General features: G+C 67.1%; 56 protein-coding genes (1 of these 56 only partly in view). 38 read left to right on the forward strand and 18 right to left on the reverse strand.

What is annotated here, in order from left to right:
* Window positions 1–255 precede the first annotated feature (255 nt).
* From ACFOPO_RS15850 to fusA, 5 genes are all read right to left on the reverse strand, one after another.
* Window positions 256–687, reverse strand: coding sequence for a putative toxin-antitoxin system toxin component, PIN family (locus ACFOPO_RS15850; RefSeq protein WP_386704446.1), 432 nt, complete (start codon window positions 685–687; stop codon window positions 256–258).
* A 20-nt stretch (window positions 688–707) separates the two neighbouring features.
* On the reverse strand, window positions 708–1400 hold the full coding sequence (locus ACFOPO_RS15855; protein ID WP_386704448.1) for a hypothetical protein: 693 nt from the start codon (window positions 1398–1400) through the stop codon (window positions 708–710).
* Window position 1401: 1 nt separating this feature from the next.
* Entirely contained in the window at window positions 1402–1995 is a 594-nt protein-coding gene (locus ACFOPO_RS15860; RefSeq protein WP_386704450.1) for a hypothetical protein, read from the reverse strand.
* Between the two features lie 74 nt (window positions 1996–2069).
* On the reverse strand, window positions 2070–3362 hold the full coding sequence (locus tag ACFOPO_RS15865; protein ID WP_386704452.1) for a DUF2272 domain-containing protein: 1293 nt from the start codon (window positions 3360–3362) through the stop codon (window positions 2070–2072).
* Between the two features lie 78 nt (window positions 3363–3440).
* On the reverse strand, window positions 3441–5498 hold the full coding sequence (fusA, locus tag ACFOPO_RS15870) for an elongation factor G (protein WP_386704453.1): 2058 nt from the start codon (window positions 5496–5498) through the stop codon (window positions 3441–3443).
* Window positions 5499–5883: 385 nt separating this feature from the next.
* On the opposite strand from fusA, the gene ACFOPO_RS15875 reads away from it, so the two are divergent.
* The 3 genes from ACFOPO_RS15875 (at window position 5884) to ACFOPO_RS15885 (ending at window position 7271) form a co-directional block, all read left to right on the forward strand.
* Window positions 5884–6057: a hypothetical protein gene (locus ACFOPO_RS15875; RefSeq protein WP_386704454.1), complete on the forward strand. Its 174-nt coding sequence runs from the start codon at window positions 5884–5886 to the stop codon at window positions 6055–6057.
* 81 nt (window positions 6058–6138) lie between these two features.
* Window positions 6139–6576, forward strand: a complete 438-nt coding sequence (locus ACFOPO_RS15880; RefSeq protein ID WP_386704455.1) for an OsmC family protein — start codon at window positions 6139–6141, stop codon at window positions 6574–6576.
* 8 nt (window positions 6577–6584) lie between these two features.
* Complete coding sequence (locus tag ACFOPO_RS15885; RefSeq protein ID WP_386704457.1) at window positions 6585–7271, forward strand: alpha/beta fold hydrolase; 687 nt, start codon at window positions 6585–6587, stop codon at window positions 7269–7271.
* Window positions 7272–7311: 40 nt separating this feature from the next.
* Here ACFOPO_RS15885 and ACFOPO_RS15890 read toward each other — a convergent pair whose 3' ends face one another.
* Window positions 7312–8208: a PhzF family phenazine biosynthesis protein gene (locus ACFOPO_RS15890; protein WP_386704458.1), complete on the reverse strand. Its 897-nt coding sequence runs from the start codon at window positions 8206–8208 to the stop codon at window positions 7312–7314.
* A gap of 186 nt (window positions 8209–8394) precedes the next feature.
* On the opposite strand from ACFOPO_RS15890, the gene ACFOPO_RS15895 reads away from it, so the two are divergent.
* The 4 genes from ACFOPO_RS15895 to ACFOPO_RS15910 all read left to right on the forward strand — a co-directional run bounded on the left by ACFOPO_RS15895 (window position 8395) and on the right by ACFOPO_RS15910 (window position 14653).
* Complete coding sequence (locus ACFOPO_RS15895) at window positions 8395–10992, forward strand: bifunctional aspartate kinase/diaminopimelate decarboxylase (protein WP_386704459.1); 2598 nt, start codon at window positions 8395–8397, stop codon at window positions 10990–10992.
* On the forward strand, window positions 10989–12377 hold the full coding sequence (gene murL, locus ACFOPO_RS15900) for a UDP-N-acetyl-alpha-D-muramoyl-L-alanyl-L-glutamate epimerase (RefSeq protein ID WP_386704460.1): 1389 nt from the start codon (window positions 10989–10991) through the stop codon (window positions 12375–12377). The genes ACFOPO_RS15895 and murL overlap by 4 nt, the downstream gene beginning before the upstream one ends.
* Entirely contained in the window at window positions 12358–13776 is a 1419-nt protein-coding gene (murD, locus tag ACFOPO_RS15905) for a UDP-N-acetylmuramoyl-L-alanine--D-glutamate ligase (RefSeq protein ID WP_386704461.1), read from the forward strand. Before murL ends, murD begins: the two co-directional genes overlap by 20 nt.
* Before the next feature lie 88 nt (window positions 13777–13864).
* Window positions 13865–14653 (forward strand): dienelactone hydrolase family protein, encoded by a 789-nt coding sequence (locus tag ACFOPO_RS15910; protein WP_386704463.1) that lies wholly within the window; start codon window positions 13865–13867, stop codon window positions 14651–14653.
* A gap of 13 nt (window positions 14654–14666) precedes the next feature.
* Here the strand turns inward: ACFOPO_RS15910 and ACFOPO_RS15915 are convergent, their stop codons facing one another.
* A complete protein-coding gene (locus ACFOPO_RS15915; RefSeq protein WP_386704465.1) occupies window positions 14667–15680 on the reverse strand; it encodes a polyprenyl synthetase family protein in 1014 nt (337 codons plus the stop codon).
* Window positions 15681–15903: 223 nt separating this feature from the next.
* Here ACFOPO_RS15915 and ACFOPO_RS15920 point away from each other — a divergent pair, with 223 nt between their 5' ends.
* The 8 genes from ACFOPO_RS15920 (at window position 15904) to ACFOPO_RS15955 (ending at window position 22863) form a co-directional block, all read left to right on the forward strand.
* Entirely contained in the window at window positions 15904–16269 is a 366-nt protein-coding gene (locus tag ACFOPO_RS15920; RefSeq protein WP_386704466.1) for a hypothetical protein, read from the forward strand.
* A gap of 38 nt (window positions 16270–16307) precedes the next feature.
* Window positions 16308–16637: a DUF5076 domain-containing protein gene (locus ACFOPO_RS15925; RefSeq protein ID WP_386704467.1), complete on the forward strand. Its 330-nt coding sequence runs from the start codon at window positions 16308–16310 to the stop codon at window positions 16635–16637.
* A gap of 171 nt (window positions 16638–16808) precedes the next feature.
* Window positions 16809–17318 (forward strand): single-stranded DNA-binding protein, encoded by a 510-nt coding sequence (gene ssb, locus ACFOPO_RS15930; protein ID WP_386704468.1) that lies wholly within the window; start codon window positions 16809–16811, stop codon window positions 17316–17318.
* 53 nt (window positions 17319–17371) lie between these two features.
* Window positions 17372–18424, forward strand: coding sequence for a dTDP-glucose 4,6-dehydratase (gene rfbB / locus ACFOPO_RS15935; protein WP_386704470.1), 1053 nt, complete (start codon window positions 17372–17374; stop codon window positions 18422–18424).
* 10 nt (window positions 18425–18434) lie between these two features.
* Window positions 18435–19319: a glucose-1-phosphate thymidylyltransferase RfbA gene (gene rfbA, locus ACFOPO_RS15940; protein WP_386704471.1), complete on the forward strand. Its 885-nt coding sequence runs from the start codon at window positions 18435–18437 to the stop codon at window positions 19317–19319.
* The gene (gene rfbC / locus ACFOPO_RS15945; protein ID WP_386704472.1) at window positions 19316–19873 is read left to right on the forward strand and encodes a dTDP-4-dehydrorhamnose 3,5-epimerase; all 558 of its coding nucleotides are present in this window, start codon (window positions 19316–19318) and stop codon (window positions 19871–19873) included. The genes rfbA and rfbC overlap by 4 nt, the downstream gene beginning before the upstream one ends.
* Window positions 19870–20766 (forward strand): dTDP-4-dehydrorhamnose reductase, encoded by an 897-nt coding sequence (gene rfbD / locus ACFOPO_RS15950; RefSeq protein WP_386704473.1) that lies wholly within the window; start codon window positions 19870–19872, stop codon window positions 20764–20766. Before rfbC ends, rfbD begins: the two co-directional genes overlap by 4 nt.
* A gap of 102 nt (window positions 20767–20868) precedes the next feature.
* A complete protein-coding gene (locus tag ACFOPO_RS15955; RefSeq protein ID WP_386704475.1) occupies window positions 20869–22863 on the forward strand; it encodes an alpha/beta hydrolase family protein in 1995 nt (664 codons plus the stop codon).
* Between the two features lie 65 nt (window positions 22864–22928).
* Here ACFOPO_RS15955 and ACFOPO_RS15960 read toward each other — a convergent pair whose 3' ends face one another.
* Complete coding sequence (locus ACFOPO_RS15960) at window positions 22929–24716, reverse strand: peptide MFS transporter (protein ID WP_386704477.1); 1788 nt, start codon at window positions 24714–24716, stop codon at window positions 22929–22931.
* Between the two features lie 139 nt (window positions 24717–24855).
* Here ACFOPO_RS15960 and ACFOPO_RS15965 point away from each other — a divergent pair, with 139 nt between their 5' ends.
* Both ACFOPO_RS15965 and ACFOPO_RS15970 read left to right on the forward strand, forming a co-directional pair.
* Complete coding sequence (locus tag ACFOPO_RS15965; protein ID WP_386704479.1) at window positions 24856–26862, forward strand: OPT family oligopeptide transporter; 2007 nt, start codon at window positions 24856–24858, stop codon at window positions 26860–26862.
* A 128-nt stretch (window positions 26863–26990) separates the two neighbouring features.
* A complete protein-coding gene (locus tag ACFOPO_RS15970) occupies window positions 26991–29060 on the forward strand; it encodes a prolyl oligopeptidase family serine peptidase (RefSeq protein WP_386704480.1) in 2070 nt (689 codons plus the stop codon).
* A gap of 57 nt (window positions 29061–29117) precedes the next feature.
* On the opposite strand, the gene ACFOPO_RS15975 is transcribed toward ACFOPO_RS15970, so the two are convergent.
* Window positions 29118–30185, reverse strand: coding sequence for an NAD(P)H-dependent flavin oxidoreductase (locus tag ACFOPO_RS15975; RefSeq protein WP_386704481.1), 1068 nt, complete (start codon window positions 30183–30185; stop codon window positions 29118–29120).
* 307 nt (window positions 30186–30492) lie between these two features.
* On the opposite strand from ACFOPO_RS15975, the gene ACFOPO_RS15980 reads away from it, so the two are divergent.
* The 11 genes from ACFOPO_RS15980 to ACFOPO_RS16030 all read left to right on the forward strand — a co-directional run bounded on the left by ACFOPO_RS15980 (window position 30493) and on the right by ACFOPO_RS16030 (window position 36511).
* Complete coding sequence (locus tag ACFOPO_RS15980; RefSeq protein WP_386704482.1) at window positions 30493–31017, forward strand: demethoxyubiquinone hydroxylase family protein; 525 nt, start codon at window positions 30493–30495, stop codon at window positions 31015–31017.
* 55 nt (window positions 31018–31072) lie between these two features.
* The gene (locus ACFOPO_RS15985) at window positions 31073–31381 is read left to right on the forward strand and encodes a hypothetical protein (RefSeq protein ID WP_386704483.1); all 309 of its coding nucleotides are present in this window, start codon (window positions 31073–31075) and stop codon (window positions 31379–31381) included.
* Between the two features lie 203 nt (window positions 31382–31584).
* On the forward strand, window positions 31585–31926 hold the full coding sequence (locus ACFOPO_RS15990; RefSeq protein ID WP_386704484.1) for a hypothetical protein: 342 nt from the start codon (window positions 31585–31587) through the stop codon (window positions 31924–31926).
* A gap of 36 nt (window positions 31927–31962) precedes the next feature.
* Window positions 31963–32493 (forward strand): hypothetical protein, encoded by a 531-nt coding sequence (locus ACFOPO_RS15995; RefSeq protein ID WP_386704486.1) that lies wholly within the window; start codon window positions 31963–31965, stop codon window positions 32491–32493.
* 82 nt (window positions 32494–32575) lie between these two features.
* Window positions 32576–33004: a hypothetical protein gene (locus tag ACFOPO_RS16000; protein ID WP_386704487.1), complete on the forward strand. Its 429-nt coding sequence runs from the start codon at window positions 32576–32578 to the stop codon at window positions 33002–33004.
* The gene (locus ACFOPO_RS16005) at window positions 33001–33924 is read left to right on the forward strand and encodes a hypothetical protein (RefSeq protein ID WP_386704489.1); all 924 of its coding nucleotides are present in this window, start codon (window positions 33001–33003) and stop codon (window positions 33922–33924) included. Before ACFOPO_RS16000 ends, ACFOPO_RS16005 begins: the two co-directional genes overlap by 4 nt.
* 20 nt (window positions 33925–33944) lie before the next feature.
* Window positions 33945–34457, forward strand: coding sequence for a hypothetical protein (locus tag ACFOPO_RS16010; RefSeq protein ID WP_386704490.1), 513 nt, complete (start codon window positions 33945–33947; stop codon window positions 34455–34457).
* A gap of 4 nt (window positions 34458–34461) precedes the next feature.
* A complete protein-coding gene (locus ACFOPO_RS16015; protein ID WP_386704492.1) occupies window positions 34462–34863 on the forward strand; it encodes an MAPEG family protein in 402 nt (133 codons plus the stop codon).
* 178 nt (window positions 34864–35041) lie between these two features.
* Entirely contained in the window at window positions 35042–35503 is a 462-nt protein-coding gene (locus ACFOPO_RS16020) for a hypothetical protein (RefSeq protein ID WP_386704494.1), read from the forward strand.
* A gap of 8 nt (window positions 35504–35511) precedes the next feature.
* Window positions 35512–36048, forward strand: a complete 537-nt coding sequence (locus tag ACFOPO_RS16025) for a cold shock domain-containing protein (protein WP_386704495.1) — start codon at window positions 35512–35514, stop codon at window positions 36046–36048.
* A 43-nt stretch (window positions 36049–36091) separates the two neighbouring features.
* A complete protein-coding gene (locus tag ACFOPO_RS16030) occupies window positions 36092–36511 on the forward strand; it encodes a hypothetical protein (protein WP_386704497.1) in 420 nt (139 codons plus the stop codon).
* Between the two features lie 58 nt (window positions 36512–36569).
* On the opposite strand, the gene ACFOPO_RS16035 is transcribed toward ACFOPO_RS16030, so the two are convergent.
* The 8 genes from ACFOPO_RS16035 to ACFOPO_RS16070 all read right to left on the reverse strand — a co-directional run bounded on the left by ACFOPO_RS16035 (window position 36570) and on the right by ACFOPO_RS16070 (window position 44020).
* Complete coding sequence (locus tag ACFOPO_RS16035) at window positions 36570–36767, reverse strand: YbdD/YjiX family protein (protein ID WP_386704745.1); 198 nt, start codon at window positions 36765–36767, stop codon at window positions 36570–36572.
* A gap of 10 nt (window positions 36768–36777) precedes the next feature.
* Window positions 36778–38838 carry a carbon starvation CstA family protein gene (locus tag ACFOPO_RS16040; RefSeq protein WP_386704498.1) on the reverse strand — a complete coding sequence of 687 codons (2061 nt, stop codon included), beginning with the start codon at window positions 38836–38838 and terminating at the stop codon, window positions 36778–36780.
* Between the two features lie 113 nt (window positions 38839–38951).
* The gene (gene corA / locus ACFOPO_RS16045; RefSeq protein WP_386704499.1) at window positions 38952–39944 is read right to left on the reverse strand and encodes a magnesium/cobalt transporter CorA; all 993 of its coding nucleotides are present in this window, start codon (window positions 39942–39944) and stop codon (window positions 38952–38954) included.
* A gap of 50 nt (window positions 39945–39994) precedes the next feature.
* Entirely contained in the window at window positions 39995–41218 is a 1224-nt protein-coding gene (locus ACFOPO_RS16050; protein ID WP_386704500.1) for a DUF4105 domain-containing protein, read from the reverse strand.
* Window positions 41211–42095 (reverse strand): HlyC/CorC family transporter, encoded by an 885-nt coding sequence (locus ACFOPO_RS16055; RefSeq protein WP_386704501.1) that lies wholly within the window; start codon window positions 42093–42095, stop codon window positions 41211–41213. The genes ACFOPO_RS16050 and ACFOPO_RS16055 overlap by 8 nt, the downstream gene beginning before the upstream one ends.
* A gap of 88 nt (window positions 42096–42183) precedes the next feature.
* Entirely contained in the window at window positions 42184–42669 is a 486-nt protein-coding gene (gene ybeY, locus ACFOPO_RS16060; protein WP_386704503.1) for an rRNA maturation RNase YbeY, read from the reverse strand.
* Window positions 42670–42680: 11 nt separating this feature from the next.
* A complete protein-coding gene (locus ACFOPO_RS16065; RefSeq protein WP_386704505.1) occupies window positions 42681–43697 on the reverse strand; it encodes a PhoH family protein in 1017 nt (338 codons plus the stop codon).
* A 104-nt stretch (window positions 43698–43801) separates the two neighbouring features.
* Complete coding sequence (locus tag ACFOPO_RS16070; RefSeq protein ID WP_386704507.1) at window positions 43802–44020, reverse strand: hypothetical protein; 219 nt, start codon at window positions 44018–44020, stop codon at window positions 43802–43804.
* 149 nt (window positions 44021–44169) lie between these two features.
* Between ACFOPO_RS16070 and ACFOPO_RS16075 the strand changes: the two genes are divergently transcribed.
* From ACFOPO_RS16075 to ACFOPO_RS16095, 5 genes are all read left to right on the forward strand, one after another.
* Entirely contained in the window at window positions 44170–44880 is a 711-nt protein-coding gene (locus ACFOPO_RS16075) for a TetR/AcrR family transcriptional regulator (RefSeq protein ID WP_386704509.1), read from the forward strand.
* Window positions 44881–44891: 11 nt separating this feature from the next.
* Window positions 44892–45878 carry an HlyD family secretion protein gene (locus tag ACFOPO_RS16080; protein ID WP_386704511.1) on the forward strand — a complete coding sequence of 329 codons (987 nt, stop codon included), beginning with the start codon at window positions 44892–44894 and terminating at the stop codon, window positions 45876–45878.
* Window positions 45875–46834, forward strand: a complete 960-nt coding sequence (locus ACFOPO_RS16085) for an ABC transporter ATP-binding protein (RefSeq protein ID WP_386704513.1) — start codon at window positions 45875–45877, stop codon at window positions 46832–46834. The genes ACFOPO_RS16080 and ACFOPO_RS16085 overlap by 4 nt, the downstream gene beginning before the upstream one ends.
* Window positions 46831–47949, forward strand: a complete 1119-nt coding sequence (locus ACFOPO_RS16090; protein ID WP_386704515.1) for an ABC transporter permease — start codon at window positions 46831–46833, stop codon at window positions 47947–47949. Before ACFOPO_RS16085 ends, ACFOPO_RS16090 begins: the two co-directional genes overlap by 4 nt.
* Window positions 47950–48013: 64 nt before the next feature.
* A complete protein-coding gene (locus ACFOPO_RS16095) occupies window positions 48014–49690 on the forward strand; it encodes an amidohydrolase (protein ID WP_386704517.1) in 1677 nt (558 codons plus the stop codon).
* 65 nt (window positions 49691–49755) lie between these two features.
* On the opposite strand, the gene miaB is transcribed toward ACFOPO_RS16095, so the two are convergent.
* Window positions 49756–51171, reverse strand: coding sequence for a tRNA (N6-isopentenyl adenosine(37)-C2)-methylthiotransferase MiaB (gene miaB, locus ACFOPO_RS16100; protein ID WP_386704519.1), 1416 nt, complete (start codon window positions 51169–51171; stop codon window positions 49756–49758).
* 150 nt (window positions 51172–51321) lie between these two features.
* On the opposite strand from miaB, the gene ACFOPO_RS16105 reads away from it, so the two are divergent.
* From ACFOPO_RS16105 to ACFOPO_RS16125, 5 genes are all read left to right on the forward strand, one after another.
* A complete protein-coding gene (locus ACFOPO_RS16105) occupies window positions 51322–52218 on the forward strand; it encodes a lytic transglycosylase domain-containing protein (protein WP_386704521.1) in 897 nt (298 codons plus the stop codon).
* A 178-nt stretch (window positions 52219–52396) separates the two neighbouring features.
* The gene (locus tag ACFOPO_RS16110; RefSeq protein WP_386704523.1) at window positions 52397–53344 is read left to right on the forward strand and encodes a lytic transglycosylase domain-containing protein; all 948 of its coding nucleotides are present in this window, start codon (window positions 52397–52399) and stop codon (window positions 53342–53344) included.
* A gap of 177 nt (window positions 53345–53521) precedes the next feature.
* The gene (petA, locus tag ACFOPO_RS16115; RefSeq protein WP_386704525.1) at window positions 53522–54145 is read left to right on the forward strand and encodes a ubiquinol-cytochrome c reductase iron-sulfur subunit; all 624 of its coding nucleotides are present in this window, start codon (window positions 53522–53524) and stop codon (window positions 54143–54145) included.
* Window positions 54146–54148: 3 nt separating this feature from the next.
* Window positions 54149–55408 carry a cytochrome bc complex cytochrome b subunit gene (locus ACFOPO_RS16120; protein WP_386704526.1) on the forward strand — a complete coding sequence of 420 codons (1260 nt, stop codon included), beginning with the start codon at window positions 54149–54151 and terminating at the stop codon, window positions 55406–55408.
* Window positions 55401–55773 carry the start of a cytochrome c1 gene (locus ACFOPO_RS16125; protein WP_386704528.1) on the forward strand. It continues 410 nt past the right edge of the window, so the window shows 373 of its 783 coding nt (coding positions 1–373); it begins with the start codon at window positions 55401–55403; its stop codon lies beyond the right edge, outside the window. Before ACFOPO_RS16120 ends, ACFOPO_RS16125 begins: the two co-directional genes overlap by 8 nt.

The raw sequence follows: 55773 nt of genomic DNA on the forward strand, positions 1-55773 counted from the left end.
GAGTGCGGAGCAGCGGGACATGGATGTCCCGCGTCCCGCGTAAAGACAGGATGTCGTCCGCGGGACGGAGCACTCCCCGCCCCTGCGGACGACGCCGCATCGAAGGCAGAAGCCTGCGGCCAACAGCAACGTCAAGATGGATCCCGGCGTTCGCCGGGATGACGGTGACAGGCGTTCGCCGGGATGACGTTGGCAGGCGTTCGTCGGATGACGGTGACAGGCGTTCGCGGGGATGACGGTGGCAGGGCAGCCGGGTTACGGCCGCCACGAATCCGGCGACAGGATCTCGAACAGCCCATCACGCCGCGTGCGACGTGCCAGCACCAGCAGCGCATCGTCCCGACTGAGCAGCCAGCGCGCACCGCTGGCATGCGCCAGCAGCAGGAACTTCTGGTCATCGGGGTCGGCACAGCGCGGCAGCAGGCCCTCGGCCACGGGCACCGTGGGTAGCAACCGGACCTGCGTATCGAATGCGGCAATCGCAGACGCGCGTGCCGCCTCGTCCAGCCGCAGCTGCGGATACTCCAGCACGCGCAACCATTCCTCGCGGCATTCCGCGTTGCTCACCGCGACCACATCGCCCGAGTGCAGCGCCGCTCGCAGCATCGCCACGCGCGGGTCGCCGAACACGAACAGGTCCAGGCAGACGTTCGTGTCGAGGACGATTCGCGGCGGGACGTTATCCAACGAAGCCGAGGCTCAATGAATCAGGGCGTGACTTCGCGCAGGTCGGCGGATCCTATCCGCCACGCGCGCTGTTCCGCCGTGGCCCCGTCCACGACCGCGCGCCGCAGCGTGTAGGCACCGACGAACTTGCGCTGGCTGCCATCGGCGGCGGTGGCGGTCAGGGCCACGGGCACCTCGATGAAGCGCGAACCGGCGGCGGCGTCGACCGCGCCCGGCGCGAGGATCTCGACCGAAACGCCCGAGGTATCGCGGAAGCCGTCGGCGAACTGCTGCGACGACTGGCCGCTGGCGCGGCCGCCGTCCGACCACAGCGCATAGGCGCGGTCGTAGGCGTGGCTGTTGATGGCGGCGTAGTAGTCGCGGACGACGGCCATGGCGTCCTGCGCGGTGGGCTCGCTCACAGCCACGCCATCGGCAGGCTGTGCCCCCGTGTCGGTACCCGGCAACGGCTGGCCGGCGCTGTCGACCGGCACGATCGGATTGCCGTTCTCGTCGAGCACGACCTCCTCGACGGCTTGCGGCGGCGGCCCGATCTGACCCGGTCCGGGTTTGTCGGGCATGCCGGTCACGCTGCCATCGGCCTTGCCCGAGGGCGTCGGCAGCGCCTGCGTGTCGTCGCTGCCACGCTGGCCTTGCGGCTTGTCGCCGTCGCTGCATGCGGCGATCGTCGCGGCAAGGGCGACAGCGGTGATCAGGGATCGGAACGCCACCATGTCACTGGTCCAGGTGCACGACTACGGTGCCGCTCTCGATCGCGGTGGTGCCGATCCGGCGCGAGCCCAGCTTGTCCAGCAGGCTGTTGTCGAAGCGGTAGATCGGCTCCTCGCGCGAGTACTCGCCCATCCACGAGTTGAGTAGCGCGCGCGAGCTGCCGTTCATCGCGCCGCCCAGGGACGGCACGTCGACCTGTTCGATGCGCGGATCCTGCAGGTGCAGGCCGCGCGTGCCGGGGTCGTAGCGCAGGGCGCTGGTCAGGGCGAAGTGGCCCGCGGGCTTGCTGCTGTCGCTGCCGAGCGCGCCCAGGCCGAGGTCGAAGTCGACGCGAAGTCGGCTCGAGCCTTGCGGAATGGTCAGCCGCGGGTTCATCAGCGTGAGCGACACCAGCCCGCCGAGCTTGTCGTAGTGCTTCGGAAAGTTACGGTCGAGCGAACCCTGCAACTGCATCGGCGTGAACCGGACTTCGTTGCCCAGCAGCGCGCCCAGGCCGTTGAGGGTCGAACACGCGGCAAGCACGATGGCAAGGGCGGCCACGGCAAGGCCGCGCCAGGCATTGCGGGAAACAAGCAGGAACGAGCGGCGCGATGACATCCGGGACTCCACGAGTGATGCCGCGACGATACGCGTGCCGCATGGATCAGAAAAGTCTCAGGCCGGCGTTCCGTTCATGGCGTCTTGGCGGGTTCCCTGGCGGGCGGCTTGACGGACGGCGCCTTGGGGGAAGGACTCGTGGCCGGGGTGGTCGTCGGACTCGCCGGCTTGCCACGCGCCACCAGCGGCAACGGCGGCGGCGCCCGCGTGGTGGCTGCGTAGCGGGCGTAGTCGCGGTACATCTGCTGCACCGTCGGCGTGCCGTCGAGGTCGTGCTTCGGCGCCGAGCCCTGGCGCGGCTTGAGCACGGCGAACCAGCGATGCGCACCGATGATGTCGCGGTCGGTGAGGGGCTGGCCCTTGCCATCGATGGCGATGACCGACAGTGTCACGGCGTGGTTGACGTTGCCGCCGATGGCGAACAACCGACGGTGCTCGAGGTCGGTCTTGACCACCAGGTCGCAGTGCAGCGACAGCGAATCGCTGATGCCGCCGCGGACGTCGGCGATCGAGGCGAAAGTGGCGTTGCCGCGCGACGTGCACAACAGGTCGCCTGCCGCGGGTGTGGCTTCGGTGAGGTCGTAAGCAACATAGAGGTGCGAGGGGTCTTGGCCGTCGCGCGCCCGCACGGCAGCGCGCACGTAATCGAAATGGGCGCCGCTGCGGCGGAACTGGTCGGTCGACAAGCCCGACTCGCATGCCAGCCAGGAAATGAACGCCGCCGACCACGGCATGGCCCAGCCGGCTTCATGCCAGCCGTAGTTGACGATGCTCTGCACGCGCAGGGCTTCCTCGCTGCCGGTGGCGGCCCAGTAACCGGCGATGGTGCCGCTCACCTGCGAGTCGTCTTCCATCAGGCCCAGGCGCGGTGCCTGGCGCAGCACGCGATTGCCGACCGAGGCATTCCGGCCCGGCGCGATGATGTCGACCACGCCGGCCGCCTGCGGCATGCGCGGCACGATCGCCTGCGGTTCAACCGCCATGTCCAGCACCGGCAGGCCGAAGTACGCCCATTCGGCCGCGGCCAGGTCGATCATGCGGGTGGTCGCGCTGCCGCCACGGTCAGGTATCGACGGGCACGAGGAATAGGCGATGTGGTAGCCGGCCGCGCGTGCCGGCGAGCCGTCGCGCTTGTACAGCGGCTCGAATGTATTGGGCCCGGTGCGCACCATCATCGGCGGTGCATCGCTGCCGCGCGCGTACTCCACGCGCAGCGCCGGGTCCGGGAATCCGCCCGGGCGCGCGAAGTTGGGGATGGAGCGACTGTTGCCCGCCTGCGCCCACGCGGGGGAGGCGGGGGCGAGCATCAGGATCACGAATACAGCGACCAGCACAGCGTGCAGCACAACTCCGGTCCCGTGGCGCATGTGTGCTTCCTGTGCAGGGGAAGCCACAGCTTGGGTCAGGGCGTGTGAAGCCTGTATCTGTGCTTGGGCCGTGGCGCGTCAGTCCTCTTCCTGCCTGGGCTTGTAGGCCTCCACCAGCTTCTGCTGCACGTTGGCCGGCACCGGCTCGTAGTGGCTGAAGTCGAGCGAGTAGCGCCCGCGCCCGGCGGTCACCGACTTGAGCTCGGCGGCATAGCCCTCCAGCTCCGACAGCGGCACCTGCGCCTTCACCACGATCTCGTTGCCGCGGACGCTGTCGGTGCCGCTGATGCGCGCGCGCTTGCTGGCCAGGCCGCCGCTGACGTCGCCCATGTGCTGCTCGGGCGCGTTGACCTCCAGCTCGACGATGGGCTCCAGCACCTGCGGCCGCGCCTTGCCGATCGCATCGAGGAACGCCTTCTTGCCGGCGGCGACGAAAGCGACCTCCTTGCTGTCGACCGGATGGTGCTTGCCGTCGTAGACGATCACGCGCACGTCCTGGATCGGATAGCCGGCGACAGCGCCGCTGCCCAGCACCTGGCGCACGCCTTTCTCCACCGCCGGCATGAACTGGCCCGGGATGGTGCCGCCCTTGACCTCGTCGACGAACTCGAAGCCACCGCCGCGCGGCAACGGTTCGATGCGCAGGAACACCTCGCCGAACTGGCCGGCGCCGCCGGTCTGCTTCTTGTGGCGGTGATGGCCCTCGGCCTTGCCGCTGACCGTTTCGCGGTAGGCGATGCGCGGCGGACGCGATTTCACTTCGACGCCATAGCGATCCTTCAGGCGCTCGAGGTTGATGCGCAGGTGCAGGTCGGACAGGCCGCGGATCACCGTCTCGTTGGTCTCGGCCTCATGCTCGACGACGAAGCAGGGATCTTCTTCGGCCAGCTTGTGCAGGGCGGTGGCGAGCTTCTGCTCCTGGCCCTTGCTGGCCGCATCCACCGCCAGGCCGAACATCGGCTTGGGGAAATCCAGTGGCGACAGGCGGATCTGGTCCTCGTCGTGGCTGTCGTGCAGCACGGCATCGAAGTGCAGTTCGTCGACCTTGGCCACCGCCGCGATGTCGCCCGGAAGCGCCTGGTCGATCTCGACGTGGTCCTTGCCCTTGAGCTTGAACAGGTGGCCGACCTTGAACGGTTTCTTGCCGTCGTCGATGAACAGTTGCGTGTCCTTCTTCACCAGACCCTGGTAGACGCGGAAGATGCCGAGCTTGCCGACGAAGGGGTCGTTGATGATCTTGAACACGTCGGCCACGACGTGCGCTTTCTGGTCCGGTACCGCCTGGAAGCGCTGGCGATCGGTGCCGCGCTCGAAGGGCGGCGGATTGGCTTCGGCCGGATTGGGGAACCACTGTTCGGCCACGTCGAGCAGCTTCTTCACGCCGACGTTGTTGCGCGCCGAGCAGAACAGCACCGGCACCAGGTGGCCTTCGCGCATGCATTGCTCGAACGCTTCGTGCAGCTCCTCGCCCGACAGACCGCCTTCGCCCAGGTCGAGGTAGTGCTCCATCACCGATTCGTTGATCTCGACGATCTGGTCGATGATCTTCTGGTGCCAGTCGGCCACCGGGCCCAGGTCGCTGTCGCCGCTGGTGTTGCCGAGGCAGTCGATCACTTTCTTGCCGCCGTCGGCGGGCAGGTTGAGCGGCAGGCATTCCGGGCCGAAGGTGTCGCGCAGCTCCGCCAGCACGCGCTCCGCCGATGCGCCTTCGTGGTCGATCTTGTTGATCACCAGCGCGCGGCACAGGTTCCGCCCCTTGGCGTATTCCATCATCCGGCGCGTGCCGTATTCGACGCCGCTGTCGGCGTCAACGACTATCACCACCGTTTCCACCGCGCCGAACGCCGACAGCGCCGGCCCGCGGAAATCCGGATAGCCGGGGGTGTCGATCAGGTTGAGGTGGATGGTCTGGCCGTTGGCCGCGGCGTGGTCGATGCTGGCGATGGCCGAGTCGATCGAGTGGCCGCGCTGCTTCTCGATGGCATCGAAATCGGACACGGTGCTGCCGCGCTCGATGCTGCCTGCCGTCTGGATTGCGCCGCCGGCCTGCAGCAGGGCTTCGAACAATGTGGTTTTGCCGGCGCCGGGGTGGCCTGCCAGGGCCACGTTGCGGATGGTTTGTGTGCTGTAGGACATGAGCGGACTTCTCCCGATGCTGAGGAGGGAAGGCCGTCATGGCTGTCCGCGCTTCGCGCCGAAGCGTTGGGCGCTCGGCGGGCGGTCATGGCGGGTGCCGGCGGGGAGCCGGGAGGGCAAGCCTCGCGCAAGGGGCAGGGTGGGTCAAGCCTGCCGAGGCCCCACTTTCGGAATCCTCCTATTCGAACCGCCGCGGCGGTCATGCAAGCTGGCGCCACCATCCGGGCGAACGCGGTCGCAGCGCCGGAAGGCGGTGTCGATCCTGCGTGAAGTCGGCTTTGACGCGCCTGATCGGTGCCAGGTTCGGAGCCGGATTCGGAGCCGTGGTCGGAGCCGGAACCGGCCGCGTGCCGGGCGACCATCGTCTGTCGAGATTCCTATGAACATGTCCACCAAGCTGGCTGTTGTTGGCGCCTACGTCCTGATCGTGTCGCTGATCGTCTTCAAGAAAGGGTTCGAGAGCGGGGATTACCTGCTGGTGACCGTGGGGCTGATGTCGCTGGCGGTGCAGGTGATCATTTTCCGGGTCCGGCGCCAGATCCGGCGGGTGCGGCGTTGATCGGCGCCGGTCGTTCCGCGATGCCCCGGTAACACTTCTGGCGCTAGGCTGTGCGCTCGTTCACGCAGCGGGAGCACAAACATGGCCTTCAAGCGTTACGCCGAAGCGGTCTGGCAGGGCGACCTGCAGTCCGGCAAGGGTGCGATGAGCACGCCGCAGAGCGGCCTGTTCGCCGACCAGAACTACTCCTTCAAGACGCGCTTCGGCGACGAGAAGGGCACCAATCCCGAGGAACTCCTCGCTGCGGCGCATGCCGGCTGCTTCTCGATGGCGCTTTCGGCGGTGCTCGGCAAGTCCGGGTTCACCCCGGAACGGATCGAGACGCGCGCCGAAGCAACGATGGACCCGGGCATGGACCCGGGCCCGACGATCACCGGCGTGCAGTTGATCGTCAGCGCCAAGGTGCCGGGCATCAGCGCCGAGCAGTTCCAGCAGATCGCCGAAGCGGCCAAGGCCGGCTGCGTGATCTCGCGCGCGCTGTCGGTGCCGGTGACGCTGTCGGCCTCGTTGCAGGGCTGACGCGCGCTGTGCCATCCGCGCAGGTTCGCCACGCCGTGCTGGTGCACGGCGCCGGTGGCGGTGGCTGGGAGTGGGGCACCTGGCGGCGAGTGCTGGAGGCCCACGGCGTCGAGTGCGCCTGCATCGACCTCGTGCCGACCGATGCCGGACTGGCCGCCACCTGCTTCGATGACTACCAGGCGCAGCTGCGCACGGTGCTGGAAGCGCTGCCGCGCCCGCGTGCGCTCATCGGCGCCAGCCTCGGCGGGTTGCTTGCGGCGGCCTGCGCCGGCGGGGCCGATGCACTGGTGCTGGTGAACCCGCTGCCGCCGTCGCCCTTATCGGCGCGGTTGGAGAGACGCGAGTGGCCCGACGTGGTGCCCTGGCGGCGCGACGCGCGACTGGCCTCGACCCGCGCCGCGTTGGCCGACGCCGACGACGCGACCGCGCTGTTCGCCTTCCGGCGCTGGCGTGACGAATCCGGACGGGTGCTGCGCCAGGCGCAGTCGGGCGTGGCGGTCGACGTTCCGGCGTGCCGGGTGCTGCTGGTTGCCTCGGAACTGGATGAGGACGTGCCGGCGGATGTGACCGCGGAACTGGCCGGTGCCTGGGGCGCCAGCCTGATGCGGCTGCCGGGTTCGACCCATGTCGGTCCGCTGCTGGGGCGGGAAGCGGCGGACGTGGCGTCGCAGGTGGTCGCTTGGCTGAGGGCGTGACAGCCTGGGTCCCGGCGTTCGCCGGGATGACGGCGAATCGTCAGGCCCAGTCGATCGTGCCGCGGACCACGTTGCAGACCTGGCCGCCCGACCAGACCTCGCCATCGCCATCCACGCGCAGTTCCAGCCGTGCATCGAAGCCGACCTCGCGGCCCTGGCTGACGCTGTAGCGGTGGCCGCCGTCATCCTGCGGGCGGCCGGGCAGGGCGTTGTTGTGGTTGAGCCAGGCCGCGAGCGTGGCATTGGCGGCGCCCGAAGCGGCATCCTCGAACCGCGCCGGCGCGCCGACGAATGCGCGCACGACCAGGTCGTAGTCGCGCCCGGCATCGGCGCGGGCGAAGGCGCACAGGCCCATGCTCGACGTGCTTTCGGCCAGCGCCGCGATCGCATCCCAGTCCGGGTTGGCGCCGCGCAGGGCCGATTCGCTGGCCAGCTCGGCCAGCCACCAGCGCCGGCCGCCATCCATCAGCGCCGGCGGCAGCGCGCCGAGGTCCAGGCCGGACAGCGCCGGGCGCAGTCGCGCGTCGTTGCCATCGGCGATCTCGACCACGTGCGCCTTCGGCGTGCGGACGGCGATCGTGCGCGAGGCGCCGCTGCCGTCGACCGCCAGCGGCAGCAAGCCGGCCACGCCCTCCTGCAGCACGCGACCGTCGCTGGCTTCGGCCAGGCCCGCTTCGAGCACCACGTGCGCGGTGCCGACACTGGGATGTCCGGCAAACGGCACCTCGCGGCGCGGGCTGAACATCCGGATGCGATAGCTGGCGCCGGGCTGGGTCGGGGCGAAGACGAACGTGGTTTCCGGCAGCCGGGTCCAGCGGGCGATGGCCTGCATCTGGGCATCGTCGAGGCCATCGGTGTCCAGCACCACGGCCAGGGGGTTGCCGGCGCCGGGGCGGTCGGCGAACACGTCCAGTTGCAGGTAGCGGCGAAGCGTCATTCGGCGGGGGTCCGAGGTGGGGGCGTATCGACTAGAATCGTCGTTCTTTGTGGCCACGCCCGGGCATCAGCCCGCAGGTGGCGCGCCATTCTAGGTTCTGTAGGGGCGCCTTGCCCGTACGGTTGCAGGCGAAATCAGTTGTCAATCCTGAACATCACTCACATCCATCCTCAGAGGGCAGTTGCGGTGGCGGAAGCGAATCGCTGGGTAGTACTCAAGTTCGGCGGCACATCAGTGTCTCGCCGCAACCGTTGGGACACCATCGGACGCCTCGCCGGAAAACGCATGGCCGAGGACGGTGTGCGCGTGCTGGTCGTGGTCTCGGCGTTGTCGGGCGTGACCAACGAGCTGCAGGCAATCGCCAATGGCGATGGCATCGATGCGCGCATTGCCGCGCTGGTCGAGCGCCACCGCGCATTCTGCGCCGAACTCGACCTGGATGCGGATGCCGTGCTGGGCGAGCGCCTGGCGCTGCTGCAGGCGCTGGCGACCGACGCCCGTGCCGGCGAGCGCACGCTCGACTGGCAGGCCGAGGTGCTGGCGCAGGGCGAGCTGCTTTCGTCCACGCTTGGCGCGGCCTACCTGCGCACGCAGGGGCATGACTTCGGCTGGTGCGACGCACGCAACTGGCTCGATGCGGTGTCGCTGCCCAACGCCAACGCCTGGTCGCAGCGCCTGTCTGTGAACTGCAGGCTCGACAGCGACGGCGCACCTGGCGAAGCGACGTTCGGCACGCGCTTCTCGGCGCAGGCGGCGCCGATGCTGATCACGCAGGGATTCATCTCCCGTCACGGCGACGGCGGCACGGCGATCCTGGGTCGCGGCGGCTCCGACACCTCGGCGGCGTACTTCGGCGCGTTGCTGAAGGCGCAGCGCGTGGAGATATGGACCGACGTGCCGGGCATGTTCAGCGCCAACCCGCGCGACGTGCCGGAGGCGCGCCTGCTTACCCGCCTGCACTATGCCGAAGCGCAGGAAATCGCCACCACCGGCGCCAAGGTGCTGCATCCGCGTTCGATCGCGCCGTGCCGCGACGCCGGCGTGCCGATGGCGATCCTCGACACCGAGCGTCCGGACCTGCCGGGCACGCGCATCGATGCGACCGCGGCGACCGTGCCGGGCGTCAAGGCGATCAGCCGCCGCAACGGCATCGTGCTGGTGTCGATGGAAAGCATCGGCATGTGGCAGCAGGTCGGCTTCCTGGCCGACGTGTTCGAGCGCTTCAAGCGCCATGGCCTGTCGATCGACCTGATCGGCTCGTCGGAAACCAACGTCACCGTCTCGCTCGATCCCAGCGAGAACCTCGTCACCACCAACGTGCTCGAGGCGCTCAGTGCCGACCTGGCCGAGGTGTGCCGGGTCAAGGTGATCGCGCCGTGCGCGGCGATCACCCTGGTCGGCCGCGGCATGCGCTCGCTGCTGCACCGGTTGTCCGACATCTGGGCGACGTTCGGGCGCGAGCGCGTGCACCTGATCTCGCAGTCGTCCAACGACCTCAACCTGACCTTCGTCATCGACGAAGCCGACGCCGATGGCCTGCTGCCGCACCTGCACGCCGAGCTGATCCGCTCGCGGGCGATGCCGGTTCGCGATGCCAGCGTGTTCGGCCCGAGCTGGCGCGAGATCGCGCACGGCAAGCCGCAGCGTGCGCCGGCATGGTGGCGTGGTCGCCGCGAGCAGCTGCTCGCGATGGCCGGGCAGGGCACGCCGCGTTATGTCTACGACCTGGCGACGGTGCGCGAACGCGCCCGTTCGCTGACCGCGACGGTCGCGGTCGACCGCTGCTTCTACGCAATCAAGGCCAATCCGCACCCGGCCATCCTCAAGGCGATCACCGGCGAAGGCTTCGGCCTGGAGTGCGTGTCGCAGGGCGAGTTCGAGCATGTGTTCGCGTCGCTGCCTGAGCTGGCACCGCAGCGCGTGCTGTTCACGCCGAGCTTCGCGCCTCGACGCGAGTACGAGGCTGCGTTCGCGCGCGGCATCATCGTCACGCTCGACAACATCGAGGCGCTGCAGCGCTGGCCGGAGGTGTTCCGCGACCGCACGATCTGGCTGCGCATCGACCTGGGCCACGGCGAGGGCCATCACGAGAAGGTCCGCACCGGCGGCGTGGCGGCCAAGTTCGGCCTGCCGATGACGCGCTTCGATGCCTTCATCGCCGAGGCCCGAAAGCTCAACGTGCGCATCAGCGGCCTGCACGCGCACCTGGGCAGCGGCATCGAGGATCCGCAGCACTGGCGCGGCGTCTATGCGCACCTGGCCGGGCTGGCCGACAGCGTCGGCACGATCGAGACGATCGACATCGGCGGCGGCCTGCCCATCCCGTACACGCCGGAAGCACCGGACTTCGACCTCGCGCTGTGGCGCAGTGGCCTGGAAGAGATCAAGTCGGCGTACCCGCGCTATGGCCTGGTGATCGAGCCCGGTCGCTACCTGGTGGCCGAGAGCGGCGTGTTGCTGTTGTCGGTCACCCAGGTGATCGAGAAGGACGGCGTGCTGCGCATCGGTTGCGATGCCGGCATGAACGCACTGATGCGCCCGGCGATGTACGAGGCCTACCACGGCATCTTCAACCTGAGCCGCCTCGACGATGGCGAGACCGCGGCGTTCGACGTCGTCGGCCCGGTCTGCGAGAGCAGCGACGTGCTCGGCCGCGGCCGCACGCTGCCGGTGGACACTGTCGAAGACGACGTGATGCTGGTCGCCGACGCCGGTGCCTACGGCATGGCGATGGCCAACACCTACAACCTGCGGGCCCTGCCGGCAGAGGACGTAATCGAATGAGTGAGTGGAAATTCAAACGTGACGCCATCCGCGCGTTCCGCTTCGTGCGCTGCGAGTTCGATGCGGCCACCGGCGTGGCGCAGTTGGTGTACGCCTTCGACGACGGCCCGGAGCTGATCGAAGCGATCACCGTGCCCGGCGCCCCGTTCGTGCTCGAAGGCGAGCGCGCAGCGGCGGTCGAACGCGCGCTGCGCCTGCTGCACCTGTTCACCGGCGTGAGCTACTACAAGGCGGCGGTGCCCGAGCAGATCCTGATCGACAGCTACGACATCGATGCCGATACCGCGGCGCTGCTGGAGCTGCTGTACGTCAACGGCCTTGGCGAGTTCGCGTACCGCAATGGCCTGAACCTGCACGGCAAGATCAAATTCCCCGTAAAGCCCTCCCCTTCAAGGGAAGGGTTGGGAGGGGATGGGTTGGACGCCGCGCCCACGCTCGGCCTGCGCCACCACGCCCTCGTCGCCATCGGCGGCGGCAAGGACTCGCTGGTCAGCATCGAAGCGCTGCGCGCGCTGGGTGTCGAGCAGACGGTGACCTGGATCGGCGGTTCGCAGCTGATCCGCGCCTGCGCCGAGCGCACCGGCCTGCCGACGTTCAACATCGGTCGCTCGCTGGCGCCGCAACTGTTCGACTACAACCGCGAAGGCGCCTGGAACGGCCACATCCCGGTGACGGCGATCAACTCGATGATCATGCTGTTCGCCGCGCTGCTGCTGGGCGTCGACCAGGTGGTGTTCTCCAACGAGCGCTCCGCCAGCTACGGCAGCGTCATCGAAGGCACCGGCGAAGTGAACCACCAGTGGTCCAAGGGCTGGGCGTGCGAGTCGGCGATCGGTGAGCACGTGCAGCGCCACATCGCTGCCGACCTGCATTACTACTCGCTGCTGCGACCGCTGAGCGAGCTCGCCGTGGCCCGTCAGTTCACCCGCACCGACCGCTACGACGCGCACTTCAGCAGCTGCAACCGCAACTTCCACATCCTTGGCGAACGCCCGGCCAACCGCTGGTGCGGCGTCTGCCCGAAGTGCCATTTCGTCTTCCTGGCGCTGGCGCCGTTCATGCCCAAGCCGCGCCTGATGGGCATCTTCGGCCGCAACCTGCTCGATGATCCGGCACAGATCGCCGGCTACGATGCATTGTTGGAGTACCAGGACCACAAGCCGTTCGAATGCGTCGGCGAGGGCCGCGAATCACGCGCAGCGATGGCCGCGCTGACCGCCCGCCCGGAGTGGCGCGAAGACGCGCTGGTCGAACGTTTCGCCACCGAGATCCGTCCCCAGCTCGACGCAGGTGACCTGCGCATCGAGCCGCTGCTGGTCATCGACGACGAGCAGCGCATACCGCCCGCGTTGTGGGAACGCCTGCGTGCGCATCTCGCAGCTTGAAGGCCACCAGGTCGCGTTGTGGGGCTGGGGCCGCGAAGGCCGCGCGGCCTACCACGCGATCCGTTCGCGCCTGCCGCGGCTGGCGTTGACGCTGTTCTGTTCGCGCGACGAGGCGATCGAAGTCGCCGCGCTGGCCGATCCATGCCTGGCCACTGAAACCGACGCCAGCGCCGAACGCCTGTCGGCGTTCGACGTCGTGGTCAAATCGCCCGGCATCAGCCCCTACGGCAAGGAAGCCAGCGCTGCCGCCGCGAGCGGCACCCGTTTCATCGGCGGCACCGCGCTGTGGTTCGGCGAGCATGCCGGCGCTGACGGCGTGGTGGCGCGCACCCTGTGCGTGACCGGCACCAAGGGCAAGAGCACCACGTCGGCCCTGCTGGCGCACCTGCTGCGCTGCGGCGGCCATGTCACCGCGTTGGCCGGCAACATCGGCCTGCCGCTGCTGGAAGTGCTCGAACCGCAGCCTGCGCCGGAATTCTGGGTGATCGAGCTGTCGAGCTACCAGACCTGCGACGTCGCCGCGAGCGGCGCACACCCGCAGGTCGCGGTGGTGCTGAATGTATTTCCCGAGCACCTCGACTGGCACGGCTCGCACGAGCGCTACGTCGAGGACAAGCTGCGCCTGTTGACCGAAGCCGCGCCGGCCATTGCCGTCCTCAACAGCAACGATTCGCGCCTGGTGGCAGCCGGCAACGCAGCACATCGCGACGCCGGCACCGACGTGCGCTGGTTCGGCGACCGCAACGGCTGGCACCTGCGCGAAGACGCGCTGTACCGCGGCGATGCCTGGGTCATGGACACGCGCAGCCTGCCGCTGCCCGGGCGCCACAACCGCGGCAATCTCTGCGCCGTGCTCACCGCGATCGAGGCGATTGGCCTGGATGCGGTCGCACTCGCGCCGCATGCCGCCAGCTTCCAGCCGCTGCCGCATCGCCTGCAAGCAGTGGGCACGCGGGACGGCATCACCTACGTCAACGATTCAATCAGCACCACGCCGCACGCCAGCCTGGCGGCCCTCGACTGCTTCGGCGATCGTCGCGTGGCGCTGCTCGTCGGCGGCCACGACCGTGGCCTGCCGTGGGAGGAGTTCGCCGAGGCGATGCGCACGCAGGCGCCGGCGGCGGTGATCACGATGGGGCAGAACGGGCCGCGCATCCACGCGTTGCTGGTGCCGGTGGCCGGAGAATCCGGCTTTCACCTGAGCGCCGCCGTCGACCTGGCCGATGCGATGGCCCAGGCGCGCGCAGTGCTCGGCGACGAAGGCGTGGTGCTGCTTTCGCCGGGCGCGCCGAGTTTCGGTCCCTATCGCGACTACGTGGCGCGTGGCCGCCATTTCGCCGAGCTGGCCGGCTTCGACCCGGACATGATCAGCGCCATCCCCGGTATCGGCATCGCCTGAGCTTCACGCGTCGAGGACAGGCGAGGGTTAGGCTCGCGCGGCAGTGTCTCCACTGATCGTTCACGTCCAACGCAAGGGGAAGGTACCGATGCAACGCCTGATGCTCGCTGCGATCCTGTCGCTGTGCGCGCCGCCCGCGATGGCGGCCATGGTCGAGAAGCCGGTCGACTGGACGATCGGCAAGGACACCTTCACCGGCGTGCTGGTCTACGACGGCACCAACGCCATCAAGCGTCCGGGCCTGGTGATGGTGCCGAACTGGAAGGGCATCAATCCCGCCGCGATCGAAAAGGCCAGGCAGATCGCCGGCGACGACTACGTCGTGCTGGTGGCCGACGTCTACGGCAGCAAGGTCCGGCCGACCACCGACGAGGAAGCGGGCAAGGTCGCCGTGCCGTTGCGTGCGGATCGCGCAACGCTGCGCGCGCGGGCCGAGAAGTCGGTCGCCGTGCTGAAGGAGCAGGCTGGAAAGGTGCCGGTCGACGCAACCCGGATCGGCGCGCTCGGCTTCTGCTTCGGCGGAACGACCGCGCTGGAACTGGTGCGTGGCGGCGATGAACTCGCCGGCGTGGTCAGCCTGCACGGCGCCCTGGCAACAACCGAGCCGACCAAGGACGATGGCGCACGCACGCCGGTGCTGGTGCTCAACGGTGCCGACGACCGCAGCGTCACCGACGAGGACATCGCCGCCTTCGAGAAGGAGATGGATGCGGCCGGCGCCGACTGGCAGTTCGTCAACTTCAGCGGCGCGGTGCACTGCTTCGCCGAGCCGGAGGCGAACAACCCGCCTGGCTGCGCCTACAACGAGCGCGCGGCCAAGCGCGCCTACGAAATGATGTTCGACTTCTTCCGCGAGCGCTTCGCCGCGAAGAAATGACGCTGCCGCGCGGTCAGTGATCCCGGCTGACCGCGTACCGGGCCAGGCCGCGCAGCGCGGCCGTGTAGTCGTTGTCGTCCAGGCCGTCGAGCGCACGCTCGGCGGCCAGTGCATATTCGCTCGCGCGGCGACGGCTGTAGTCCAAGCCGCCGGTGGCGTGGATCGCCGACAGCACCTGCGGCAACGCACCGGTATCGCCCTGCTCGATGGCGGCGCGCAGCAGTGCGCGGGTGGCGTCGTCGCTGTGGGCGATGGCGTGGATCAGCGGCAGCGTCGCCTTGCCCTCGGCCAGGTCGTCGCCGAGGTTCTTGCCCAGCGTCTGCGCATCGGACGCGTAGTCGAGCACGTCGTCGGCAATCTGGAAGGCATAGCCCAGGTTGAGGCCGTAGTCGTGCAACGCATCGCAGGTCGCCTCGTCGGCGTCGCAGAGCAGGGCGCCCAGCCGGGTCGCCGCAGCGAACAGCACCGCGGTCTTGCGCTCGATCACGCGCAGGTAGGCGGCTTCGTCGGTGTCCGGGTTGCGCACGTGCAGCAGCTGCAGCACTTCGCCTTCGGCGATGCGGTTGGTGGTGTCGGCGAGTATTTGCATGACCGGCATGCGCTCGAGCTCGACCATCAGCTGGAAGCTGCGCGAATACAGGAAGTCGCCAACCAGGACGCTGGCGGCATTGCCCCACACGGCATTGGCGGTGCGACGGCCGCGGCGCAGGTCCGACTCGTCGACCACGTCGTCGTGCAGCAAGGTCGCGGTATGGATGAATTCAACCACGGCCGCCAGCTGGTGGGCGTCGGCACCGATGCCCTGTCCCTTGCGGCCGCCCAGCGCGCCGGTGGCGAGCAGCAGCAAAATCGGGCGCAGGCGCTTGCCGCCGGCGCCGACGATGTATTCGGCGACCTGGTTGATCAGGACCACGTCCGAGGCGAGCCGGCGCCGGATCAGCGCATCGACGGCCGCCATGTCCTCTCGGGCCAGGGCCTGGATGGCGACCAGGTCGGGGACGGCCAGGAGCGTGGGGCTGGATTGCATGGCGGGACCGTGTCGGTTGGGGCTGGGATTATAAGCGGCAGCTCCGGAAGTCCGTGGCCACGGGTGCGCCTTTGCCGGTGCGCCGGGTCGGTGAAGGCTCGCTCACGATGCCGACCGGCAGTGCGCGCGGATATTCAGACGATTCTGATGTTGGGCCTTCGACGGCATGGCCAAGCTGCCCCCTCCCTGGCCGCCCGCTGGCCAGACCCGTCGAGGTTTCCAGATGCAAGAACTCCATTGCGACAGCGATGCCGGCCTGCATCCGCCCGGCCTGCGGCTGCAGGCTGCGGGACGAGCCCCGCCGGTCGTGTTGCCGGCCTGGCCAGGGCGCAGGTTCGTGGATCTGGTTGCCGACAGTTTGCGCGAAGTGGCCAGTCGCGACGGCGAGGCCAGCGATGCCCTGTTCCGGTTGATGGCGCAGGCGACCGTCCAGTACCTGGCGGCGAACGTGCAGGGCAGCAATACCCGCCACCTGGCGGAGGACGCCATGGACGGCGTGCTCAGCCTGATTTCCCGCGACCTCCAGCGCCAGGTGGTCCGGTCGAGGGGCGGTCCCAGGACGGGGCCTGACACCCTTCGAGGGGTGTGACGGAGGTGGCGGCAATCTATTCGACGGGTGAGGCAGTCATGGACGATGGCAGGAAAATCACCGCAACGGCAAAGCCCACCGGTGCCGAAGCGCTGCCCACGCCGCCGGGCGTCGAAGCGGACCCCGCCGCGTTCGAAATCCTCCGCCTGTGGGTGGCCAACGGCCGCCTTGCGATGAACCTGCGTGCCGATGTCGAAGGCGAGGCCGAGGATTTCGGCATCCTGCTGGCCGACCTTTTCAGCCATGCCTGCTTCAAGTACTCCAAGCGCAGCGGCCGACCGCTGATGGAGTGCCGGGAGGGCATGCTGCTCGGATTCCTGCAGCACACCCATACCCGCATCCGTTGCGGTGGGGTGTCGGAGCACTGACCGCGGTCTTCCCCGGCCGCGCCGGGGCTTGCGTGCTCCACCGTCCGGCGGTCCGGGCGATCTGGGCGGACTGCTATGATGGCCTTCGATCCGGCAGCGCCTGGCCCCTCGGGGCGGCGGCAGCCGGCGCAACTTATTGATTGACAACCATACGAGAGGGCAGGCATACCCATGGCACGCGGCATAAACAAGGTGATCCTGGTCGGCAATCTCGGTGACGATCCGGAAACCAAGTACACCCAGGGCGGCATGGCCGTGACCAAGGCCCGCCTGGCCACCACCAGCGTGCGCAAGGACCGTGAGGGCAACACCCAGGAGCGCACCGAGTGGCACCGGGTGACCTTCTTCGGGAAGCTCGGCGAGATCGCCGGCGAGTACCTGCGCAAGGGCAGCCAGGTCTATGTCGAGGGCTCGATCCGGTACGACAAGTACACCGGCCAGGACGGTGTAGAGCGTTACTCCACCGACATCATCGCCGACGAGATGCAGATGCTCGGTGGCCGCGGTGAAGGCGGTGGCGGCGGTGGCGCCGGTCGCGGCGAGTTCCGCGGTGGTGGCGACCGCAGCGAACGTCCGGCACGCGCGCCGGCACGCCAGGAGTCCGCGCCGCGTCGCGAGGCCCCGGCGGCCAAGAGCAACGACTTCGCCGATGATTTCGCCGACGACGACATTCCGTTCTGAGCCGGGCCAGTCCTGACAAAGCACTCTTTGCTTTTCGACATGGAGTTCCTGTAGTGCCCACCTGGCTTGTCACCGGCGGCGCCGGTTTTATTGGCGGAAATTTCGTTCTTGAGGCAGTGAAGCAGGGCATCCGGGTCGTGAACCTGGATGTCCTGACGTATGCCGGCAACCTGGATACGCTGCAGCCCATCCAGGGCGATTCCAATCACGTCTTCGTGCAGGGCGACATCGGCGACGCCGGCCTGGTCGAAAGCCTGCTGCGCGAGCATCGCCCCGATGCCGTCATCAATTTTGCTGCCGAGAGCCACGTCGACCGGTCCATTGATGGTCCGGCCGCGTTCGTGCAGACGAATGTCGTCGGCACGCTGAGCCTGCTCGAGAAAACGCGCGATTACTGGAAGTCGCTGGACGATGCCGCCAAGGCGTCGTTCCGCTTCCTGCACGTGTCCACCGATGAGGTCTACGGCACGCTGGGCGAGACCGGCAAGTTCACCGAACTCACTCCGTTCGCGCCGAACTCGCCGTACTCCGCATCGAAGGCCGCGTCTGACCACCTGGTCCGCGCCTTCCACCACACGTACGGCCTGCCGGTCCTGACGACCAACTGCTCGAACAACTACGGTCCGTACCAGTTCCCCGAAAAACTCATTCCGCTGGTCATCGCCAAGGCGCTCGCCGGCGAGGCGCTGCCGGTGTATGGCGACGGGCGCAACGTGCGTGACTGGTTGTTCGTGGCCGATCACTGCGCGGCCATTCGCCGCGTGCTGGAAGCTGGCCGCGTCGGCGAAACCTACAACGTCGGCGGCGATGCCGAGCGCGAGAACATCGTCGTCGTCAAGACGATCTGCAAGCTGCTCGACGAGCGCAAGCCGCTGGCCGATGGCCGGGCGCGCGAGACGCTGATCAAGTTCGTCGCCGACCGCCCGGGCCACGATCGCCGCTACGCGATCGATGCGTCCAAACTGCAGACGGAACTGGGCTGGGCACCGACCGTGACCTTCGAGCAGGGCATGGCGCAAACGGTGGAGTGGTACCTGCAGAACCAGCCGTGGGTCAGTCGCGTGCTGGACGGCAGCTATCGCCTCGAACGAATCGGCCAGGCCTGAGGAAACAGACATGAACCGCAAGGGCATCATCCTGGCCGGAGGATCGGGCACGCGGCTGTACCCGATCACGCAGGGCATCAGCAAGCAGCTGCTGCCGGTGTACGACAAGCCGATGATCTACTATCCGCTCAGCGTGCTGATGCTGGCGGGTATCCGCGAAGTGCTCATCATCAACACTCCGCACGAGCAGGCGCTGTTCCGCAGCCTCCTCGGCGATGGTTCGCAGTGGGGCATGCAGATCGAGTACGCGGTGCAGCCCAGCCCGGACGGGCTGGCGCAGGCCTACCTCATCGGCCGCGATTTCGTCGCGGGCCATCCCAGCTGCCTGGTGCTTGGCGACAACATTTTCCATGGCCCCGGCCTGACGGCGATGCTCAAGCGCGCCCATGAGCGGGAGCGTGGTGCCACGGTGTTCGGCTACTGGGTCAGCGACCCCGAACGCTATGGCGTGGCCGAGTTCGACCAGGCCGGCAAGGTCATCGGCCTCGTTGAGAAGCCGAAGGAGCCGAAGTCGAACTACGCCGTGACCGGCATGTATTTCTACGACGGTCGCGCCTGCGATTTCGCATCCGAGCTCAAGCCTTCCGCGCGCAACGAGCTCGAGATCACCGACCTCAACCGCATGTATCTCGAGGACGACTCGCTGCATGTGGAGTTGCTGGGCCGCGGTTATGCCTGGCTCGATACCGGTACCCACCAGTCGCTGCTGGAAGCGTCCAACTACATCGGCACGATCGAGGCGCGACAAGGGTTGCGCGTGTGCTGCCCCGAAGAGATTGCCTGGCACAACGGCTGGATCGACGCGGACAAACTGAGCGAACTGGCGGCGCCGCTGTCGAAGAATGGCTACGGTCAGTACCTGCTGAGCCTGGCCAAGCGTGGTCATGTCCCGTGAAGATCGTTGAAACCGACCTGCCGGGTTGTCTGATCGTCGAGCCGCGGGTGTTCGAGGACGACCGGGGATACTTCTTCGAATCATTCAACGCGGACAAGTTCGCGGAGAAGGGCTTCACGCCCAATTTCCTCCAGGGCAACGTCTCGTCGTCCAAGCGCGGCGTGTTGCGCGGCCTCCACTACCAGTGGCCAAACCCGCAGGGCAAGTTCGTCTCGGTGCTGGAGGGAGAGGTGTGGGACGTGGCCGTCGACATCCGCCGCGGCTCCCCCCATTTCGGTCGCTGGACCGCCGTGCTGCTCAGCGCGGCGAACATGCGCCACCTCTGGATCCCGGAGGGCTTCGCCCATGGCTTCGTTACGCTGAGCGAACGCTCGGTGTTCACCTACCTGTGCACCGCCACCTATGACGCCCAGGCCGATGCCAGCATCCGCTGGAACGACGCCAGCCTGGCGATCGACTGGCCGGTCACCGATGTGTCGCTGTCGGCCAAGGACGCGCGCGCACCCTTCCTGGACGAAATCGCCGAGGATCGCCTGCCGGTCTACGTGCCATGAAGTTGCTGGTCGTCGGCGGCAACGGGCAGGTAGGCCATGCGTTGCTGCGCAGCCTCGCCCCGCTGGGCGAGGTCGTGGCGACCACGCGCAGCGGGCAGCTGGAAGACGCCGTTGCCTGCGAGCCGTTCGACCTTGCCGACCTCGATGCGATTGCACCGTTGCTCGACCGCGTCCGGCCCGACGTAGTCGTCAACGCCGCGGCCTACACGGCGGTGGACCGTGCCGAAGACGATGCCGAAGCCGCTTTCCTCGCGAACTCAGAAGGACCGGGCCGGCTGGCGGTGGAATGCGCCGCGCGTGGCATCGCCCTGGTGCATTACTCGACTGATTACGTCTTCGACGGGCAGGGCAATCGCCCGTACCGCGAAGACGACGCGACTGCTCCGATCGGTGTCTACGGCGAGAGCAAGCTGGCAGGCGAGCAGGCCATCGCCGCGAGCGGCGTGCGCCACCTGATCCTGCGCACGGCCTGGGTGTACGGCCTGCATGGCGCCAACTTCCTTCGGACAATGCTGCGCGTCGGTGCGGAGCGCGAGGAACTGCGCGTCGTGGCCGACCAGCGCGGCACGCCGACGCCGGCCTGGCTGATCGCAGACGTGACTGCCGACGTCCTGCGCAAGGGCCTCGAGGAATCGGGCATCGTCCACCTCGTCGCCGCCGGGGAGACCACGTGGCATGGCTTCGCCGACGCGATCTTCGATGAAGCAGTGTCGACGGGATTGATTTCGCGGCGCCCGATCGTGACCGCCATCACGACTGCAGACTATCCCACGCGTGCCCGTCGCCCGGCCTATTCGGTGCTCGATACCAACCGGTTGCGGGAGCAGTACGGCATCGAAACACCTTCGTGGCGCCAAGCGCTGCAAAAGACGCTGGCTGCCGCAGCGACATAATGCTTCCCGGTGGAGCCTTGAACCCGGGTTCGGGTAGGCTCCCTTCGCGCGCCTTGGGGGCCATGCTGGTCGGGGCGTGCCAACGACCTTGGGGAAGGACAAATGAAGCGAGTTGCATTGCTGGCGGCGCTGGTGGCGCTGATGCCGGTCGCGCCGGCCATGGCTGCCGATAGCGGAATCGACGTGGGCGCCTACGTCAAGAAGGACGAGTTCACCGACGTGAAGCTCTCGCCCGGTGGCGATTACTTCGCGGGGACCGTGCCCTTGGCCGACCGCACCGCGCTGGCGGTCATCGAGCGCGGCACCAACAAGATCACCGCCACGTTCAAGCTCGGTCGCAACCAGCACGTTTCCGACTTCGACTGGATCAGCCGCGATCGCCTGCTGATCAGCCTGGCCGATCGTTTCGGCGAGCTTGAACGGCCGGTGCCGACTGGCGAGCTCGTCGCAATGAACGCCGACGGCAGCAAGACCGAAATGCTCGCCGGCTTCCGTGTCGATGATGGCGGCCTGGGCACGACGATCAAGCCCAAAAAGGGCAGCGACAGCATCGACGCTTTCCCGATCGCTGCACCGTACAACGAAGGCCGCAATGCGCTGGTCAAGGTATTGCCCTTCAACGCCGATCCGTATCCGGCGGTGGAGAATATCGATGTCTTCACCGGTCGGCGTGCGCGCGTAGCGATTTCGCCGGTGCGCGCCGCCACCTTCTTCACCGACAACCGTGGCGAAGTCCGCTTCGTAGCCGGGTCCGAGTCCGACAACGTCCGCAAGCTCTACTACCGTTCGGCTCAGGGCGACGGCTGGACGCTGTTCGGCACGGAGGACAGCAGGGGCCTGTTCGAATACCCGATCGGATTCTCCGCCGACGACAAGGTGGTCTACCTGATCGCGGAACAGGCCAAGGGGCCCAACCAGATCGTCGCTCTCGACCTTGCCAGTCGTGAGCGCAAGGTGGTGCTGAGCGACGACAACGTCGATCCGGACCGCATCATCTATCGCAATGGCACGCGCATTCCGCTCGGAGCCTTCTTCATGGACGGCAAGCCGCGCACCGCGTTCATCGACGAAAAGGCACCGGAAGCAAAGCTTTACCACAGCCTGGAGTCGGCATTCGCCGGCAGCAGTGTCGAGATCACTTCACAGACGGTCGATGGCAGCCTGGCGCTGATCCGGGTCTCCAGCGACCTCAATCCGGGTGATTTCTATCTGTTCGACACCGTCAACAAGAAGGCGGCGCACGTGCTTGCGCGCCGGCAGTGGTTCGATCCGGACAAGATGTCGCCGATGCAGCCGGTCAAGCTGGCCGCGCGCGACGGCCTCGAGCTGCAGGGCTATCTGACCACGCCGCGTGGAAGCAGCGGCAAGGGCCTGCCACTGGTGGTGATGCCGCACGGTGGTCCGTTTGGCATTCAGGACGAGTGGGGCTTCAATGACGAGGCGCAGATGTTGGCCTCCGCTGGATATGCCGTGCTGCAGCTTAATTACCGTGGTTCCGGCGGATACGGACGCGCTTTCAGGCAGGCAGGTGCGCAGCAGTGGGGCGGTACGATGCAGGACGACCTGACCGACGCCACGCGCTGGGCAATCGCGCAGGGCGTGGCCAACAAGGACCGCATCTGCCTGTACGGCGCCAGCTATGGTGGCTACGCCGCACTGATGGGCGTGGCGAAGGAACCGGATCTGTATCGTTGCGCGGCGGGCTACGTAGGCGTGTACGACCTCCCCAAGATGGTGGCTGACGACAAGCGCACTCTCTACCGGTGGGGTAACTCGTCGGCCGACTGGATAGGCAAGGCGGCGGATCTGGGTGCGGTATCGCCCAACCGCATGGCGGACCGGATCAAAGTGCCGGTGTTCCTGGCCGCCGGTGGCGAAGACGATCGCGCCCCGATCGAGCACAGCAAGATGATGGAACAGGCGCTGCGAAAAGCCGGTGTGCCTGTCGAGTCGCTCTACTACGACACCGAGGGCCACGGCTTCTACCTGCCCGAACACAAGACCGAGTTCTACACCCGCCTGCTGGCGTTCCTGTCGCGCAGCCTCGGCGGCGCGGTAGCGACGACCGGCGCCGGCGAAGCGAAGGCCGCGAAGTAACCGGAAACGAAAGAGGGGCTGCCATGGCAGCCCCTCTTTTTTCATGCCTGTTGCCAGCCGTGGCGTCACTTCACGCCGTGCATCATCCGTCGCAGCACCGGTGATGCGATGAGCGCGACCACGGCCCAGCCAATGCCTATCCACATCATCAGCCAGAACAGGCTGGCGTACTTGCTGCCGGCGACGGCGAAGTCGAGCGTGGTGCCTTCGGGGATGTCGATCGCGGCGAGCTTGCCGAACAATGCGGCCAGCGTTTCCGAGAACGCAGTGGCGAGGAACCAGGTGCCCATCATCAGGCTGACCACGCTCTTCACCGACAACTGCGTCACCGCCGCCAGGCCGACCGGCGCCAGGCACATCTCGCCGATCTCCAGCACCAGGTAGGCCAGTACCAGCCACCAAACGCTGGCCACTTCGCCGGTGGCACCGGCATGCTGCGCCGCGAGTGCCAGCGGAATGAAACTGAGCCCGGCGAACAGCAGACCGAAGGCCGACTTCACCGGCTTGGACGGGTCCATGCCGCGGCGATCGAGCACATCCCACAAGCGGCCGAACAGCGGCGCCAGCAGCACCAGGAACAACGCGCCCAGGTAAGTGAGCGAGCCGGCCGTCTGCGGCAGCACCAGGCAGTCGCGCAGCAGGAACACCAGCATCACCAGCACCGCCGAGGCGAACAGCACCTTGGGCATGCGCGATTCGGGATGGCGATCGGACAGTGCCGCGGAGACCATGAATGCCAGCGGCGCCAGCAGCAGCGAGATCGTCGACCACGGCCACGGCGTGCCTTCGCGAATCACCAGCGAGGGCGTCACGTCCTTGGTCAGCATGCGATCGGTGAAGGTGACCCACGAGCCGTAGGTCTGCTCGTACAGGGTGAAGAACACCAGGCACATGAAGATCATCGCCAGCAGCGAGATCATCTGCTGCCGTTGCACCGGCGTGCATCGCGCAGTGACGAACCAGGCAAACCACGCCAGCACCGCCAGCATCACCAGCAGCATCAGCAACAGCGCCAGCGACACCTCGCCACCTAGGGCGAAGCGGCCGTTGGCCACCGCCCACATCAGCGCGGCGACCGGCACCAGGCCGAGCATCATCCCCAGGTAGATCGCCCATTCGCGCGGCAGGCCGAACACACGCTCACGCAGGCGTGCCGGGTCCGGCGGTTCGGCATGGCCGTGCAGGTACTTCTGGCCCCACAGGAACTGCCCCAGTCCCAGCAGCATGCCGATGCCTGCTGCGCCGAAGCCCCAGCTCCAGCCCAGCGTCTGGCCGAGGTAGCCGCACACCAGCGAGGCGAACAGCGCGCCGAGGTTGATGCCGGCATAGAACAGAGAGAAGCCCGAGTCGCGACGCGGGTCGTTGTCGGGGTAGAGGCGGCCGACGATCGTCGAGATGTTGGGCTTGAGGAAGCCCACGCCGAGGATGATCAACGACAGCGACAGGTAGAACACACGCAGCGAGGCTTCGTCGCGCACCACCACGCCATTGGTGATCGTCGCGGCATGACCTTCCACCGCCATGCCCAGATGGCCGGCCACCAGCAGCAGGCCGCCGAACACCACCGCCTTGCGCATGCCCAGGTAGCGGTCGGCCAGCAGGCCGCCGACCACGGGCAGGCAGTAGACGAGGCCGCCGTAGGCGCCGAGCACGTCCAGGCCGGAGCGGTCGCCGAATTTGTGGTGCTGCAGCAAGTACAGCAGCAGCAGCGCCTTCATGCCGTAGAAGGAGAAGCGCTCCCACATCTCGGTGAAGAAACAGACGTAGACGCCCTTGGGGTGGCCGAAGAGCTCATCGCGGGCGTCGCGGATGACGACGTCGCCGGGGACGGCTGGGGCTGCGATGGTGGACATGGGCGATCCGTGACTGACGTCGCCGAATTCTAGGGCCTTCAATGACCCCGCGCGCGTCGCCGCCGCCGGGACGGCCCCGATGTACGGCGCGCCGGCCGGTCTGCAATACTCGCCCGAACTTCAGCAGGGGCCCGATCCAGTGACCAGCACCAGCCTGTCCGACACCGCGCCGCGTACCGAACTGACCGTACGCAGCCTCATCCTCGGCGTCGTCATCACGCTGCTGTTCACGGCGGCCAACGTGTTCTTCGGCCTCAAGGCCGGCCTGACCTTCGCCACCTCGATCCCGGCGGCGGTGATCTCGATGGCGCTGCTGCGCAACTTCAAGGATTCCACGATCCAGGAAAACAACATCGTGCAGACCGTCGCCTCGTCGGCGGGCACGCTGTCGTCGATCATCTTCGTCCTGCCGGGCCTGGTGATGATCGGCTGGTGGACGGGCTTCCCCTACTGGGAGTCGTTCGCGATCTGCGCCCTGGGCGGCATCCTCGGCGTGATGTATTCGATCCCGCTGCGGCGCGCGCTGGTGACCAACTCCGACCTGCCGTACCCGGAAGGCGTGGCCTGCGCCGAGGTACTGAAGGTCGGCAGCGGCGGCGATACGTCCACCAAGGCGGGGATCGAGGAAAGCCGTTACGGCCTGCTCGCGGTGGTCTGGGGTTCGATCGCGGCGGCGGCCTTCTCCGTGATCGTCGCCACCCGCATCTTCGGTTCCAACGTCGGCGCCTACTTCCGCCTCGGCGGCGATCGCGGTGGCGTCACCGGTTTCGATTTCACCCTGTCGATGGCGCTGCTCGCGGTCGGCCACTTGGTAGGCCTGTGGGTCGGCGTGGCGATGGGCCTGGGCGCGCTGATCGCCTGGGGCTGGGCAGTGCCGCACTACTCGGCGCTGGCCGCCACGGCGGGTCCTGCGGCCGACCTGGGCCAGGCGACGTGGGCGACGTACGTGCGCTTCATCGGTGCCGGCACGATTGGCGTCGCCGCGATCTGGACCTTGGCCAAGCTGGTCAAGCCGGTCGTCAGCGGCCTGTCCTCGGCGATGGCCGCTTCGCGCATTCGCAAGGCCGGCCAGGCCGGTTCGCTGCCGCGCCAGGAGCAGGACATCCCGATCGGCATGGTCGGCCTGATCTCCATCGCCTGCTTCATCCCGATCGCCTTCCTGCTGGGCCACTTCGCCCTCGGCAGCGGCCTGGGTGAGCACATGTGGAAACTGGTCATCGGCGGCCTGCTGTACGTGATCGTGATGAGCTTCCTGGTGTCGGCGGTGTGCGGCTACATGGCCGGCCTGATCGGCTCATCCAACAGCCCGCTGTCGGGCATCGGCATCCTGGTGGTGATCGGCGCGGCGCTGTTGCTGGTCTTCGGCATCAAGCCGCTGCTGGCGCCGGGCAATGAAAAGGGGCTGGTCGCATTCGCGCTGTTCGTCACCGCGGTGGTGTTTGCCGTCGCGACCATCGCCAATAACAACCTGCAGGACCTCAAGACCGGGCAGTTGGTCGATGCGACGCCGTCGAAGCAGCAGTGGGCGTTGGTCGTGGGCGTGCTGGCCGGCGCGGCGATCATTCCGCCGATCCTCGACCTGCTCAACCAGGCCTACGGCTTCACCGGTGCGCCGGGTGCGGTGCCGGGCCGCGCGCTGGCCGCGCCGCAGGCTGGCCTGATTTCGGCGCTGGCGCAGGGCGTGATCCTGGGCAACATCGACTGGAGCCTGATCCGCATCGGCGCCTACATCGGCGCCGGCCTGATCGTCATCGACATCCTCCTGCGCCGCACCACCAAGTCGGCGCACCTGTCGCCGCTGGCCGTCGGCCTGGGCATCTACCTGCCGACTTCGGCGACGTTGATGGTGGTGGTCGGCGCGGTGATCGGCTGGCTGTACGACCGTCGTGCCGAGCGCAGCGCCAGGCCCGAGTCGACCAAGCAGATGGGCGTGCTGCTGGCCTCGGGCATGATCGTCGGCGAAGGCCTGATCGGCGTGGCGATTGCCGCGATCGTGGCGTTCTCCGGCAAGGACTTCCCGCTGGGCCTGGTGGGCGACGATTTCGCCGGCCCGGCCGTGTGGATCGGCGGCGCGGCGTTCGTCGCGGTCGTGTTCGTCCTGTACCGCTGGGCCGAGCGCGTCAGCGCCAAGGCCGCGGCGGCCTGACCAAACCTGACTGAACAGGGGCGCCCGCCAACCGGCAAACCCGGCAACGGCGGCGGGCGCTTTGGCCTTTGCGGCGGCCGTCACGGACGCCTAACATCGACGGTCTTTGTACCCAGCTTGGAGCCGCCATGACGTTTCGCCGCGCCCTTCTGCCGCTGATGTTGGCGGCCGCGCTGTCCCCTCTTGCCGCCTCGGCCGCCCCGCGTGGCTTCGAGGTCCGCGACATGGCCACCCTCGACCGCGTGTCGGCGCCGACCCTGTCGCCTGACGGCCGTCGCGTCGTGTTCGCCAAGCGCGTGGTCGATTTCGCCGCCAACAAGGGCGCGTCGTCGCTGTGGATCGAGGACCTGTTCGCGCGCGACGCCGCACCGCCGGTGCGACTGACGCCGGAAGGCTGGAACGTCAACTCGCCGAGCTTCTCTGCCGACGGCAAGACGGTGTACTTCCTCAGCGCCAAGTCGGGCAGCTCGCAGCTGTACTCGATCCCGGCCAGCGGCGGCACGCCGAAGCAGTTGACCGCGTTCTCCACCGACGTCGGCGGCTACAAGCTCTCGCCCGACGGCAAGCGCGTCGCCTTCAACGCCGAAGTGTTCGCCGACTGCAAGGGCGACTTCGCCTGCTCGGCCAAGCGCGTGGACGAGAAGGGCAAGGAGAAGACCAGCGGCATGGTGTTCGACCGCATCTTCATCCGCCACTGGGACACCTGGAACGACGGCCGCCTCAACCGCCTGTTCGTGACGACGCTGGCCGACAAGCCGGCGACCACCGCGACGCTGGTCAGCGGTGAAGTGATCGGCGACGTGCCGTCGCGTCCGTTCGGTGACAGCAGCGAGTACACCTGGGCGCCGGACGGCAAGAGCCTGGTGTTCAGCGCACGCATCGCCGACGCCAAGGAACCGACCTCGACCAACTTCGACCTCTACCAGGCCAGTGCCGACGGCACCGGCGCGGCGAAGAACCTGACGGCCGCCAATCCCGCCTGGGACACCGGCGCGACCTTCAGCGCCGACGGCAAGACCCTCTACTACCGCGCGATGAAGCGCCCGGGTTTCGAGGCTGACCGCTTCGCCCTGATCGCGCTCGACCTGGCCAGCGGCCAGCGTCGCGAGATCGCACCGCAGTGGGACCGCTCGGCGGACGGCATCACGCTGTCGGCAGACGGCAAGAGCATTTACACGACGGCCACCGACATGGGCGAGCACCCGCTGTTCGCCGTCGACATCGCCAGCGGCAAGGCCAGCAAGCTGGTCGGCGAAGGCAGTGTTTCCGCCATCGACCTGGCCGGCCCGACCCTGGCGCTGACGCGCAACTCGCTCAAGAGCGGCGACGTGCTGTACACCACCAGCGCCGATGCCACCGCGCCGCTGCGCGCGATCACCGCCACCACCGGCGAAACGCTGAAGGACGTCGCGTTCGGCGACTTCGAGCAGTTCAACTTCAAGGGTTGGAACGGCGACACGGTGCACGGCTATGTGGTCAAGCCGTGGAACTACGTCGAAGGCAAGAAGTACCCGGTCGCGTTCCTGATCCACGGCGGCCCGCAGGGCAGCTTCGGCAACGGCTGGAGCTACCGCTGGAACCCGCAGACGTACGCGGGCCAGGGCTACGCGGTGGTGATGATCGACTTCCACGGTTCGACCGGTTATGGCCAGGCCTTCACCGATGCGATCAGCCAGCATTGGGGCGACCGCCCGCTGGAAGACCTGCAGAAGGGCTGGGCGGCGGCGCAGCAGAAGTACGGCTTCCTCAACGGCGACAAGGCCTGCGCGCTGGGCGCGAGCTACGGCGGCTTCATGGTCAACTGGATCGCCGGCAACTGGAACCAGCCGTGGAAGTGCCTGGTCACCCATGACGGTGTGTTCGACCAGCGCATGATGGGCTTCGCCACAGAGGAACTTTGGTTCACCGAGTGGGAGCAGGGCGGCAACGCGATCGACAAGGCCGCCAACTACGAGAAGTTCAACCCGGTCAACCACGTCAAGGACTGGCGCGTGCCGATGCTGGTCGTGCACGGCCAGCTCGACTACCGCATCCCGGTCGAGCAGGGCATCGGTGTGTTCACCACGCTGCAGCTCAAGGGCATCGAGTCGAAGTTCCTGTACTTCCCGGACGAGAACCACTGGGTGCTCAAGCCGCAGAACTCGGTGCAGTGGCATGACACCGTCAACGCCTGGCTGAAGCAGCACATCGGCGAGTAGTGCCTGATAGCCCCTCTCCCGCTGGCGGGAGAGGGGTTGGGGTGAGGGCAGGAAGCGTCAACGCAACAACGCCCCGGCCTCCGCGACCAGTGCATCAAACAACTCGCGTGCGCGCCGATGCTTCAACAACGGCGCGCCCTGTCCGGCCCACAGCGAGATCATGTCGCCGCGCCCCTGCGCCGCGGCCGTCGCCTTGAATGTCCCGGTGAACCAGTTCTGGATCGGGTAGGGCAGCGGCGTAACGCCTTCCCACTCCTCGACGAAGCGATTGCGGATGCCGCGCGCGAGCCGCCCGCTGAAGGCGCGCGTCAGTGCGGTGTACTTCGCGTCGTCGGTGAACAGCATCCTGCGGTGCAACTCGTTCGTGCCGGACTCGTCGCAGGCCAGGAACGCCGTGCCGATCTGCACGCCCTGCGCACCCAGGGTCAGCGCGGCAGCGACGCCACGCCCGTCGGCGATGCCGCCAGCGGCGATCACCGGCGTCGACACGCGATCGACCACCTGCGGAATCAACGCCAAGGTTCCGGTCAAGGACTCCTCGGCCGAGCGCAGGAACGACACACGATGTCCGCCTGCCTCGAAGCCGGTGGCGACGATGACGTCGACGCCGGCCTGGTCCATCGCGATCGCCTCGTCGATGGTGGTGATGGTGCCCATCGTGGCGATGCCGAGGCGACGGCACTCCGACAGGATGTCGGCGGAAGGGATGCCGAATACGCAACTCATTACCGGCGGACGCGCATCGAGCATGGCCTGCACCTGGTCCTCGAAGCGCTGGCCGTAGCGCTTGGGCATTGGCGGCGGCGCCATGCCGAGTGCGTCGTAGTAGGGACGGAAACGCTCGATGGCGGCGGCGAACTGCTCGCTCGTGAGGCGGTCGCCACCGGGGTCCTGGTTCGACACCCACAGGTTCAACGCGAACGGTTGCTGCGTGCGTGCACGGATCTGCTGGGCCAGCTCGCCGAGCTTCTCCGGTGCGAGATGGTGCGCGCCGAACGAGCCAAGCCCGCCGGCCTCCGACACGGCGACCATCAGGTCGATCGAAGACAGCCCGCCACCGAATGGCCCCTGCACGATCGGATAGCGCAGGCCCAGGCGTCGGGTGAAGTCGTTGTCATGCCACATGGCATCACTCCAATGCGGGAAAAGGCGCGGGCTGGAGCGCCCGGGCCGCAACCACTCTAGGCGCGCTTGTGCAGTGGGCCGATGAAGGCGCGGGATCGACCGCTTGTCCCGTCCCCCGGCCCGGTGATAGCGTCGCGCCGGGGAGTCCGGAAGCATTTCCGGTCGACAAGTCAGGTGCCATGGGGGGCATTGTGAGGCTACTGGTTTTCCTGGCGTTGATCGCCTTTTCCTCGTTGACCTTTGCGCAGCATTCCCGGCTCTCGGCAAGTTCCTCGACTCGTACGGCAGCAATGGCAACTGACGGTTCATGGCTGTGAACCACGGGCTCGGCGACCGCATCATCAAGGTCAATCACGCAGGCGAGCACGGTGCCATCAGCATCTACACCGGCCAGATCATGATGGCCAGGCTCACTGCGCCAGGACTGGTGAGCGAGTTGATCGAGTTCCGGTCACATGAGACACGCCACAGAACCCTGTTCGGTGCTGAGCTGGCACGCCGAGGGCGACCTCGCTGCCGGAGTTATTGGCTGTGCGGCGCTGGCGGCTTCGTGCTTGGCGCCATGACGGGGCTGCTTGGGGCAAACGCCATCGCTGCCACCACCGTGGCCGTGGAGGGCGTTGTTCTAAGGCATCTCGAAAGCCAGCTTTCCGCACTCCGTGGCAACGACCCCGGTGCCACCTCGGCCATCTCCGCGATCGTGGCTGAGGAGCGGCAGCACCATGATGACTCGGCCCGCCGCATCGGGGCTGGTACTTTCTGGCCAAAGGTCCTTACTCCCATCGTGTCCGGAGCTACCGAGGCGGTCATATGGCTGGGCATGCGGTTGTGAGCCTACTGGTGGAGGAGCGATCTAAAGCTGTAGGGATTTCAGGGAGACCTTGCCCATGTTGAGCGACCTGCCAATCGTCCTCTTCGTTGCCGTCGTAGCGAACGATTGGTTGCTGGCACGAAAGGTTCGAAAGGCCATAGCATCACGGCGGCTGGATTGCGTGGACCTTGAGGAGGTTCGCTTCGGCGGCTCCCCGCTCGGGATCGTGGTCAACCTGTTCCGGTTCCGGAAATTGCCCCCAGCCGATGATCTGTCGGACCCGGATCACATTGCCATCCGGCTGCACTACCGGATTCACCAGGTGCTGATTGGCCTGTTGCTTGCCTGTATCGCTGTTCTCCTGCTTCGCACGCTTGCGCCCTGACAGTTCGTGGTCTCAATGGGGCGCCTCATCAAAGTCGATTTCGCTTCATCAAGGAGCCAACATGTCCACTGGTGTCGTGGTTGTCCTGATTGTCGTGTTCGTCGGCGTTGCGGCGACTCGCGCTGCGCGAAAGAAAAAGAAGGAATGACAGAGAGGTTGCGTGCACTCCGCGGCACAGCCGGGAACGTATTCGAGGGGAAGGCATGCTGTTACCGATACTTGTCGGCTGGCCAATGAGTTGGGGCGTCGGCTTTCTGTTCTTCTGGGTGGTGGGGCTTCAGCATTACGGTATCCAGCGCGGACTGCGGCGCAAGTTCGCCGGGTATCGTTCGCATAGGGACCTTAGGGGGCGCTTGATCGGTTTGAATTTCTTCTGGGGCCCCGTGCTTGTGGTTGTTGGATTCACCCTGGCCTGCACGTTGGGATGGCCGGTTTGTGGGTATGTCGTTGCATTCATGGTGGGCTACGCTTGTGCACTTCGTCTTGCCCTGATGGAGCCGATGGACGAGAGGGGACGCATGGATGCTCCGGACAACGACATGTGACATGTCGAGCATTTCAATCGCACAGGGGAAATCATCGTGAGTCGTGAAGACATAGTTGCAGTTGCATCGCGCCTGTTTGCGCTCTTTCTGCTCATCACCGCCATACGCCTTGGTACGACCATGGTTGCGGCCTCAGGCACCTTCTCGTCCGGTTGGACCCTGGCGCTGTTCCTGTTGGCCATCTTCTTGCCGATTGCCGCAATCGCGGCGCTGCTGTGGTTCTTCCCACTCACGGTTGCCAGGAAGCTCCTTCCAGTCATGCGCGAGCCGCAGCCGTCAGTTGGCGTCGGGTCGCAAACTGCACTGGATCTCGGCCTGACTGTGATTGGCTTCTGGGTCCTCTCGACCGCCTTCACGGATGCGATCTATTGGCTCGCCCTTCTCGTGCAGACCCACAACGCGCCCATCCCCGTCGAACTGGATCCAGCGCAGAAGGCGAGCCTCGCAGCGACTTTTGGTGAGCTTGCCATCGGCATGTGGTGTGTGTTCGGAAGCCGTGGCTTGACCAACCTGGTTACGCGCGTCCGGTATGCCGGCTCGCCACAATCGAACAGGGATGCGGTCTAGCATGCGACTTCCCGCTCTCCTGTTGTTCGCACTTGCTTCGCTCCCGACAGTTGCGGCTACGCCGTACAAGACCGAGAGCGTCATGTTGCTCCAGCCAGATTCCGTGCTGAAGGAGCGTGTCCCGTCGGTAGTCGGCCTCAGCGACTACATCAAGGCACTCCAGGCTGCTGCAGACGGTGCGCTGGCTACCGAGCCCGCTAGTCCGGCCAGCGGTTACCTGGTCGTGGCGGTTCGTCCAGGCAGGCAGTCCATGGCCTGGCTGGACTTCAAACCCGCACTGCCCGCCCCGATTGCCGAACGCATCAGGGCCGCAATCCGCGGTGTGCCGCCCTTCGAGGCGCGTGGTGGCGTGGTGGTGTTTGCACTGAACGCTTCGCTCTGGGGAGGAGCGCCATCGCAGGGGTTCCCCAATCCACAAGAATGGAGCAAAGCCATGGAAGGGCGCAGCGAGCCAATGGAGGTTGGCGATCTCGTGGACATGGTGTGGCCTGGCGGAGAGGGGGGCATATGAGCAGGATTGGAGTGCTTGCAGTGTTGCTCGCGTTAGCCGGCAACGCTTTCGCTCTGGACAAGGCCGATGAAGGTGTCTTTGCACTCGTGCACAACGACGGCCACATCACGCAGAAGATCGCCCGCCTGAGTCATTCGGACGGACGATGGCACCTGGCAGAGCGCAATGCCGACGGGGTCTGGGAGGACGTCACGTGTGAGGACGCCTGCGCCCTGGTGGATACGCCTCCGCAGCAAGTCGCACAGTTCCTGCACGGCACGTCACTCGACGGCCAGTCCATGGAGTGCGTTCACGACCAGGCGTTTGCGTTCTGCAGTTCCCGTGCCGGCGCCGATGCGGGCAGCCGCACCTACTACATGCTGGCGTTTGCGGACGGCAAGGTCATTCCGCTCAAGTGGGTACGGTTGGATCCAGCCACGTTGAAGCCTGTTGCCACCGCCCAGAGTGGCTGGATCGACATGCAGGGCAATCGTTTGCCCGATACCGGGACGGCGAAGTCCCGCGATGGCTTCAGCGCGAGTGTCCTGATCACCCCTGACAAGGACTGGCAGGAAAAGTGGAACACGCCGCCAGAGACTGTGCCGAAGTTTTCCACGGCGAAAGAGGTGAGCCTTGGCGGTGAGATCTTCATACTCACGTTCCTCGCCAACCCGAAGGTTGACGGCCAGGGCATGACCGATGTGGCCTGCGACTTCATCGTTGTGCGCCCGGACGGGTCCGACTCGACCCGCGACCTCGACATGCCCTGCTTCAAGGGCAAGCTGCTGGGAGACCCCACGAGCGTTTACCTCTCGGCAGCAGTGCTGAAGTTCGTGGCGGAACCTGCCGATCCGCGCGGCGAGTGGAGCGTGGCAATTACGGTCAAGGATCGACTGCGCGGCGTAGAGATTCCGTTGCGCACCGCGTTTGTCGTCCGATAGTGAACCGAGGAGAGTGTTCCATGCGTCTTGCAGTTCTGGTCTTCGTCGCGGCCATGGCCCTGTCGCCCATTGCCACCACCGCTGCTGCTGGAAGGAAGGCTCCCCGCATTGAGAGCTCGCAGGTCGTCGGGCTCACCAGGCTCCTGGAGGAGCAGCCACACCACGAGCAGGCCCCTGCAATCCGGGCGTTGATGCTGGAGTGGGAGGACAAGACCTCGGACGCGGTGGACTACGTCTGTCCTGGTGTCCTTTCGCCAGTGCCCGATGACGGTGTACCCAACGGCCCGGAACTGCTGGCGCAGTTCATTTTCGGCAGTGCCGCATTCCAGGTTGCCAGTCCTGCGCAGAAGGGCGCGCTTCAGCCAGGCCAACTGGCCGGAATGCGCAGCATGCTGAAGGCCTACCAGTCCTTTCTCGCCAATGACCCATCGGCTCGCGTTCCCCGCTTCGACGAGCTTCTCGACAAGGAGGCCGATGGTTCGCTGGCTGCGTACCTCGAGCCGATCGTGACCGCGGAATGCAAGCAGGAGTAATGCGATGGCCATGCCACAGGCGTTGATTTTCCCGATGGTTGCGCACGTCGCGCTCGCCGGCATGCTCTACGTCCTGCTTACGGTTGCCCGGGCTCCCGCTGTGTGGGGTATCGGTCGCAGGAGCGACGGCAGCAATCCCTGGGCGCATGTCGAGCCGCGCATCAGCGCCAACCTGTCCAATCAGTTCGAGTGGCCGCTGTTCTTCCACGTGGCCTGCCTGATCCTGCTCCAGTTCCAGCCAGACACCACTGCCGTCGCGCTGGCATGGATCTTCGTGGCGGGTCGGCTGCTACACAGCGGCGTACAGATCCTCACCCGCAATGTCCGGCTCAGGGGGGCTGTCTTCACGGTCAACTTCCTGGCCGTGCTCGGTCTGTGGGTCTGTGTTTACGGAGCAATTGGATAAGTCCTGGCGGTTCCGACGCACCCCGGCATTGAGCGTTGCTTGTAGGCCGATATTCCAGGTGGTAGCGTCTTCCTCCGGGGATCGGGGCTTTGGAAGGGGGGCTCCTTGAATCGGACCGTTGTCGGCATCGCGATGCCGTGCACGACTGCACCTGCCATTCGGCTTGGGGGACGCGACCATGACTGATCGCGTCGCCAACCATCCGGTGTCGACGTTCGCGTCGACCGCGCTTCTGTTCTTCGGTAGTGGGCTTGCGGCGACGCTGCTGCTCGCGGCGAGACCATTGGAATCGCTGATAGGCATCGCGATCGCTGTCATTGGCCTGTCGATCATGCTGTGGCGATGGTGGCGAAAGAGCCTGGCGGTCCGCCTCATGCAGGACGGTCGACGCGTGGATGCGCTGGTTCGCGGCGTGCAGGTCAGCAAGGTGTTCCAGGTCAATGGACGCTCGCCTTACCGGATCGAGGCGTTGTGGCTGGATCCGGACACGCAGGAGATTCACACGTTCAAGAGCTGGTACCTGTGGTTCGACCCGACGGTTTTCATCGTGCGCGACCACGTCGCGGTGTACCTCGACCCGCAGCGCAACGGCAGGTACTACATGGACCTGTCCTTCCTGCCTGGTATTGACGGGGCCTGAGCAAAGCAATGCGAACACACGGCACCCTGTCGAAGTGGAACGACGATCGCGGCTTTGGCTTCATCACGCCCGCGCAAGGCTCCGACGGGATATTCGTCCACATCTCATCGTTTCCCCCGGGCGGTCCGCGCCCCACGGTGGGCGAGCTCATCTCATTCGAGACGCAGGCCGGTCCGGACGGCAAGACGCGCGCGATCCGGGTGATGCGCCCGGGCGTGTCCGGCAAGCGCCCGCAGCGACATCGCGCGCCGCCTGCGCGGCGACGCATCAGCCTGGCTGGCGTGGTGACGGCAGCGGCGATCGCGGCCATTGCGATGTATGGCTACCGCGAGTTCAACAAGCCGGCGCCCGTTGATCGCGTGGTCGAACCGGCGGCACATGTCGTCGCGACGCCGCCGGTGGCGTCGTTCAAGTGCGATGGCCGTACCACGTGTTCGCAGATGACCTCCTGCGCGGAAGCGACCTACTTCCTGCAGCATTGCCCGAACACGACGATGGACGGCAACGGCGACGGCGAGCCGTGCGAGAAGCAATGGTGCAACTAACGTGCCTGTCGGCGCACTCATTCAACCAAGGGGAAACGAAGAAATGCAGAATCCGTATCAGGCGCCGGCCGCAACGCTGGCCGAACTTTCTTTGGGCGGCGACAACACGTCGGGAATGGGCAAGGACGCGACGATTCCGCCGGGCGTCGCAGGGTGGAGCTGGGGCGCGTTCCTGCTTAACTGGATCTGGGCCGTGAGCAACCGTACCTGGATCGGCCTGCTTTGCTTCATCCCGTATGTCGGCTTCGTGATGTCGATCATCCTCGGCATCAAGGGCCGCGAGTGGGCCTGGCGCAACAAGCGCTGGGACAGCGTCGAGCATTTCCAGAGCGTGCAGCGCAAGTGGTCGATCTGGTCGCTGGTGATCATCGTGGGCGTGATGGGCCTGGCCATCCTCGCGGCGATCGCGATCCCGGCGTACCAGGATTACGTGGTACGGGCGCAGGCGGCATCGGCCGGCTGATCCCGAGGGCCCTCACCCCAACCCCTCTCCCGCCAGCGGGAGAGGGGCCTGGTACCGGTCAGCAGCAGCGCGAACGGCCCTTGCCGTAGCGCGCCATCATCCGCTCGTGGAAGAACTCGTCGCGGCTCATCGGCAGCCGCTCGGGATGATTGCGCTGGATGTGCTCGACATAGTTGTCGTAGTCGGGAATGCCGATGGCCAGGCGCGCGGTCTGGACTGCCGCACGCCACCAGCGTGCGAGCAGCCCCATGACCATGGCGCCGGCCTCAGCGAGCGACTGCATCGAACGCGACATACTCGCTCTCCTTGGCCGTCGGGGCATTGCTGCGGCGTGCCGCCAGCGCTGCCTTGATGCCGAACCAGACCGTCGCCAGCACCACCAGCACGAACAGTGCGCACAGGCCGGCGTCGAGGTAGTTGTTGAAGATCACCCGCGACATGTCGTCCATCGACTTCGCCGGTGCCAGCACCTCGCCGCGCGCGGCGGCGTCGGCGAACTTGCGGGCGTTGGCGATGAAGCCGATCTTCGGGTCCGGGTGGAACAGCTTCTGCCAGCCGGCGGTGAGCGTGCAGATCAGCAGCCACGCGGTCGGGATCAGCGGGATCCACAGGAACTTCTCGCGCTTCATCTTCACCATCACCACGCTGCAGAACACCAGCGCCAGGCCGGCGAGCATCTGGTTGGCGATGCCGAACAGCGGCCACAGGGTGTTGATGCCGCCCAGCGGATCGACCACGCCCTGGTAGAGGAAGTAGCCCCACAGCGCCACCGCCAATGCGGTGCAGGCCACGTTCGCCGCCCAGCTTTCGGTCTGCTTGAACGGTGCGTAGGCCAGGCCGATCAGCTCCTGGATCATGAAGCGGGCCACGCGCGTGCCGGCATCGACCGTGGTCAGGATGAAGAGGGCTTCGAACAGGATCGCGTAGTGGTACCAGAACGCCATCATGCCCTCGCCACCAACCAGTCCGTGCAGGATCTGCGCCATGCCGACCGCAAGCGTCGGCGCGCCGCCGGTGCGCGAGAGGATGGTGGTCTCGCCGATTTCCTTGGCCGTTGCCGTGAGGATGTCAGGCGTGAGCACGAAGCCCCAGCTCGAGATCGCCGCCGCTGCGGACTCGGCGGTGGTGCCGATCAGCGCCGCCGGCGCATTCATCGCGAAGTAGACGCCCGGCTGCAGCACGCAGGCGGCGATCAGCGCCATGATCGCGACGAAGGCTTCCATCAGCATGCCGCCATAGCCAATCAGCGGGATCTGCGATTCGTTGGAGATCATCTTCGGCGTGGTGCCGGAGCTGATCAGCGAGTGGAAGCCCGAGACCGCGCCGCAGGCAATCGTGATGAACAGGAACGGGAAGAGCTTGCCGCTGAACACCGGGCCGGTGCCGTCGATGAACTTGGTCAGTGCCGGCATCTGCAGATCCGGCATGGCGATCAGGATGGCGAGTGCCAACACCAGGATCGTGCCGATCTTGAGGAAGGTCGACAGGTAGTCGCGCGGGGCGAGCAACAGCCACACAGGCAGCACCGCCGCGATGAAACCGTAGGCGATCATCAGCCACGCCAGCGTGGTGCCGGTGAGGTGGAAGATCGGCGCCCAGTCCGGGCTCGCCGCGACCTTGCCGCCGGTCCAGATCGCCAGGATCAGCAGTACGAAGCCAATCACTGAAACTTCCATGATCCGGCCCGGGCGGAAATAGCGCAGGTACAGGCCCATCAGGATCGCGATCGGGATGGTCATCGCCACCGTGAACGTGCCCCACGGGCTGTCGGCGAGCGCCTTGACCACGACCAGTGCCAGCACCGCCAGCAGGATCACCATGATCATCAGGATGCCGACCATCGAGATCACGCCGGCCGCCGGCCCCATCTCGGCGCGGATCATCTCGCCGAGCGAGCGGCCGTCACGGCGCGTGGAGAAGAACAGCACCAGCATGTCCTGCACCGCACCGGCCAGGACCACGCCGAACAGGATCCACATCGTGCCGGGCAGGTAACCCATCTGCGCGGCCAGCACCGGGCCCACCAGCGGGCCGGCGCCGGCGATCGCGGCGAAGTGGTGGCCAAACAGCACGCTGCGCGGAGTGGGCACGTAGTCGAGGCCGTCGTTGCGTCGCCAGGCCGGCGTCGCGCGGGTGGCATCGACTATCAGCGCGTTGCGCGCGATGTACAGGCCGTAGAAGCGGTACGCGATGGTGAACACCGAGACCGAGGCCACCACCAGCCACATCGCGCTGATGGTCTCGCCACGGTGCAGGGCGATCGTGCCGATGCAGAACACGGCAAGGATCGCGAGCGCGACCCAGCCAAGCCAGGACAATGCTTTCATGACACCCCTCCGTAAGGATCACCGAAGGGTCGCGCCGGCAATGGCACCGGGTCAATGCGCAGTGCGCAATGAAACCTGAGACTTTGGTCTAACCGAGGAGTAATTCCCTGCGTTTACAGCCACTTGGCCCGGCGCAGGTAGGCGAACAGCACCAGGCACACCAGAACCGTGATGCCGATCAGGATCGCGTAGCTGTAGCGACCGTGCAGTTCGGGCATGGCCTCGAAGTTCATGCCGTACCAGCTGGCGATCAGCGTGGGCGCGGCCAGCAGCGCCGCCCAGCCGGCCAGGCGCTTGACCACTTCGCCCTGGTAGATGGTGACCAGGGACAGGTTCACGCTCATCGCCGCGGTGAGCATTTCGCGCAGCGTGTCGGTGGTCTCGTTGATGCGCACGACGTGGTCGAGCACGTCGCGGAAGTACAGCGCGCTCTCCTCGTCGATCATCGTGCTGCGGGCGCGCGAGAGCTGGCCGAGGATGTCCTGCAGCGGCGCCACCGCCATGCGCAGGCGGGTGAGTTCGCGCTTGAGCTCGTAGAGCTTCTTGACGGTGTCCTTGCGGAACTCGTCGGCGAAGATGTCCTGCTCGAGTTCGTTGAGGTCCTGGCTGAACTCCTGGACGATCGGCAGGAAGTTGTCGACGATCTGGTCCAGCACCACGTACAGCGCCGCGGCCGGGCCGTGGGCGATCTCTTCCGCGTCGCGCTCGAAGCGGGCGCGGGCGGGGGCATAGCTGGTCGACGCGCCGTGGCGCACCGTCACCAGATAGCGCGCACCGACGAACATGTGGCTTTCGCCGAAGCGGATGTGGCTGTCCACACTTTGCGCGGTGTGCACGACGATGAACAACGAATTGCCGTAGCTCTCGATCTTCGGGCGCTGGTGGGCGTTGCGTGCATCCTCGACGGCCAGGTCGTGCAGGCCGAACTCTTCCTGCAGCTTGTCGAGGATGTCATCGGCCGGCTCGTACAGGCCGACCCAGATGAAGCTGTCGTCATCGACGGCAAGGACGTCGCTGATCTGGTCCAGGCTGATGTCGCGCCGCTTGCCGTCGCGGGTGTAGGCGGCGCAGTTGACGACGCACTGGGGGAGCGTGGGATCTTTCATGGCGCGATCGTGCCCGCCTCAGGCCGGCACGGCAACCCATGTTCCGCGTGTCAGCGGGGACGGCGGAAGGCCAGCCACAAACCGGTCTGGATCGGCAGCAACAGCGCCACCCAGTGCGCGTTGCGCTGCGGGTACACCGGCAGCCAGTACAGGAACAGCGCGGCCACCGAGGCGACGGCCAGGACGGCCAGCCAGCGCCGGAACCACTGGCCCGGGTCGCGCCCGCGCAGCACCCGCCAACCGCCCGGCAGCAACAGCCAGGCCAGCGGGCTGAGCAGCAGCAGGTTGTTGTTGGCCCAGCCGTAGCGGTGCTGGGTACCGAGCCAGATGAACAGCATCAGCGCGCCGAGCACGCCCGACAGCGTCCAGAACGGCATCGCGACCGTCGCCAGCGCCCGCGGTTGCCGGCGACCGGCCCATACCGCGGCAGCGCCGAGGGCGAGGCCGGCCAGGCACCACGGCCACCAGCGCGGCGGCGACGTCTGCGGCTCCGGCGGCAGGCGATGCGGCAGGATCGGTTGTTCGGATTTCACCAGCGGCCGACCGTCGCTGTTCTTCACTTCGCGCAGTGCCGCGGCAAGGCGCATCGGCACGTACGACTCGTTCCACACCGGCAGCGGTTTGTCCGACGACGGACCGAGGCCGACGTCGAAGCCCAGCCACATCCACCACGCCGGCGAGGCAAGGCGCACGGCCTCGCTGCGGTAGGTGCTGCCGTGCGAACGGCCTTCGATCTGGCGGCGCAGGCCGCCGTCGAGGACGCGGTCGAGCGAATCGCGCACGCGCGTGCTGCAGTTGTCGTCGAAGTACTGGTAGGCGTAGTGCGCGTTCTCTGGTTTGGCGTTCTCGGCCAGGGCCGCGGCCAGTTCGTTCGCCTGTGCGTCGCTCAGGTCGAGCCACTGCACGTCGACGCCGCGGCCTTCGTCGCGGTACTGCAGCAGGTCCTGCTCGAACGGCAGTGCCGCCAGCTGGTAGCGCATGTGGCCGCGGATGAAGCGGCTGAGGAAGTCCGGCTCGCTCGGGTCGAAGAAGCCGAAGTTGTAGGAGATCGCTGCGCCGGTATCGGGGTCGACTACGACGATCGCGTTGTGGCCGAAGCGCTCGAAGAAGATTTCGCCGGGCTGCATCGTGGCCACGCCGATGCGTGGCGTGGCGGCGAAGGCGTTTGCGCTGAGCAGGCCCAGCAGGGCGATCAGCGCGCTGAGAAGCAGTCGCTTCGCTTTACCCCACCCCGGCCCTCCCCTGGCAGGGGAGGGGGCAACTGCGTCACGCATCCGAGAGGACACCGACGTGGAAGGCATGGACGCGGCGCGCGTCGGCGCCGGAGACGCGGAAAACGAAGCGGCCAAGGGTCAGCTCCTCGCCCGCTTCGGGCAGGTGGCCGATCGCGGCCGTGACCAGGCCGCCGATGGTGTCGTACTCGTCGTCGTCGAAGTCGGCACTGAAGCGCTCGTTGAAGTCGGAGATGGGCGTGAGCGCGTCGACCACGAACTGGCCGTCGGCCTGCGCGGCAATCAGGGCGCTGGGGTCTTCGGCGTCGTCGTGCTCGTCGTCGATCTCGCCGACGATCTGCTCGAGCACGTCTTCGATCGTGACCAGGCCGGCGACGCCGCCGTGCTCGTCGATCACGATCGCCATGTGGTTGCGCGACTGACGGAACTCGCGCAGCAGCACGTTCAGGCGCTTGGATTCCGGGATCAGCACCGCCGGGCGCAGCAGTTCGTGGACGCTGCCGGGGCCGTTGTCGGATACCACGCCGCGCAGCAGGTCCTTGGCCAGCAGCACGCCGAGGATGTCGTCCTTGTCGTCGCCGTGGACCGGGAAACGCGAATGGCCGGACTCGACCACCTGGCGCATCAGGTCGAGGAACTTGCCGTCGGCCGGCAACGCGACCATCTGCGAGCGCGGGATCATCACGTCGCCCACGGTCAGGTCGGACACCGCGATCGCGCCTTCCATCATGCGCAGGGTGTCGGCGGCGATCAGGCCGTCGGCTTGCGCGTCGCGCAGCAGTTCGACCAGGTCCTCGCGGGTGGTGGGTTCGCCGGAAAGCGCCGAACTGATGCGTTCGAGCCAGGAGCGCGGCTTCTCATGCTGCCGGCGTTCGTGGGTTTCCTGCGCGTGGAAGCTACTACTGTCGTCCTCGGACATTGCGTTCTTGAAGGCGCCCAGGGGGAAGGGCGACGGGAGGAGTCTACCTCGGAAGCGGTTGGGGGTGCTGGGACAGCAGGGGAGGGGCTCAGCCGTCGTCCCGGTACGGGTCGTCGATGCCCATCCCGGCCAGGATCTCGCGTTCGAGCTGCTCCATGCAGATCGCCTCCTTCTCGTCCTCGTGGTCCCAGCCGAGCAGGTGCAGGGCGCCGTGGACGGTGAGGTGGGCGTAGTGGGCGACCAGCGGCTTCTTCTGTTCCTTGGCCTCGCGCGCCACCACTGGTGCGCAGATCACCAGGTCGCCCAGCAGCGGCAGCTTCACGCCCTTGGGCAGGCCGTCGGGCAGGTCCGCGGGAAAGCTGAGGACGTTGGTCGCGTAGTCCTTGCCGCGGTAGTGGCGGTTGAGCGCGCGGCCTTCCTTGGTGCCGACGATGCGGATGGCCAGGTCGGCTTCGCGGATGCGGCTCTCCAGTGCCGCCGCCACCCATTTGCGGAAACTCACCGCCGCCGGGATGCCCGTGCGCGGAACGGCGTAGTTGATCGAAACGTCGAGTCGAACGGGTCCCCGGGTCATGGTGTCTGCGCTCAGGTGGACGGGGCGGGCCGCGCGTCGCCGGTGTCGGCGTTGCCATCCCGGTTGTCGCGGGCGTCGCGGGCGTCATAGGCGTTGACGATGCGCGCGACCAGCGGGTGGCGCACCACGTCGCGCGATTCGAAGAAGGTGAAGCTGATGCCATTGACGTCGCGCAGCACGTCGAGCGCATCGCGCAAACCGGACTTCTGGTGCTTGGGCAGGTCGATCTGGGTCAGGTCGCCGGTGACGACGGCAGTGCTGCCGTAGCCGATTCGGGTCAGGAACATCTTCATCTGCTCGATGGTCGTGTTCTGCGCTTCGTCGAGGATCACATAGGCATCGTTAAGCGTGCGTCCGCGCATGTAGGCCAGCGGGGCGATCTCGATGACGTTCTTCTCCAGCAGCTTGACCACCTTCTCCACGCCGAGCATTTCGTACAGCGCGTCGTACAGCGGGCGCAGGTAGGGGTCGACTTTCTGGGTGAGGTCGCCGGGCAGGAAACCGAGTTTCTCGCCGGCCTCCACGGCAGGGCGCACCAGGATCAGCCGCTGCACTCGCGCATCGTTGAGCGCCTCCACGGCGCTGGCGACGGCGAGGAAGGTCTTGCCGGTGCCGGCCGGACCGATGCCGAAGTTGATGTCGTGGGTGGCGATCGCGTGCAGGTATTTCGCCTGGTTGGCGCCGCGGCCGCGGATGGTGCCGCGCTTGACGCGGATGCTCACTTCCTGCGGTTCGACGTCGTCGTTGGCGACGCCGTCGGCATCGATCTCGGTCAGGCGCAGGTGGATCGCCGGTTCGCTCAGGGTTTCTTCGGCGGCATCGCGCCAGAGGTCGCGCAACAGGCGCTCGGCCTTGTTGACCGCCAGCGGCGGGCCGACGATGCGGAACACGTTTCCGCGATTGGCGATCTCCACGCCAAGGCGCAGTTCGATCATGCGCAGGTGGCCGTCGAACGGGCCGTTGAGGTTGGCCAGGCGCTCTGCTTCGGCGGGCTCGAGGGCGAATTCGGAAGTGGTTCGAGAGGACATCGAGAGGAAGTGTCTTCCGTGGCGATCGGGGCGATCTGGGGTGCGCGCACTGGCGCGCCGGGGGGCAAACAGCTTGCGCCTGTGCGGCGCATTTCGCAAAGCGGCTACGGACGTTTCAGGGCGCGAACAATGAGAAGGACGCCGATCGCGCCGACCAGCAGCGAGCCGACCAGCCACAACCACATCACCGTGTCGCCGGCATGCTCCGGGTGGCGCAGCCAGGTCATTGCGTAGCGAAGCAGGCCGAGCGCGGCGATGGCGCAAAACCAGAGGCCCACCGCGCAGCGATGCAGGAGGCTGGGAGTGGAGGTCGGGTCGGGCATGGCGATGGAGCAATCTCGGGCGGGGGCTGGGGACACGATAGGGCACGGCCGCGCGCCGAAGCTTGCGGGTCCGGGTCGAAAGACAGGTGGGCTGCCGTTCGTCGGCCCCCGCTTGAAACTAATTAACGGTTGAATTAAATATATCGGCCATGACGGATTCCAGCCAAACGAAGGGCCCGGGGGCCAGTTCCAGAGGGGCCAAGGCCGCCAAGGCCGGCCGGCGCGCTCCAGGACGGCGCGCTCCAGGACGGCCCGGCCCCGACAGTCCCGACCTGCGTGAGCGACTGCTCGATGGGGCGATCGCCTGTTTCGCCCGCGAGGGCATCGCGGCCACCCCGCTGAAAGCGATCGCTACCGAGGCCGGGGTCACGCCGGCGCTGCTGCATTACTACTTCGGCGACAAGGCGCAATTGCAGGAGGCGGTGGTCAGCGAACGCGTGATGCCGGCCTTCGCCCGCCTGCGCGAACCGCTGCTGCACGCCGACGACGACGTTGCCGAACTCGTCGCCGCGTTCGTGAAGGGCATCGGCAGCCTGGTTGCCGAGCATCCCTGGGTGCCGGCGCTGTGGGTGCGCGAAGTGCTGTGCGAGGGCGGCGCCCTGCGCGAAGTTCTGTTCGAACGCATCGGCCCGCAGATGCCGCAGATGATGGCCGCCCGCTTCGCCCAGGCGCAGCAACGCGGTGAGATCAACGAAGACCTCGATCCGCGCCTGCTGATGGTGTCGCTGGTCGGACTGACCCTGTTTCCGGCGGCCGGCGCACCGATCTGGCGCCGCATGTTCCAGGCCGACGACCTCGACTTCGATGCGCTGCGCCGGCACACGCTGGCACTGCTGGATCGCGGTCTGGCAGCGGGATGAGAGATGGAGCCATGAACGACACCACGAGCAACTCCACGACACCACACAAGGCATGGATGGCCGTGGTCTGCGCCGCACTGCTGGCAGGTTGCGGCAATGAACCGCCGCAGGCACTGGGCACGCTGGAATGGGACCGCATCGCGCTGCCGGCGACCGCGCCCGAACGCATCGTCAGCATCGATGTGCGCGAAGGCCAGACGGTCAAGGCCGGCACGCGCCTGGTGCAGCTCGAAGTCACCCGCACCCAGGCCGAACTGACCGCGTTGCAGGCGCAGGCGCGACAGGCCGGCGACGTGCTGGCCGAGCTGCAGGCCGGCCCACGCAGCGAAGACATCGCGCAGGCGCGCGCCAACCTCGCCGCGGCACAGGCCGAGGCGGTCGATGCGCGCACCTTCTACACGCGCCTGCAACCGCTGGGACGGCAGCAGCTGGTCGCCGCATCTGACGTCGACCGCGCACGTGCCGCCGCCCACAACGCGGAGGCCCAGGTCCGGGCGGCACAGGCGGTATTGCTCGAACTCGAGCACGGCACGCGCATCGAGCAGATCGCGCAGGGCGAGTCGGCATTGGCCGCTGCCCAGGCGCAGGCGGCCTCGCAACAGGTGACGCTGCAGAAGCTTGACCTGGTCGCGCCGCGCAGCGGTGTCGTCGACAGCCTGCCGTATCGCCTGGGCGACCAGGCGCCGGTCGGCGCGCCGCTGGCGATCATGCTGGTCGGTGACGCGCCGTACGCACGCGTCTATGTGCCCGAGCCAATCCGCGCCGGCGTGCGCGTCGGTCAATCCGCCCGCGTATTCGTCGACGGTCGCGACGGTCCGCTGCAGGGCAAGGTGCGGATGATCCGCAACGAGGCCAGTTTCACGCCGTACTACGCACTGATCGGCAAGGACGCGGCGCGGCTCAGCTACCTGGCGGAAGTCGAGCTCGTCGGCGGCAAGACCGCAAACCTGCCGGCGGGCCTGCCGGTCCGTGTCGAATTCGAGGCGGACACGCAATGAACGCAGGCGCCGACGACCTCGCCATCCGCGCGCGCGGACTGACCAAGCGCTTCGGATCGCTGGTCGCCGTCGACCACGTCGACCTGAGCGTGCCGCGTGCGAACGTCTACGGCTTCCTCGGCCCGAACGGCTCGGGCAAGACCACCACCATCCGCATGCTCTGCGGGTTGCTGACGCCGAGCGAAGGCGACGTCGAAGTGCTGGGCCTGCGCATTCCCGAACAGGCCGAGGAACTGCGCAAGCGCATCGGCTACATGACGCAGAAGTTCTCGCTGTTCGAGGACCTGACGGTGCGCGAAAACCTGGAGTTCCTCGCCGCCGTGCAGGACATCCCGCGCGCCCAGGCAGCCAAGCGCATCGACGAACTGGTCGTGCAATACCACTTCGAGGATCGCCAGAAGCAGCTGGCCGGCACCATGAGCGGCGGCCAGAAGCAGCGCCTGGCGCTGGCCGGCGCGGTGATCCAGAACCCGGAACTGCTGTTCCTCGACGAGCCGACCAGCGCGGTCGATCCGGAATCTCGCCGGGACTTCTGGGAAAAACTCTTCGACCTGGCCGACGCCGGCACCACCATCCTGGTCTCGACCCATTACATGGACGAGGCCGAGCGTTGCCATCGCATCGCCATCCTCGATCGCGGCGTGCTGGTCGCCGACGGCACGCCGGACGAACTCACCCGGGCCCTGGCCGGACGCACCGTCGAAGTGCTGGCGGCGCAGCCGCGGCGCGCGCAGCAGATGCTGGTCAAGGTGCCCGGCGTGCTCAGCGTGGCGCAGATCGGCAACACGTTGCGCGTGTTGAACGAAAGCAATGGCGACGCCGCGGCGCGACTGGAGAAGGCACTGGCCGACGCCGGGCTGGAGGCGACGGTGTCCGCGGCGCATCCGAACCTCGAGGACGTGTTCGTCTCGTCCACGCGCGGCCGCGTCGACAAGCCGCAGGAGCGCGCGGCATGAACCTGCGCCGCCTGTTCGCGATCGTGCAGAAGGAGCTGCGGCAGATGCGCCGCGACCGCATCACGCTGGCGATGATCGTCGGCATCCCGGTGATGCAGCTGGTGCTGTTCGGCTACGCGATCAACCTCAACCTGCGCGGGCTGGAAACCGGCGTGGCCGACCAGGCCAATACCGCCGGCTCGCGGGCGGTCGTGATGGACATGGTCGCGACCGGGGTGATCGACCCGACCTACAGCGCGACCACGCCTCAGGAGCTGATGGAGCAGTTGCGCCGCGGCGAAATCAGCATTGGCGTGGTGATCCCGCCGGACTTCGAACGGCGCCGCTTCGAAGGTCGCGAAGCGGTGCAGGTGCTGGTCGACGGCAGCGACACCGTGGTGCAGAGCGCAGCGGTGCAGCTGGCGCAGCTGCCGCTGAGCACCACGCCAACCAGCAACCTGGGCCCGGCGCGTGGCGGCACGGGCCAGGTCGCCGCCGGACAAATCGGCGTGGTCAGCTTCTACAACCCGGAGCGACGCTCCGCGGTCAACATCGTGCCGGGCCTGATCGGCATCATCCTGACCATGACGATGGTGATGTTCACCGGCGTGGCCATCGTCCGCGAGCGCGAGCGCGGCAACATGGAGCTGCTGATCGCCACGCCGCTGAGCAGCAGCGAGCTGATGATCGGCAAGGTGCTGCCGTATGCCGGCATCGGCCTGATCCAGACCACGCTGGTGATCGTGCTGGGCGTGTGGCTGTTCGACGTGCCGATCCGCGGCAGCCTGCTCGATGTGTACCTCGCCGCGGTGCTGCTGATCGTCGCTAACCTGACCCTGGGCCTGCTGATCTCGACCAAGGCGCAGTCGCAGTTCCAGGCGATGCAGATGACGTTCTTCGTGTTCCTGCCGTCGATCCTGTTGTCGGGATTCATGTTCCCGTTCGCCGGCATGCCCAAGGTGGTGCAGTGGCTGGCCGAAGTGTTGCCGCTGACGCACTTCCTGCGTCTGATCCGCGGCGTGATGCTGCGCGGGGCCAGCCTGGTCGAGCTGTGGCCGGAGGTGCTGGCGCTGCTGGCATTCATCACGGTGATGATGACGGCGACGATCCTGCGCTTCCGAAAGCGGCTGGATTGAGGCCTTGCACGAGCGCGCGTCATTGCGCAAAGTCGCCAGGCTGCAATCGCCTGGGGAGGGCACGATGCACAAGCTTGGATTGGCCGTAACCACATTGCTGCTGGCGCTGGCAGGCAGCGCGACTGCGGCCAATGTCACGGTTTTGAGCGCGGCGCGGATCCACACGATGGATACCGCGCAGCCGCGCGTACAGGCGCTGGCCTATGACGACAGCGGCCGCATCCTTGCACTCGGCGACACCGCGGCGCTCGTCAAGCGCTACCCGAAGGCCAAGCGCGTGGATGCTGGCGATGCCACGGTCATTCCCGGCCTGATCGACGCCCACGCCCACGTTTCCGGACTGGGCATGACCATGCTCACCGCCGACCTGGTCGATGCGACCAGCAAGGACGACGTGATCAGGCGCCTGCGTGAGTTCGCGACCAAGCTGCCGGCCGACGCCTGGCTGATCGGCCGCGGCTGGGACCAGAACGACTGGCCCGAGAAGCGCTTCCCGAGCGCCGCTGACCTCGACGCGGCCTTTCCCGATCGCCCGGTCTGGCTGGAGCGCATCGACGGTCACGCCGGCTGGGCCAACAGCGCGGCGATGCGTGCGGTCAAGCGCGATCTAGCCGGCAGCTGGCAGCCCGATGGCGGCCGCATCGAGCGCGATGCCGCCGGCAAACCCACCGGCATTTTCGTCGACGGTGCCACGGCGCTGGTCGACGAATCCCGACCGCCACTCGACGAGGCCACGGCCGAGCGCGCGCTGGTGCTGGGCATGCAGTCCGCGGTCGAGCACGGGCTCACCGGCGTGCACGATGCGGGCGTGAGCCTGGCCGAGCTGCAGCGCTACCGCCGGATCGCCGACCGCAACGAAATGCCGCTGCGCATCACCGCGATGGCAGCCGGCGACGGCGACGCGCTCGCGCAGATCTGCCGCGACGGCCTTTACCGGCATCCGTCCGGTCGCCTGCAGATGCGCACCGTCAAGCTCTACGCCGACGGCGCGCTGGGCAGTCGTGGCGCGGCGATGCTGCAGGACTACAGCGACGACCACGGCAACCGCGGCCTGATGCTGATGTCGCCCGAGGCGATGCTGGCCGCTGCAATCAAGGCCAAGGGCTGCGGCGTGCAGGTGGCGACGCACGCCATCGGCGACCGCGGCAACCACGAGGTGCTCGAGGCCTATGCGAAGGCGCTGGGTGCGGATGCGGCGGGCGACCACCGCTGGCGCATCGAGCACGCGCAGGTGCTGACGCCGCAGGACCTGCCGCGCCTGGCGCAGCTGCACGTGATCGCTTCGATGCAGCCCACGCACGCCACCAGCGACATGCCGTGGGCGGAAGACCGCGTCGGCCCCCAACGGATCGTCGGTGCCTACGCATGGCGACAACTGCGTGACAGCGGCGCGCGCCTTGCCCTGGGGTCCGACTTCCCGGTGGAGTCGGTGGATCCGCGCTTCGGCCTCTATTCGGCTGCCACGCGCGCCGACTCGCACGGGCTGCCCGTGGGTGGCTGGTTTCCGCAGGAAAAGCTGACCGCGTTCGAAGCGCTGCGCGGCTTCACCCTGGATGCCGCGTATGCCGGATTCGCCGAGAGCGAAGTCGGCAGCCTCGTCGTCGGCAAGCGCGCCGATTTCGTCGTGCTGAAGGAAGATCCGCTGGCGATCGCGCCGGCACGCCTGCGCGAGCTGACGGTGGAAGCGACGTACGTGGACGGCCGCGCGGTGTATACGGCCGCGAGCACCGCCGTGAAGTAGCGCTGCGCGCACCCTCATCCGCCCTCCGGGCACCTTCTCCCGCGAGCGGGAGAAGGGTTCGACGGTCAGGCGACTTCGAGCTCCGACGTCGCCACGCGTCCTCGCAGCGAGTTGCTCAGTGCCTCGGTGATCACCACGTCGACGAACTGTCCGACCAGGCGCGGATGGCCCGGGAAGTTCACCGAGCGCATGTTCTCGGTCTTGCCGGTCAACTCGTTCGGGTCCTTTTTCGAGGGCCCCTCGACCAGCACGCTCTGCACGCTGCCGACCATGTCCTGGCCGATCCGGCGGGCGTTGTCGTTGATCGCCGCCTGCAGGCGCGACAGGCGCGCATGCTTTTCCTCGCTGGTGACGCTGTCTTCCAGGTCGGCGGCCGGCGTGCCCGGGCGACGCGAGTAGATGAACGAGAACGACTGGTCGAAGCCGACGTCCTCGATCAGCTTCATGGTCTTCTCGAAGTCGCCGTCGGTCTCGCCCGGGAAGCCGACGATGAAGTCCGACGACACGCTGATGTCCGGACGCACCGCGCGCAGCTTGCGGATCTTCTGCTTGAACTCGATCGCGGTGTAGCCGCGTTTCATCGCCGACAGGATGCGGTCGCTGCCGGCCTGCACCGGCAGGTGCAGGTAGTTGGCCAGCTTGGGCACGTCGCGGTAGGCCTCGATCAGCGAGTCGGAGAACTCCAGCGGATGCGAGGTGGTGAAACGGATCCGGCCGATGCCTTCGATCTCGGCGATGGTGCGGATCAGCAGGCCCAGGTCGGCGACCTCGGCTTCGCCGCCGTCGTCGGCCGGCGCGATGGGGCCGCGGTAGGCGTTGACGTTCTGGCCCAGCAGGTTGATCTCGCGCACGCCCTGCGAGGCGAGGTCGGCGACTTCGACCAGCACGTCCTCGAACGGACGGCTGATTTCCTCGCCGCGGGTGTAGGGCACCACGCAGAACGAGCAGTACTTCGAGCAGCCTTCCATGATCGAGACGAATGCGCTCGGGCCTTCCGCGCGCGGCTCGGGCAGGCGGTCGAACTTCTCGATCTCGGGGAAGCTGATGTCGACCTGCGGCAGCCCGGTCGCGCGCTTGGCGGCGATCAGCTCGGGCAGGCGATGCAAGGTCTGCGGGCCGAACACCAGGTCGACGTACGGCGCGCGCTTGACGATCGCCTCGCCTTCCTGGGAGGCGACGCAACCACCGACGCCGATCACGACCGGGCGGTCGCCATTCTTCAGCGCCTTCCAGCGGCCGAGCTGGCTGAAGACCTTTTCCTGCGCCTTCTCGCGGATCGAGCAGGTGTTGATCAGGATCACGTCGGCTTCGTCGACGTTGTCGGTCAGCTCCATGCCGTCGCTGGCGGCGAGCACGTCGGCCATCTTGGCCGAGTCGTACTCGTTCATCTGGCAGCCGTGGGTCTGGATGAAGAGCTTCTTGCTTCCCGCGGTGGCGGGGGCAGGGGCCGCAGCAGGGCTTGGGCGTGTCGTGTCGGTCATCAGTCTCGATCCGGGAGGGGCGGCGGTTATTCCGCGCCGGAGGGGGCGTCATTCTACCCGCGCCGGGGCAGGGGACGGGCCGGGTCCGCCCATGGTTCGCGTTAGCTCAGGGGAAGGGCAGGCGCGAGGTGCGCCGACGGGGTCGAGGGAATGTCCGTGAAGGCAGGTGCGTGGTGGCTGTGGGTCGTGTGCCTGCTGGCGTGGTCGCCGGTGGTGGCCGCGGGCCCGGAACACTGCGAGCGCGCCGGCGAACCCTTGTCCGGCGAGCGCCTGGCCGCCGCCGGGGCGGTCCCAGCGCCAGCCTGCCCGGGCATCGCCGCCGCGCCGACGCTGGGCCGGGTCAGCCAGCCATCGATGCCGGCCAGGGTCGGTGGCGCCCCGCAGTTGCCGCCGGTCGCGCGCGAACTGCAGGAACCCCAGGTGGCCAGCGCATCGACGGGCGGGACTTCTGACACCGTTCCGATGCGGGTGGCCCAAGGCGAGGTCTACAGCTACATCAGCGGCGGCGAAACGGTTTACAGCAGCCGCCGTCCAGCGGCCGCGGCGGGCATTGGCCCGGTCAGCCGGGTGCGCTACACCTACATGGAATCCTGCTATGCCTGTGACCTGCAGCCGGGCGTGGACTTCGGCAAGGTCAGCCTGAACACCGATGCCTACCGCCGCGAGATCGCCTCTGCCGCGCGCGATTTCGGCGTTGACGAGTCAGTGGTGCGGGCCGTGATCCATGCCGAATCCGCCTATAACCCGCGCGCGCTGTCGCGGGTCGGGGCACAGGGTTTGATGCAGCTGATGCCGGACACGGCCCGGCGCTTCGGTGTCGCCAACGTCTTCGATATCGGGCAGAACATCCGCGGCGGCGTGCAATACCTCGCCTGGTTGCTCAAGCGTTTCAACGGCAACCTGACGCTGGCCGCGGCTGGATACAACGCCGGCGAAGGCGCGGTCGACCGCTACCGCGGCGTCCCGCCCTACAGCGAAACCCAGCGATACGTGGAGCGGGTGGCGGTGCTGGCCGACCGCTACCGCAATGCCAGGGCGGCGCCCTGAGCGAGGCAATGACAGGGGCCCAGTGGGCGATGCCGGGGGTGGGGCTCCGGCGTCGCCCAACCGGGAAGACCGGGGGAAGTGCGGTGCGAATTTCGTGGCGCGGTGTGGGTCACGTTTCGCTGCACCCAGCCCGATCAAGCACTTGAAGCGGTAGGGGAGACAGGACACACTCGCGGCCATGAGGGGGAGCTCACTGCTACTGGGGATGGCATGTCTATTGGCTGCGGCGCCGTCCGTGGCCGGTGCCCTGTACCGTTGCGACATGGCCGATGGCAGTCGCCGCTACGTCAGCAACAAGCCGGCCCATGCGCACTGCACCGTGATCAGCCAGTCGCGCGGAAGCAGCCGCTCCGCCGCCGCCACTCCGCCCAGGTCCACGGCTGCCGTTGGCAACGCCACCCCGGCCAACACCGTCGCCGGCTCGCCCGTGGCCGTCCAGGCGCAGGCGCCTGCCGCGCCGGTGTCGACGCCCGTTGCGTTGAAGTCCCCTGCCGCCAGCCCGGCCCCTGCCGTTGCCTCCTACGCCAGCAGCACGGCGCCGAGGGTGGTGCGCGGGCAGGTGTACTCGTACATCAAGGACGGCGTCCGCCACTACACCAGCCAGGCGCCGCGGGGCGTGGCCAACGCCAGTGCCGTGCGCACCATCCGCTACAGCTACATCGAGACCTGCTACGCCTGCGGAGCCCGGCCGGGCGTCAACTTCGGCACGGTCCGCCTCAACACCGACGCCTACCGCGACGAGATCGCCGCCGCCGCCCGCCAGCACGGGGTCGACGAGTCGATCGTGCGCGCGATCATCCATGCCGAGTCGGCCTACAACCCCAATGCGCTGTCGCGCGTGGGTGCGCAGGGCCTGATGCAACTGATGCCGGCGACGGCGCGGCGATTCGGCGTCAGCAACGCCTTCGACGCCGGCCAGAACATCCAGGGCGGCGTGCAGTACCTGGCCTGGCTGCTCAAGCGCTTCAACAACAACCTGACCCTGGCGGCAGCCGGCTACAACGCCGGCGAGGGCGCCGTGGACAAGTACAAGGGCGTTCCGCCCTACAGCGAGACCCAGCGCTACGTGGTTCGCGTGGCCCAGCTGGCCGAGCGTTACCGCGGCGCGGGCGTCATCGTCCGCTGATTTGAGGGCTTTGAGGGCCTGACCGGCACCTGCCGGGCCCCAGCGGGCGGTTTGCGCAACATCGGCGGATTGTCGGGCCATTCACCGTTCCGTTACACTTCCCCGTCTTTTGTGCCGCGAGCCGTCGCCAGTGGCGGGCTACGCGGTGTAACTTCGAACAGCTTTGCGGAGTGCCGGATGGCCAACCAAGGGGTCCACGATCCTGTCAACCAGGGCCGCCGTCGGTTCCTGACCGCGACCACTGCCGTGGTCGGTGCGGTCGGAGCCGGTTTTGTGGCGGTACCGTTCATCAAGTCCTGGAACCCGAGTGCCCGAGCCAAGCTCGCCGGCGCTCCGATTTCCGCGGACATCAGTGCGTTGGAGGAAGGCCAGCGCATGATCCTGGAGTGGCGCGGCCAGCCGATCTGGATCGTCAAGCGCTCCAAGGCGATCCTTGCCGCGCTGCCGACCCTGGACGCACGCCTGCGCGATCCCAAGTCCGAGAACAAGGACCAGCAGCCGGCGTACATCACCGGCGAGATGCGCTCGATCAAGCCGGAGATCTCCGTGCTGGTCGGCCTGTGCACGCACCTGGGCTGCTCGCCGGAAATGAAGGCCGAGATCCGCCCGGAGCCGTTCGACGACGACTGGAAGGGCGGTTACTTCTGCCCGTGCCACAAGTCGCGCTTCGACATGGCCGGCCGCGTGTTCCAGGGCGTCCCGGCGCCGACCAACCTGGTCGTGCCGCCGCACCACTATGAGAACGACACCACGATCGTGATCGGCGTCGATCCGTCGTCCGGCAGCAAGGGAGCGGCGTAAGTCATGTCGAACATCATTACCCGCACCGCCCTCGGCGCCTGGGATTGGGTCAACGCGCGCGCGCCCGGCATGATGCCGGCGTACCGCAAGCACATGACCGAGTACTACGCCCCGAAGAACTTCAACTTCTGGTACTACTTCGGTTCGCTCGCGCTGCTGGTGCTGGTCAACCAGATCGTCACCGGCATCTTCCTGACGATGCACTTCAAGCCGTCCGCGGCCGAAGCGTTCTCGTCGGTCGAATACATCATGCGCGACGTGGAGTGGGGCTGGCTGATCCGCTACATGCACTCCACCGGTGCGTCGATGTTCTTCATCGTCGTCTACCTTCACATGTTCCGCGGCCTGATGTACGGCTCGTACCAGAAGCCGCGCGAGCTGGTGTGGATCCTGGGCATGCTGATCTACCTGGTGCTGATGGCCGAAGCCTTCATGGGCTACGTGCTGCCGTGGGGCCAGATGTCGTTCTGGGGCGCCAAGGTGATCATCTCGCTGTTCGGCGCGATTCCGGTGATCGGCAACGGCCTGACCGAGTGGATCATGGGCGACTACCTGCCCGGCGATGCCACGCTCAACCGCTTCTTCGCCCTGCACGTGATCGCGCTGCCGCTGGTGCTGCTGCTGCTGGTCGTGCTGCACCTGGGCGCGCTGCACGAGGTTGGTTCCAACAACCCCGACGGCGTCGACATCAAGAAGGGCCCGAAGGGCAACCGCTGGGATGCGGCCAAGCCGCTCGACGGCATCCCGTTCCACCCGTACTACACGGTCAAGGACCTGTTCGGCGTCGGCTTCTTCCTGATCATCTGCGCGTTCGTCATCTTCTTCGCGCCGGCCTTCGGTGGCTGGTTCCTGGAGCATGACAACTTCACCGAGGCCAACCGCCTGGTGACGCCGGAGCACATCAAGCCGGTCTGGTACTACACCCCGTACTACGCGATGTTGCGCGTCATCCCGCACAAGCTCAGCGGCGTGATCGTGATGTTCGCCGCGATCGCGGTGCTGTTCCTGGTGCCGTGGCTGGACAAGTCGCCGGTCAAGTCGCACAAGTACCGCGGCTGGATCACCAAGCTGATGCTCGGCGTGCTGGCCATCTGCTTCCTGTGGCTGGGCAAGATCGGCGCCGGCCCGGGTACCGACCCGGTCGAGACCGTCATCGGCCGCGTGCTGACCTTCCTGTACTTCGTCTTCTTCATCACCATGCCGATCTGGACCAAGCTCGACAGGACCAAGCCGGTGCCGGAACGGGTGACGATGCATGACTAACCAGACTGCCCGCCAGCCCTTCCAGAAGAACCGCATCGTGAAGAAGCTCGCCATTTTTGCCGCCGGCCTGCTGGTGTCGGTCACCGCCTTCGCATCCGAAGGCGGCCACCTGCTGCAGTCGGGCACCGACCTGGGCGACCAGGCCTCGCTGCAGCGCGGCGCCAAGCTGTACATGAACTACTGCTCGGGCTGCCACTCGCTCAAGTACCTGCGTTACTCGCGCATGGCCGAAGACCTCGGCCTGAGCGAGGACGACGTCATGGCCAACCTGAATTTCACCGGCGCCAAGGTCGGTGAGCAGATCCAGGTCAGCCTGACGCCGGAGCACGCCAACCAGTGGTTCGGCAAGATGCCGCCGGACCTGA

It is taken from the genome of Lysobacter sp. GCM10012299 (genome assembly GCF_042649405.1).
Lineage (GTDB): Bacteria > Pseudomonadota > Gammaproteobacteria > Xanthomonadales > Xanthomonadaceae > Lysobacter_J.

Coding starts and splice junctions, on each gene's coding strand:
- ACFOPO_RS15955 (WP_386704475.1), top strand. CDS start 20,869: ATGAAGCGAGTTGCATTGCTGGCGGCGCTGGTGGCGCTGATGCCGGTC.
- fusA (WP_386704453.1), bottom strand. CDS start 5,498: ATGTCCTACAGCACACAAACCATCCGCAACGTGGCCCTGGCAGGCCAC.
- ACFOPO_RS16095 (WP_386704517.1), top strand. CDS start 48,014: ATGCACAAGCTTGGATTGGCCGTAACCACATTGCTGCTGGCGCTGGCA.
- ACFOPO_RS16015 (WP_386704492.1), top strand. CDS start 34,462: ATGGCCATGCCACAGGCGTTGATTTTCCCGATGGTTGCGCACGTCGCG.
- ACFOPO_RS15910 (WP_386704463.1), top strand. CDS start 13,865: ATGCAACGCCTGATGCTCGCTGCGATCCTGTCGCTGTGCGCGCCGCCC.
- ACFOPO_RS16105 (WP_386704521.1), top strand. CDS start 51,322: ATGTCCGTGAAGGCAGGTGCGTGGTGGCTGTGGGTCGTGTGCCTGCTG.
- ACFOPO_RS15925 (WP_386704467.1), top strand. CDS start 16,308: ATGGACGATGGCAGGAAAATCACCGCAACGGCAAAGCCCACCGGTGCC.
- ACFOPO_RS16090 (WP_386704515.1), top strand. CDS start 46,831: ATGAACCTGCGCCGCCTGTTCGCGATCGTGCAGAAGGAGCTGCGGCAG.
- ACFOPO_RS15865 (WP_386704452.1), bottom strand. CDS start 3,362: ATGCGCCACGGGACCGGAGTTGTGCTGCACGCTGTGCTGGTCGCTGTA.
- rfbA (WP_386704471.1), top strand. CDS start 18,435: ATGAACCGCAAGGGCATCATCCTGGCCGGAGGATCGGGCACGCGGCTG.
- ACFOPO_RS16080 (WP_386704511.1), top strand. CDS start 44,892: ATGAACGACACCACGAGCAACTCCACGACACCACACAAGGCATGGATG.
- ACFOPO_RS16010 (WP_386704490.1), top strand. CDS start 33,945: ATGCGTCTTGCAGTTCTGGTCTTCGTCGCGGCCATGGCCCTGTCGCCC.
- miaB (WP_386704519.1), bottom strand. CDS start 51,171: ATGACCGACACGACACGCCCAAGCCCTGCTGCGGCCCCTGCCCCCGCC.
- ACFOPO_RS15875 (WP_386704454.1), top strand. CDS start 5,884: ATGTCCACCAAGCTGGCTGTTGTTGGCGCCTACGTCCTGATCGTGTCG.
- ACFOPO_RS16030 (WP_386704497.1), top strand. CDS start 36,092: ATGCAGAATCCGTATCAGGCGCCGGCCGCAACGCTGGCCGAACTTTCT.
- ssb (WP_386704468.1), top strand. CDS start 16,809: ATGGCACGCGGCATAAACAAGGTGATCCTGGTCGGCAATCTCGGTGAC.
- ACFOPO_RS16085 (WP_386704513.1), top strand. CDS start 45,875: ATGAACGCAGGCGCCGACGACCTCGCCATCCGCGCGCGCGGACTGACC.
- ACFOPO_RS15985 (WP_386704483.1), top strand. CDS start 31,073: ATGTTGAGCGACCTGCCAATCGTCCTCTTCGTTGCCGTCGTAGCGAAC.
- ACFOPO_RS16065 (WP_386704505.1), bottom strand. CDS start 43,697: ATGTCCTCTCGAACCACTTCCGAATTCGCCCTCGAGCCCGCCGAAGCA.
- murL (WP_386704460.1), top strand. CDS start 10,989: ATGAGTGAGTGGAAATTCAAACGTGACGCCATCCGCGCGTTCCGCTTC.
- ACFOPO_RS16035 (WP_386704745.1), bottom strand. CDS start 36,767: ATGGTCATGGGGCTGCTCGCACGCTGGTGGCGTGCGGCAGTCCAGACC.
- ACFOPO_RS16025 (WP_386704495.1), top strand. CDS start 35,512: ATGCGAACACACGGCACCCTGTCGAAGTGGAACGACGATCGCGGCTTT.
- ACFOPO_RS15855 (WP_386704448.1), bottom strand. CDS start 1,400: ATGGTGGCGTTCCGATCCCTGATCACCGCTGTCGCCCTTGCCGCGACG.
- petA (WP_386704525.1), top strand. CDS start 53,522: ATGGCCAACCAAGGGGTCCACGATCCTGTCAACCAGGGCCGCCGTCGG.
- ACFOPO_RS16005 (WP_386704489.1), top strand. CDS start 33,001: ATGAGCAGGATTGGAGTGCTTGCAGTGTTGCTCGCGTTAGCCGGCAAC.
- ACFOPO_RS16020 (WP_386704494.1), top strand. CDS start 35,042: ATGACTGATCGCGTCGCCAACCATCCGGTGTCGACGTTCGCGTCGACC.
- ACFOPO_RS16040 (WP_386704498.1), bottom strand. CDS start 38,838: ATGAAAGCATTGTCCTGGCTTGGCTGGGTCGCGCTCGCGATCCTTGCC.
- ACFOPO_RS15975 (WP_386704481.1), bottom strand. CDS start 30,185: ATGTGGCATGACAACGACTTCACCCGACGCCTGGGCCTGCGCTATCCG.
- ACFOPO_RS15960 (WP_386704477.1), bottom strand. CDS start 24,716: ATGTCCACCATCGCAGCCCCAGCCGTCCCCGGCGACGTCGTCATCCGC.
- rfbD (WP_386704473.1), top strand. CDS start 19,870: ATGAAGTTGCTGGTCGTCGGCGGCAACGGGCAGGTAGGCCATGCGTTG.
- ACFOPO_RS15980 (WP_386704482.1), top strand. CDS start 30,493: ATGGCTGTGAACCACGGGCTCGGCGACCGCATCATCAAGGTCAATCAC.
- ybeY (WP_386704503.1), bottom strand. CDS start 42,669: ATGACCCGGGGACCCGTTCGACTCGACGTTTCGATCAACTACGCCGTT.
- ACFOPO_RS15970 (WP_386704480.1), top strand. CDS start 26,991: ATGACGTTTCGCCGCGCCCTTCTGCCGCTGATGTTGGCGGCCGCGCTG.
- ACFOPO_RS16110 (WP_386704523.1), top strand. CDS start 52,397: ATGAGGGGGAGCTCACTGCTACTGGGGATGGCATGTCTATTGGCTGCG.
- ACFOPO_RS15915 (WP_386704465.1), bottom strand. CDS start 15,680: ATGCAATCCAGCCCCACGCTCCTGGCCGTCCCCGACCTGGTCGCCATC.
- ACFOPO_RS15890 (WP_386704458.1), bottom strand. CDS start 8,208: ATGACGCTTCGCCGCTACCTGCAACTGGACGTGTTCGCCGACCGCCCC.
- ACFOPO_RS15860 (WP_386704450.1), bottom strand. CDS start 1,995: ATGTCATCGCGCCGCTCGTTCCTGCTTGTTTCCCGCAATGCCTGGCGC.
- ACFOPO_RS16070 (WP_386704507.1), bottom strand. CDS start 44,020: ATGCCCGACCCGACCTCCACTCCCAGCCTCCTGCATCGCTGCGCGGTG.
- ACFOPO_RS15920 (WP_386704466.1), top strand. CDS start 15,904: ATGCAAGAACTCCATTGCGACAGCGATGCCGGCCTGCATCCGCCCGGC.
- ACFOPO_RS16000 (WP_386704487.1), top strand. CDS start 32,576: ATGTTGCTCCAGCCAGATTCCGTGCTGAAGGAGCGTGTCCCGTCGGTA.
- ACFOPO_RS15990 (WP_386704484.1), top strand. CDS start 31,585: ATGCTGTTACCGATACTTGTCGGCTGGCCAATGAGTTGGGGCGTCGGC.
- ACFOPO_RS16050 (WP_386704500.1), bottom strand. CDS start 41,218: ATGCGTGACGCAGTTGCCCCCTCCCCTGCCAGGGGAGGGCCGGGGTGG.
- ACFOPO_RS16120 (WP_386704526.1), top strand. CDS start 54,149: ATGTCGAACATCATTACCCGCACCGCCCTCGGCGCCTGGGATTGGGTC.
- ACFOPO_RS16055 (WP_386704501.1), bottom strand. CDS start 42,095: ATGTCCGAGGACGACAGTAGTAGCTTCCACGCGCAGGAAACCCACGAA.
- ACFOPO_RS15880 (WP_386704455.1), top strand. CDS start 6,139: ATGGCCTTCAAGCGTTACGCCGAAGCGGTCTGGCAGGGCGACCTGCAG.
- ACFOPO_RS16075 (WP_386704509.1), top strand. CDS start 44,170: ATGACGGATTCCAGCCAAACGAAGGGCCCGGGGGCCAGTTCCAGAGGG.
- corA (WP_386704499.1), bottom strand. CDS start 39,944: ATGAAAGATCCCACGCTCCCCCAGTGCGTCGTCAACTGCGCCGCCTAC.